A 56,864-nucleotide genomic window follows, 5' to 3' on the forward strand; every position below is an offset into this window, starting at 1 on the left:
AGCCTGTTAAAACTTTTCGGACAGGCTCTTTTTTATATTTAGTAATTAAATATTATTTTCTATGTTCTTCTTCTTTAGTATGGCCAGCTTCATCTTTTACAGTGTCGTAAATGAGAGGAGCTGCCACGAAGATAGAAGAGTAAGTACCGATGAGTACCCCGATAATCATTGCGAACATAAAGCCACGCAATGTTTCACCACCAAAGATAAAAATAGTAACGAGTACTGCCATAGTAGTGAATGAGGTGTTTAAGGTACGGCTAAGGGTAGCGTTGAGCGCGTGATTGATTTTCTCTCTTGACCAATGAGGCTCACGCATTACTTCCCTGATACGGTCGTAGATAATCACCGTGTCGTTTAATGAGTAACCTACTACTGTAAGGATAGCCGCGATAAAGGCTTGGTCGATTTCCATATTGAAAGGCATAATGCTATAAGTGAGCGAATAAATACCAAGTACCATTAGCACGTCGTGTGCTGAAGATACAATCGCACCCATAGAGAACTGCCATTTGCGGAAACGGAATAAGATATATAGACCGATTACAATAAGCGAACCGATAACAGACCAAAAGGCACTGCTCTTAATGTCCTCGGCAATAGTAGGTCCTACTTTCATAGATTGCATAATACCAATCTTATCAGTAGAACTAGCTTTAGCAAAACTATCGAATGAAGTTCCTTCGGGTAAGAATTTCTGTAAGCCTTTGTACAAGAGCTCTTGTATTTCATTATCTACCTCAGTGCTTTCTTCTTGTACTTTGTATTTGGTAGAAATTTTCACTTGGTTAGGAGCACCAAAAGTCTTTACTTCCACATTTCCTAAAGTAGTTTTGAGTGCATCGGCTACTTGGGTAGGATTAACTTCTTTTTCAAAACGAATTTGGTAAGTTCTACCACCTACGAAATCGATACCTTGGTCGAGACCACGAGTAGAGAGAGAAATGATACCTATTATTGATAGGATAATAGAAAAAGCATATCCTATTTTGCGCTTGCCGATGAAGTTAAGATCTACATTTTTGAACCAGTTCTTAGTAATAGGAGTGGTGAAAGTAAGCGTATGTTTTTTCTCAACACTATAGTCGATAAACAAGCGAGTGATAAAGATAGCGGTGAACAAAGTAGTTGCAATACCAATAAGCAAGGTAGTTGCAAAACCTTGGATAGGACCACTACCAAAGAACAACAAGATAAGAGCAGTAAGCGCTGTAGTAATGTTAGAGTCTAAGATAGACGATAGGGCGTGTTTGAAACCATCAACCACTGCTTGATTGATGTTTTTACCTTTGCGTAGCTCTTCTTTCGACCGCTCGAATATCAGCACGTTCGAGTCGACTGCCATACCAATGGTAAGCACGATACCCGCAATACCAGGGAGCGTAAGAACAGCTTCTATACTTGCTAACACTCCAAATATGAGGAGTATATTGAATACCAAAGCGAGGTCGGCATAAATACCGGCACGACCGTAGTAGAATATCATCCACGCAAAGATGAAGATAGTAGCGATAAGGAAAGAGTTCATACCACTATCAATAGCTTCTTGTCCTAAAGAAGGTCCTACGATTTCAGATTGTACGATATCAGCACTTGCAGGTAATTTACCAGCACGGAGCACGTTAGCAAGATCGACAGCTTCATTTAAAGTAAAATGCCCTGTAATTTCAGAGCGACCTCCTGAAATAGCACCTGTAGTTACTCCTGGTGCTGAATATACGATGTTATCGAGTACGATAGCAATATTGGTGTTTTGAGTAAAAGCTTTGCCAGTAAGCGCCTCCCAAATACGGGCTCCTTTACCGTCCATTTGCATAGATACGGCAGGCTGGTTGCGAACATCATAGGTTTGTTCGGCTTGGGTTACTACGTTACCTGTAAGAGGAGGAGTGTTATCGCGGTTACCTTTTAGGGCATAAAGTTCGATAAGGGAGGTCTTTTTATCAGGTTTACCCCAAGCAAATTTTACATACTGCAATGAAGCAGGAATCAAATGTTTTGCTTCAGGAGAATTGATATAGCTATTTACTTGAGCAGTATCTTTTAAACTTACTGTAAAAAGTACAGGAGAACCTTCATAAGAATTAGCTTTGATAAGGTCAAACAAAGGATTGCCTTTTCCTTGTTGAGTAGGAACAGAATCCTTCTTTACATCAGTAAGTAGAGAATCGATAGCACTACTACCAGATTGAGTAGCTGCAGCGAGAGTATCTTTTACTTTATCTGTGGTTTTAGCAGTAGATTTAAGTTGCTCGTTGAGGGCTTGTAAATAAGGGAAAACATCAGTGTTTTTATAAGTTTCCCAGAACTCAAGCTGAGCGGTACTTTGCAAGAGAGATTGCACACGAGTGATATCTTTAGCACCTGGAAGTTCTACAAGAATACGACCTGAGTTACCAAGACGCTGGATATTAGGTTGAGAAACGCCAAATTTATCGATACGTTTGCGCAATACCTCGAAAGCAGATACGATAGACTCGTCTACGCGCTTTCTGATGATAGGGCGCACCTCACTATCACTCATTTGGAAGTTGATTTGGTCGCTGAGGGTTTTATTAGCGAACACATCGGGGGAGGCTAATTTACCTCCGTTCTTAGCGTAAGCCTCGAAGAACAAATCCAAGTAGGTTTTGTCGGTTTTGCGGAGCTGTTCATCGGCTTCGGCTAATGATTTGTTAAAGATAGGGTCTTTGGAGTTGTCAGCAAGACCTTTTAAGATGTCTTTTACAGAGATTTGCAGAATTACGTTGATACCGCCTTTAAGGTCGAGACCGCGGTTTAATTCTTTTTCTTTCACTTCAGAGAGAGTGAATTTTGCAATTCCGAGGTTGTAGACCTCTTGCCCCATTTTATCGTCCAAATACTTAGCTTCTATAGCCTCGCGTTTAGCGATATAGTCAGCTTGAGTATTAGGCACTTTAGCCTCGGCAAAAGCTTTGGCTTCATCTTCTACTCTACCTGCCACATAGGTGAATGAAAGTTGATAAATACATATCAGTCCAAACAATATGGCAAATAGTTTTACAAGTCCTTTGTTTTGCATTTTTTAATTGATAATTTACTTGTTTTACTTCTTCAAACGGCAAAAATACATATTTTGTGGGGATTACAAAAATATTCTTAAAAAAAAGATAATATTTTTTGTTAGTATAAAAAAGGAGGAGAGTTTTAATTGTTAAAAATCAATCGTTTAAAGTATTTTATTAAGAAAGAAGAATGCTTTAAACAGAAAGTATTTTTGCTAATTAAAAAAAAGAAAGTATTTTTGCTCCTATAAAGAAATAGGTATGAAAGAACGCAATCCTCTTATTGATGTGCTCAAAGGTTTTACTATCATATTGGTAGTGATGGGACACGCTTCACAATGGTTTTCAGGAGATGACCGTACAAACCCTTTTTATGTAACTATTTACGCTTTTCATATGCCTTTATTTATGTTCCTTTCAGGCTATGTGAACTTTAATGCACGTGGTGAGTTGAACCTCAGTAAACGCTTTCAAGTATTAGTAATTCCTTTCTTCGTTTGGTTTTTAATTTCTGCCACCTATCACGGTTATATCCTCGATATAGAAAAAGTATGGGAACATCTTTGCGTGCTTATTTATAAACCCACACAAGGAATGTGGTTCTTGTGGTTGCTTTTCTGGGAGTGCGTTCTGCTCTATCTTGCTTTGAAAATCAACAAATACCGCGAAATATGGGTAATGATAGGTTTATGGAGTATTCTTGTATTTTTGCATCGAGTTACAGGAGCACAACCTATCTTTTATGGATTACCCGAATTGTGTTGGTATTTCATCTATTTTTCATTAGGTTATGCTACCCATAAATATAAATCTCAAGCCTTAAAAATTTTGCGCCCTATAGGCTGGGTAGGGTTTGTGGTCTTTCCACTTTTATTGTTTTTTTCAGTTGATAAATCTCATTATATACTCGATTCTCTTCGCTTGTATGCTTTGGCACTTACGGGTATTGCGGCTTCTTATGTTCTATGGGAAGGGATCTGTCATTCAGAAAATAAAGCAACACAATGTTTGAAGTATTTAGGAAGTATTTCATTAGAAATATATGTTACTCATTACTATATGCGTTTTTTGGTAGATTATATTAAAAAATATATAGGCAATAACTTCTATTTGAACGTAGTGATTTTTACGGTTTTAGCTGTTATCGCCTGTGATATTATACAACGTCTCATACAGCGGGTGAAATGGTTGAGGAGAATACTTTATGGTAGATTTTAATTTTTAATACTCTCATTTTCAGCTTTTCGAGCTATTTCTATATAAGTTTTGAACTCTTTGCCATATTTAGAATTAGCAACATCTTTGTTCAGTTTCCCGTAGATAGAATCTAAATATTTTACACGGGTATTAGGAGCATCGGCTAATACTACATAAGGAGTAATGTAAGAATTGGGGTGAGAGAGGGCGTAATTTAACACAAAAAGGTGGCGACGGAAGTTATTCTTCTCGGAAGCAGTGTTTAGTGAATCGACTAAGGAAGTTTTACCAGCTTTGAAAGCATTTACTTGTTGTTCAAGTAGTTGAGCGTTACGCATTCCAAATTGTCGCATAGTGTGTAGGTATTCATTGTATTCCTTTTGTGATTGAGAGCCACTGATATTGGCTCTTACCTCAAACATATCATAAGCGCTATTGATGTTGATAGTGGTAGGTTCACCAAAAAACATTAAGCGGTCGCCAAGGTCAGTGCCAGCTTGTTTCTTCAAATCAAGGTAGATGTAAAAAACTTCAGGACTTTCTAAATGTCGTTTGAAAGTAAATTTACCATCACCATTGGCTACTACTGAGTCGATATTGGTAAGTTTATCATTTACATATTGTTGTAAATAGATAGTTCCCATTTTTAACCCTTCGATATTGCCTTCTACAATCATCGTGTTTTTGTCGTCCTTCTCGCAAGCTACTATCATCAATAGTGCCGACATTGCCATTACTAATCTTTTCATTATAATTTAGTTTTTAGTTATTAAAAAGTGTGATGTTACAGAATTGTTATCATTGTTTGAGCTTTGTTTTGTGTTTCCTCGTACTCTTTTTCGGGTGTAGAATCTTTGGTAATGCCCCCTCCTACATATAAAAAGGTTTCGTTGGCAGTGATTTGCATACAGCGTAGATTTACATAGAGCGCTTGGTTATTGTTAGACACCCATCCACAATAACCTGTGTAATATTGTCTATTATAAAGTTCATTTTCTATAATAAATTTGTGTGCTTTTTCAGTAGGGTAACCACAGACAGCAGGGGTAGGGTGGAGGCGTTGGATTATTTCAAAAGCTTTATTTTCTTTTATTTTTCCTTTGATTATAGTACATAAGTGCATTACTTTTCCAGCTTGCACGGTTTGAGGGGCTGAAACTTCAATTTTTTCAGCATATCCTTGCAACTGTTGTACAATGGTATTGGTAACTATTTGTTGTTCTTCTTTTTCTTTAGAAAACCAATGAATCTCACCTTCTTTGAAAGGTTGTGTTCCTGCTAAAGCCATTGTTTGAAAATTGTTACCATTACTTTGAAAAAGTGTTTCGGGCGTAGCAGCGAGCCAAGTTCCTACTTTAGGGTGATAAAACAAATAGCAAAATGCCGAAGGATATCGTGTTACGATATTGGCAAAGCTCTTAAACGGATTTACCACTTCTTTGATAGTTATCTTGCGCGAAAGAACCACTTTCTCAAAATGACCTCTGTGTATTTCATCAATAGCTTTGGTTACTAAATCTATGTGCTTTTGTTTTTCGGTTTTGGTATCTTCTAAAATATCAATATTAGTGTCTTCTACAATTGATTGTATAGGTAAATGGCTTATGGTTAATTTGTTAAGAGTGATGATAACAGTAGGTTCGTTAGCATCGAAAGGAGCGAAAACAAATCCCTCTTGTTCTTCTTTACCAGTGTTGAAAAAATGAAGTGTATCATCTTCTTGTTCCAACAATATTACTGAAGTGTGATAAGGGGGCTTGTAGCATACAAAAGGTAGGTGTTCAGCATATTTGTGCTGTACTTGTTTTAAAAGTTCTTCAAATGAAATATAATCTTCAGTTTCTATTTTCATAAGTTAAATCACATAACAGCTTATATGGTTTGTGTATCGTAAAAGGCTTTAAAAACACCATTTTGTGCCAATAGTTCATCTTTGGTTCCTTGTTCTACTAATTTTCCTTTGTCGAGCATCAGTATTTTATCGGCGTATTTAGTGATAGACACACGATGACTCACTATAATTACGGTTTTGCCTTTTAAGGTATCGCGCAAATTAGTTAAAATCTTCTCTTCGGTATCGGTATCTACGGCTGATAAACAATCGTCTAACAAATAAATTTCGGCTTCTTTAAGCAAGGCTCTTGCGATAGCTACTCGTTGGCGTTGCCCACCACTGAGTGATACCCCGCGCTCTCCAAGCACCGAGTCGTATTGATGGGTGAACTCTGTAATATTGTTGTGTACCACTGCTTTTTGGCAGGCTTGTATTATCTGTTCTTCGGTAGCATTTTTATTACCAAAGCGCAGATTGTTGCGAATAGTGTCTGAAAACAAAAAGTTCTCTTGTGGCACTACCGAAATGGCTCTGCGCAAGCTGTGTAGATTCAATTCTCTTATGGGTTTGCCTCCTATCAGTACTTCACCCTGATTTGCATCGTACATACGTGCAATGAGGTCTAACAGTGTAGTCTTACCACTACCGGTTTTGCCTATAACGGCTACTGTTTGTCCTGCTTCTATATGGAAAGATACGTCTTTAAGAGCTTTTATCCCCGTATCTTCATAACGGAAAGATACTTTATCAAATGTAATATCTCCTTTAATAGGCGTAAGCTCTCCTACCTGATTGCGTATCTGAGGTACTTCGGAAAGGAACTCATTGATGCGCTTTTGCGAGGCTTCCGCTTGTTGTACAATAGAACTTACCCAGCCCACTGTAGCCACAGGCCAAGTGAGCATCATCACGTAAATACTGAACTCTACAATTACTCCAATAGATTGTATTTCACCGGTGTAATAGAGCTTTCCCCCAATAAAGATTACAAAGATAAGGCTCAATCCTATCATCAGTATCATTGTAGGGATAAAGAAAGCCTGTATCTTAGCGAGCTTGATGTTTTTCTGACGACCGTCTTCGGCGAGTACTGCTAATTGCGCATCGGTAGCCGCCTCGTTATTATACGATTTTATCACTCCAATACCCGAAAAAGTTTCTTGCGAGAAAGTAGAAAGGTCGGATAGATAGGCTTGTACCTTCATCGTTTCGATATTAATCTTTTTGCTCATTTTGTAGATAAGCAAAGAGAGAATAGGCAATGGGATAAGGGTGTAGATAGTAAGCTTGGGAGAGATGATAAACATTAGCGGAATTACGCAAGCAAAAAGTGTAATAGTTTGCACACTATACATAATAGCAGGACCTGCGTACATACGCACTTTCGATACGTCCTCGCTGATACGGTTCATCAGGTCACCTACTCGGTTGCGTTTGTAGAAGCTAAGCGATAGCTGTTCGTATTTCTTAAATATCTCGTTTTTCATATCGTATTCGATGTAACGAGACACATTGATGATAAGCTGACGCATAAAAAACATTAGCACCGCCGATATGATAGTTGTACCGATGATAATAAGCGCATATTCTATAAGTAAGGAAGTCATTTGTGAGGCATCTTTGTTAGCTGATTTAGCAAAGTCCTCAATGGCTGCGATAGAGTTTTTTACATATCGCGGCATAAAGAGTGAAAACACTCGCGACACTATGGTAATAAGTATCCCAAGTAGTAAGTGGTATTTATATTTATAAAAATATTTACGTATATGTCTCAGATGTGCCATTGGCTTAAATTCTCAATCAGAGTGCAAAAGTAAGAATAATTTGTCAATTAGCCAATTTGTTGATGAGTGAATTGGCAAACTAAAAATTAATCAATCAAATAACTAACTCTTATGGTACGAAAATTACTAATAGACTGAAAACTGGTTTCTATACGTTTGATTTGTTCTTTAGTATGATGTATAGAAAGTTCAGAAGGTTTTACCTTCACTAAAACATCTTTCAAATATTCGTTTCTGATGCGTGAAATTAAGGGAAACTCAGGACCTAAAATTTCTATTCCCTTTTTGGAAGCAAAAGCTTCTTTAAGAGCATTAGCGAACCACTCAGCACCTTCATTTGTACGATTGAAGTTCGTGTGTTTCAGTGTTATTTTAATCATTTGTACAAATGGAGGATACGAGAAAGATTGGCGTTCCTCTATTTGATTTTGATACATCCCCTTGAAATCATTTTGTAATACTTGTTGAATTACAGGGTGTTGAGGATTGTAGGTTTGTATTAAAACTTTTCCTCGTTGAGCACTTCTACCTGCACGCCCTGAGACTTGTAATAACAACTGAAAACTACGTTCATAAGCTCGATAGTCGGGAGAATGAATGAGAGCATCGGCATTCATTACTCCTACTAATCCTATATTTTCAAAATCTAATCCTTTAGAAATCATTTTGGTACCTACCAATATTTGGGTTTCTTGCTGTTCAAATTTGGCTAATATTTTTTCATATCCGTATTTGCCATTGGTAGTATCTTGATCCATTCGGTCGATGGCTACTTGGGGGAAAAGTACTTCTAATTCTTTACTAATCTGTTCAGTACCAAAACCTTTTGTTTTTAAATCTACACTTCCACAAGCAATGCAAGTTTTGGGCATAGGTATCGCATAGCCACAATAATGACATCGCAACTGATTGCTACTATGGTGGAAAGTGAGACTCACATCGCAATGTGGGCATTGAGGGACTGTGCCGCAATGCATACACTGTACAATAGGTGCATAACCTCTTCGGTTTTGGAACAAAAGCACTTGTTTTCCTTGTGATAAAGTATTGGTCATTTCTTCAATAAGAATATCGGAAAAATGTCCATTCATACGTTTGCGATGTTGCTTGTCCTTGATGTCGATAAGTTCGATGATAGGGGGGAGGAAATTAGTATAACGTTTTGATAGATAGACAAAGCCATATTTACCTACTTTTACGTTGTGCATACTTTCTATTGAGGGAGTAGCTGTACCTAATAAAGTTTTAGCTTTGAAGATGTTAGCTAGCATAATGGCACTATCACGCGCTTGCAAGCGAGGAGCAGGGTCGAACTGACGATATGAACTATCGTGTTCCTCATCAATTACCACTAATCCTAAATCTTTGAAAGGCAGATATACTGAAGAACGCACCCCTACTACTAATTGTGCTTTCGAACAATTGTTCAGCACATTGTTCCAAACCTCTACGCGCTCGTTAGTATTGTATTTAGAATGATATACTGATAGATTTTTACCAAAGGGTTTTTTCAATCGATTGATAAGATGAATTGTCAAGCGATTTCTGGGAGCAAGTAAAGCACTTGTTTACCTTTCTTTAGGTATTGGTCGATAAGTTCAATGTAGATTTCGGTTTTACCAGAAGCCGTAACACCTTGTAAAAGTACTGTATTTTTAGTTTGAAACTGTTGTTGTACTTGATAAAGCGCTTCGTTTTGTATATTGTTGAGTGTTTTTTTTGCTAAAACCTCACTATCAGCGAAACTTACACGATCTTTTTGCAGGTAATATATTTCTAAAATACCTTTTTCTACCACCGATTTGAGTACCGCATTTGAAACCTTAGCTTCTTCTAATAGATTTTCAACTTTTAAAGGTAAAACCTCTCTGTTGATATGATTGAAGTAAGCCATTATCAGTTTTTTTTGCTTTTCACCTTTCAGCAATTCTAAAGCTTTTTGTAGTCCTTCTTGAGATTGGTAGGCTTCCGCTAAACGTATGTATTTTACGAGCTTTGGTACATATTTTTCAAAAATTCTTTCTGAAATACGAGCAGCACCTTTTTCTACCAAACTCTTTATGACCTTCAAGGTCTTCTTTTTAGGAATGATTTTGCTCACTTCACTTCCTTTTAATGCTGTTTTGTAGTGTAGAGCTTCGTACACCTGAAATTCGTCATCGCTAAATAGATAGGGATTGAGGTCTTTTTCAGCAATTTCAATAATAGTTTCACTTTCTAACAAAAAAGCTGATGGTAAAGCCGATTTTATCACCTCACCTAAAGTACACATATAATAATCGGCAATCCATTGCCAATGAGTAATTTGATTAGGAGTAACGATGGGAGTTTCGTCTAGAATGTATTCGATATCTTTAGTTTCATAAGTAGGTTCATTAGTATGCACTTTATGAACTAAAGCTGTATATACTTTTGATTTGCCAAATGAAACAGCTACACGCATTCCCGTTTGCAAGAAATGCGCTTCATCCTCGTTGATACGATAAGTGTACAATTTAGGAAGCGGAAGTGGTAATATGACTTCTACAAAGTACATTAGTCGTGTTTTTTAAGTTTTAAAAGAGACGCATTTAGTTCAAATCCTAACAAGAGAATATTGGCATTAATCCAAATATATAGCAAGAAAATAAGCAGCGCTCCAATAGAGCCATATAGCTGGTTATATTGCGAAAAATTTTCGATGTAAATACCAAATAAATAGGTGGTTAAACCAAAAAGTAACACCGTAAGGAGAGAGCCTGCTGAAAAGAATTTACTTTCTTTACCCTCTACTGTGCCAAAATAAAATAACACACCTGTACCAAAGTAGGTAATCAGGGCAACAAATCCGATTTTTGATATTTTGAGAAGCGTTTCGTAATCGGTGATAAAATTGATTTTATCAAGGTAAGGCACTAAATATATTTCGTAGTAAATAAAAGTAACTACCGCAAACAACACTAATAATGACAAGATGATAGCAACCATTAGAGCATAAAGATATTGCTTGATATAAGTGCGTGTGATTTGACGGTGGTACGAAAATTCAAACCCTCCAAAAATAGCCATAATACCATTGGTCATCAAGAAAATAGATAAGAAAAATACAGACGACAATAAACCTCCACGTTTTTTTTCGGCAATATCAAAAAAGATATCAGAAAAGAAATCGTGAGTACCAGGAGGTAGCATATCATCAATAAATCCCCAAAAATCTACTTGAAAATCATCAATGGGAATATATGGGATAAGGTTTAAGATAAACAATAAAAAGGGAAATATAGCTAAAAAGAAGCTGTATGAAATAGCACTCGCACGATATGTGAGAGTACCTTTCATAATCCCTACAATATATAACTCAAGCAAGTCGTACAAAGAAAAAGCATTCTTAGCTAAACGTATTTTTTTTAGAAATCCGACGAATTGCTTGATGATTGGGAGGTTTTGTATTCTTTCTTTCAATGTCATCAGTAGTTAGTTTTGAGAGGAGGAATCTATATTTTTAGTAGATTTTCGTTCTTTGAATCGCTCTTTTATTACTCCTATTAACCAATAAAGGAGTACCGAACACAAAAAGCACAGTAGCCAAAAACCTATCAGGAAAATGACTACAAAAAGGAGAAAACCTATATATTGATTAAAGTTGAAACTCATATTTTTATTTTCGTCGTCTGCTGAAAAAAGCACCTATATTCTCTGCTAAGCGTTTGAACACAGATTTTGGTTTTCTTATCTCATCCATTTCACGTGCAGAAGCTTCTCTTTCAGAGAGGAATTCATCAGTGAGGAGTACTCTTTCGGCACGTTTGAATATAGCAGTTGCTAATTTGTAGAATTTGCTATGTTGAGCATCTACTTTATAAGTACTAAATTCATAACCATTGCCGTCTTGTGTAAATAGGTTGATAGCAGTACCTTCTTTGTTTGGCTCGTAATGATAGAAAACAAACTGGTAATCGCATAATTTATCGTCCCAATATTCTTTAGTAATCGTCATTCGTGAAGAAGTATTACCTTCAGCTTTTCGGAACTGAAAACCATATCGCCCTACATAGAGCACGGCATCAACATCAGTATAATCACTGTAATATTTTTGTACTTCGGGGAGAGAAAGCAACTGGTTATAACGTTCTACTGTTACATTATCTCTAAAGAGTCTTACATAATGCACTACTTCACAATACCTACGCTGGAAGTATTGCCAGCACTCTTGTACAAAATAATATTCACGAGGGTTTTTATGAGCTTCTAAGTATACAAAAGGTGAAGCTTCATTAGGTTGCCAAGAGATATGCAACTTTTCACCATCTGTAAATAAATAGAAAACTTGTTCGTTGCAATAGAAATACACGCCTCCTATAGCAGGATTTATTTTAGAAAGTGTAATACGATAGAAGATTTCTCCTTCCCAATATTCATAATATCTCCCCGTTTCATCATCATTGTTTTCAAGTAGGGCAAAATCTTCAGGGTTAATGAAACGTTGTAAGTTTTCTAAATTGATATCGGTACTCTTAAATAAGAAAGTAAAACCATCATTGTTTAAAATCTTTTCTTCGATTTGCTCTTCTTCATAAAGAATTGCACTTCCTTTTTCTAAGGCTTCAAAAAGTTTACCGCGTTTTAACCAAGCTGACCAATCCCATAATTCTATTTTCTCTTCCTCAACCTCTTTTTTAGTGTAGAGGAAAGTTTTAGGGAGTAATGATTTTAATAAATGATTTTTCTTAAATCTATCAGGGTCATCTTTTTTGAGCCAATAACTTACTGTTACCTCATCGGCAGTATCAAAACGCTCAAGGGGATAAATATATTCAGTTTCTATAAATACTCGAATATCTAATGCTTTTTTTGCGGTGAGTTTCCCGATAGCTGTGTCCCCCCAAAAGAAACCTTCTACAAAAAGATTACCTTGTATATATAGTTCTTGTCCACTAACTGCTATATTTTCAGCTGATAGGTTACCCAAAACGATAAGCCCACAAGCCCCTTCACTACGCTGATTAAAGAGGTTGCTCACTACAGCATTGCCTTGTACGAAGATAAAGGTAGGGACATCTAGTTCTTGATAATGATAATCAGGGAAGTGTGTGCTGATATTGTCTAAATTTACAGTACTTTTAGGATGCCAATCACCTTGCACTACTACTACATACCTATTTTCATAAAAAATATGGGCATAAGAATAGAACTGGCTATAGCCAGCATATTCGCTATCGTTTGGAATGAGATGTTTGATTTCCTTGACGGTTTTTATTTGGTACTGCATAGTAATTATATCTATTTGAATAATCCTTTGAAGAATGAAACTATTTGTTCAAAAAAGTTTTTATTATCATATACTTGCAAAAAATTATTAGAGGTAGAAGATAGAGATTTTTTTTCAGCATTTCCTATAGTAACTTCATATACACTTATATCCGTTGCTTTAAATATTTTTTGTCCTTCAGCATCACTTTCTAATGTAGTCTCTATTGATAAATATAAAAAATTAGGATTATTAAAATCATCTTCAGCTGACATTTGAACTCCTAAAAAATACTCTCCTAAAACCATAAGATAGTAAAATTGTATTTCTCCATCACAAATATTGATCTTAAGTATGGGGGTTAGATTTTTAAAATCTTCTTCAGTAATTTTTTTTCCTCCTTGCTCTTCTAATTGTTCATTGATTTGTCCTACTTCTATCATTGCAAGAAATGACTTAGCCTTATTGTTTAGTTTCTCTAAATTTGCAAATACAGATTCAGACAGTTTAAAAACTCTATTAAAATCCCATTTTTCGTGTGTAAGAACTATTTCAGCTGTAATTTCTTCATACTCAAATTCAGCTTGATATATGTGATTGTCATTAGGGTCTACTGTAAAATCACTTAGTTGTAATGGTTTCATATTTGATGCAATTAGATTTAGTTACTTTTTTTATCATATTTTTTTGAATCATCTCCCAGTATTATACTAAAAAAATGTTCTAAAAATTCTTGAAAGTTATTGGCATATAGATGCTCTTCATTCATCATATAATCTCGAATGTAAACACGATATTCATTAGCTTGACCAGCTTCTTCTATTTTAAAGAAATAGGTTTCTTCGTCCATCTCTAAGAAAGCTAATTCGTCTTTTTGAAATAGATTGTTTTGCAAATTTACTAGATAAGTATAATAAATATCAATATCAGCATCCTCTTGATATTCAGGTGGCACAATAGTTTTAAAATCGACTCCACAAACAGTGATAAATTCATAGTTTAATAACATCTCTTTATAACTATCAGGCAAGGGAAAACCTAATTTCTTTTCTGTTTGCTCAATCCAAGTTATATTTATGAAGTCTTTGGTTCCTACAGCTATTCTGTCTTTATATTTTTCGATGATGGATTGTATCATTTTCTACAATATTATTACCTTATTATATCTTATCTTTTAATACTATCTAATTACCAGTTTATGGTTTCTTTACCTACAGATGTAAGATAGGCATTAGCTTTGCTGAAATGTTTGTTACCAAACCAATGCCCTCTATTAGCACTCAAAGGTGAAGGATGACCAGAAGTGAGTATGCAGTGTTTGGAACTATCAATAAGGTTAGCTTTCTTTTTAGCATAGCTTCCCCATAACATAAATACTACATTATTACAGTGTGCTGAAACAGCTTTAATAACAGCATCGGTGAATGTTTCCCAACCTTGATTTTGGTGACTACCTGCTTCGTTGGCTCTTACGGTGAGAGTGGCGTTCAGCAGCAAAACTCCTTGCGATGCCCAGCGCTCCAAATTGCCACTGATAGGGTAGGAGGTACCTAAATCTTGCCCTATTTCCCTAAAAATATTGATAAGTGAAGGTGGGTGGGCAATGCCATCATGTACTGAAAAACACAAACCGTTTGCCTGCCCTTCGCCGTGATAGGGGTCTTGCCCGATGATAACTACTTTTACCTTGTCCAGCGGACAATGGTCGAAAGCCGAAAATATTTGCTTTCCTTTGGGATAACAGATATTTTCGGCATATTCTTTCTTTACAAAATCGGTGAGCTGACTGAAATACGGCTTATTAAATTCTTCTTGTAATACCGACTTCCAACTTGAATCTATTTGAACGTTCATTATTTTACTTCTTTGATTTCCATATTGTCGTACTGAACAATGTAAACGCCTTGATTTTCATATCCTCCTCCTTTATAAGAGTTTTTGAGGTAGGCAAACTTGTTCTCTAAGAATGAGGTTTCACCTATACGGGTATTGGTACTATTTAAGTTACCAGATACTCCTAAACGCAATACAGCGTCCATAGTGAGATCGAAGCCACGGATAGCATATTTATTAGGTAAAATACCATAAGTTTTTTGATAGCGGACTGAAAAACTATCACTACCATTAGAGTATTTGTTTACAGTAGGGTAGGTGAAGTGCAAATCGGAAAGTTGATTATTAGACAAACTGTTTGAATCGAATACATTACCTCTTTCTACTGTTGCTAATATAATTTTAGGGTGGGCATTGTTTTTTTTCACTTTCAAAGCGTTGTGTAATAAGCGTACTGCTAATGACACATAACCTATATCGTTAGATTGTAACAATACTACATTTTCTTTGCTGTAGTTCAATGCATTAGCGAATCCATTTGCTGACATTTCTGTTACTACTTTGGCGTTTGGAAATGCACGTTCTAATTTGTCGCGCAAACCTGTGTTTTTGCTATCGGCTAAGATAATCATATTCTCATCAGAATAATTCTTGTTGAGGTAGTTAATCATTTGATTTTGTTGTACTTCGTCAGAAGGTAAGGTTTGATATACATTAGGATTTAACACAATGTTCTTGTTAGCTAAAGGAGCTAATACCGCAGTTTTGTTGTTGGTAATTAGTTCGGCTACAGCATTAAAGGATTTGGTAGTAAAAGGACCTATTACCACTTGTGAGTTTTGTATGTTTGCATTAGAAGTAATCTTTTTGATGTCACCTTCACTATCATAAACATTTACTTTGAACTTGTATCCCATTTTTTGGAGAGAATCCAAAGCGATGAGCGCACCAGAATAAAAATCAGTAGCGACGGGTGTGATTTTATTATCAGTAAGGCGTGCTTTTAGGGCAGCGGCTTTGTTTGTAGATCCTATATCAGCTACTTTGAAAGGTAAGATATAGCTGATTTCTTTTACATTATTAGGAGATGAAGTTGAGCGTAAAGTGTTGTTAGAGTTTTCAAAATCGTAATTAGGGGTACTAGTAAAAGGTGTATTTTTATAGCGATCGTAATTCTCTTTAGGGATCCATATTTGAGCATCGCTTTTTAGACCATCTTTCATCGTAGGGTTTAGTTTTACAATATCAGATTGTGATAAGCCGAATTTGCGTTCTAAGCTGTAAAAACCTTCACCTTTTTCTATGAGGTAAAGCACTAATTCTTTATTGGTTGCAGGACGTGTAGGTACTTCGGGTTCAGAGCTATCTACAGCTGATGCGGGCACCCATATTTCTTGACCTTCTTTTATGTTATTAGGGTTAAATCCTTTTTCTTTTTTGTTGATACGTTCCAATTCTTCAACGCTTACATTGTGGTTTTTAGCAATTTTCCACAAGGTTTCCTGAGGTTTTACCACATAGCGTTTTTGTCCTTGTATACCTTTTTGTACCATATCATTTGTTTTGTTGAAAAGAGGAATAGTGATACGTTCATTTTCTTGAAGTTCGCGTGTGTAAAGGTCTAAATTATAACGTTTCAAATCGTCTATAGAAATGTTGTACTTTTGCGAAAGACCAAAGAAAGTTTCTCCTGATTTCACCAAATGAGAGGTAAAGCCTACTGGGCGCTGGGTGCTGTAGTGCTTTACCTTACTTGTAGGAATGTTGATAGTTACACCTTTCTGGATACCCTCTTTTATTCCAGGATTGAGTTTGAGAATATCGGCAGGTGAAAGGCGATAAATTTTAGCGATGCTTTCAATACTTTCGTAATTACTTGCGGTATGTTTTTGCTGTGCAAAGCTTAAGGTAATGCATAGTAAGGTGGTTAGTGTTAAAAAACGTTTCATAATGGCTTATGATTTAATTATTAATTTGTTTAACTATTAATTGTTTTATTCCCATTCAATAGTGGCGGGCGGTTTGCTGCTGATGTCGTACACTACGCGGTTTACGCCTTTCACTTTGTTGATGATATCATTAGATACTTTTTGGAGGAATTTATAAGGCAAATCTACCCAATCAGCAGTCATACCATCTACACTTTCTACAGCGCGCAAGGCTACCACACGTTCGTAAGTACGTTCATCGCCCATTACCCCTACACTATTGATAGGTAAGAGGATTGCTCCTGCTTGCCACACTTTGTTGTAAAGGTTGTACTCTTTTAGTGCATTGATGAATATGGCATCTACTTCTTGCAAAACAGCTACTTTTTCTGCAGTAATGTCGCCTAAAATGCGGATGGCCAAACCAGGACCTGGGAAAGGGTGTCGCCCTAAGAGCTCGTCACTAATACCTAAACTGCGACCTACGCGACGCACCTCGTCTTTGAAGAGCATACGCAAAGGCTCTACTACTTTCAGTTTCATATAATTGGGCAAACCTCCTACATTGTGATGAGATTTGATAGTGGCAGAAGGTCCTTTTACAGATAGAGATTCAATCACATCGGGATAAATAGTGCCTTGTGCTAACCATTGGGCGTCGGTTATTTTGTGTGCTTCATCGTCAAATACTTCAATAAAAACACGTCCGATAGTTTTGCGTTTCTCTTCAGGGTCGGTTTTACCTGCTAAGGCAGAGAGAAAACGAGTTGAAGCATCTACACCTTTTACGTTCAATCCCATACCCTCATATTGTTTCAAAACACTCTCAAACTCATTCTTACGTAAAAGTCCATTATTTACAAATATACAATGCAATTGTTTCCCAATGGCTTTGTTAAGCAATACAGCGGCTACCGTTGAGTCTACCCCTCCCGATAATCCTAAGATAACTTTTTCATTACCTATTTGAGTTTTCAGATGGGCAACTGTCATTTCTACAAAATTGTCGGATGTCCAATTAGGGATGAGTTTTGCTATTTTGAAAAGAAAGTTAGCTAATAGCTTCATACCATCGGCGGAGTGGGTTACTTCGGGGTGAAACTGGATGGCGTAAGTTTCTTCACCCTCTATGCGATAAGCAGCATTTGTTACATCAGGAGTACTTGCTAAACAGATTGCACCAATAGGCAATTGTTTGATAGTGTCACTATGACTCATCCATACAACACTTCCTTCAGCAATTCCTTCAAAAAGAGGTTCTTCAGGTTTTATATAAGAGAGGTGAGCACGACCATATTCTCGTATGTTAGAAGGAGCTACTTCACCACCGCCAAAGTGTGCTAAATACTGAGCTCCATAGCATACAGCTAAAAGTGGCATTTTACCTTTCAATGCTGATAAATCGGGGTGTAAGGCTTCTGCACTTCGCACTGAATAGGGAGAACCAGAGAGTATTACAGCTGAGAAATCACTTAGATTCTCGGGTAAGTGGTTATAAGGGTGCATTTCGCAATACACATTTAATTCACGCACTCGGCGAGCGATAAGCTGAGTGTATTGTGACCCAAAATCTAATAATAAAAGGCGTGAGCCTTGAAAAGTGTTGTTATTCATCGTTAAGGGTTGCGGCAGCAGTGAGAACTGCTTGTTTCAAACTTTCTTTATAATCAATCATTTTTTGTAAAAGTACAGCATTGGCACTTGCTAATATTTGTACGGCTAATAAGCCTGCATTTTTAGCAGCATTCAAAGCTACAGTAGCAACGGGGACTCCATTTGGCATTTGCAAAATAGAAAGGATAGAGTCCCAACCATCAATAGAGTTGCTGCTCTTTACAGGTACCCCTATTACAGGTAGTGGTGACATAGCGGCGACCATACCAGGCAGATGAGCTGCGCCTCCTGCTCCTGCAATAATTACCTGAATACCATTTTTATGAGCATTTGTGCTGAAATCCATCAGTTTCTGGGGGGTGCGATGTGCTGATACTATATCTACAACTGTTGTAATACCAAAGTTTTTAAGAACATCAATAGCGTCTTGCATTATGGGTAAATCACTTTTGCTTCCCATTACCACAGCTACTTTCATATATTTATATTTTTTCGGGCAAAGATACGAATAATTTGTCAATTAGCAAATTTGTCGATTAGCAAGTTGCATATTAAACTATATGATGAGTTAGATAGTTCATTTAATCTTAATTGTTAAAATTGTTAATTGTTGATTGTTAATTGTTAATTAATTTGTACCTTTGCCATAAAATTTATGAAAGCCTAAAAAGCCACTATGGATATTCTATTAAAATCAGCACGGATTATTGATCCAGAAAGTGCCTATCACAATAAAGTTAGAGATATTCTTATCTCGGGAGGTGTTATTCAGCAAGTTAGTGCATCTATTCCCCTTACTAATGAAATGCAAGTATTAGAGAATATTTATGTTTCACAAGGATGGACAGATAGTAGTGTCTGTTTTGGAGAGCCAGGGTTTGAAGAACGAGAAACTTTAGTTAATGGAATGCGTACTGCTGAAAAAAGTGGTTTTACTCATCTATTAATCAATCCGCTTACGCATCCTGTGGTGGATAGTCAGTCGGGGGTAGTATATATAAAGAATAAAACGGCTCATTGTGCTGCAATAGCTCATCCTATTGGGGCACTTACCATAGAGAGTAAAGGCGAGTATCTTGCTGAGCTTTTTGATATGAAAAAAGGCGGAGCAGTGGCTTTTGGCGATTATAAAAAAGTTATTAACAATAGTAATTTGTTAAAAATAGCCTTACAATACACCCAACCCTTTGGAGGTATTGTAATTTCCTTCCCTAATGATACTAAAATTATGGGCAAAGGAGTGGTGAATGAACATATTGAAGCTACTCGTTTGGGACTGAAAGGAATTCCTGCTTTGGCTGAAGAACTTATGGTTGCACGCGATTTAGCTGTATTAGAATATGCAGGGGGTAAATTGCATATTCCAACAATTTCTACTGCAAAGTCGGTTGCCTTAATTAGAGAAGCCAAAGCTAAAGGATTAGATGTAAGTTGCAGTGTAGCAATACATAACTTGCATTTTACAGATGAAGTGTTAGAGAATTTTAATACTAACTACAAAGTATTACCTCCTTTACGTGATACTGCTAATGTACAAGCACTTAGAGAGGCTTTGAACGAGGGAGTGATAGACTTTGTTACTTCCGACCATAATCCATTAGATATAGAATTGAAATTTAAAGAGTTTGACTGGGCGGCTTTTGGTACAATAGGATTAGAGAATGCTTTTGGAATTCTTACCCAATATACTTCTATAGAACGATCTATACAATTACTTACTTCAGCTCGCAAACGTTTTGGTATTCCTTCTACACCTATTATTGAAGGGACTTCTGCTGATATGACTTTATTTACTCCCGAAGGCTCTTCAGTTTTTACAAAAAATGATATTTTGTCGGCTTCTAAAAACAGTGCTTTTATAGGCGAGACAATGAAAGGAAAAGTTATAGGTGTAATAGCTCGTAATCAGTTGGTGTTGAATTAGAAACTACAAAAAGAAAACTTATAATTAAAATGAGCAACAACAAAAAAATCCCATTAGAATATATTGTTAGAGAACCTCAAGTGAGGACTAAACGTCCGCCTGTAATCTTTATGTTACACGGCTATGGAAGCAATGAAGAAGATCTTTTTTCTTTTGCCGATGCTCTACCAGCTGAATATATGATTATCTCTTTTAGAGCACCTTATCATTTGGTAACTTTTGGCTATGCTTGGTATATGATTAATTTTGATACTGAACAAGAAAATTTTAGTGATAATGAACAAGCAATAGCTTCACGCGACCTTATTATGCAATGTATAGAAGAGCTTTGCAAGCTATATGATTTAGATAACAAGAATATTACATTATTAGGTTTTAGTCAAGGAAGTATACTTAGTATGGCAATAGCACTTTCCTATCCTAAGAAAATACGCAATGTAATTGCGCTTAGTGGATATGTGAATAAAGAGATTTTAAAGGAAGGTTATGCACGTGAGAATCACTCAGCTACTCGTTTTTATGTATCACACGGTGCGAGCGATCAAGTGATTCCAGTGGAATGGGCACGACAAACTCCCGAATTTTTAAAGAATCTTGGTATTAAATACAAGTACGAAGAATTTCCTATAGGACACGGTGTATCACCACAAAACTTTTATTCTTTCCGTGATTGGCTTACCGAGCAATAGTATGGATAAAAAGATTTTCAACGCTAAATACGAACTTTTCAAACGGAAAGCTTATATCATTATTTATGGCACTAACACACCTTTAGGCAAGTTGTTTGACTTAGTGTTATTGGCTCTGATTGTTATCAGTGTGATAATGGTAATGCTTGAAACGGTGCAAGGAGTAAATGAACACTTGCACGGGGTACTCGTGTTTATGGAGTGGGTGATTACTGTTTTCTTCTCAATGGAATATGTTTTAAGAATTATTACTAACAAAAAACCTTATCGTTATATTTTTAGCCTTTATGGTATTATTGATTTGATTTCTATATTACCTATGTACTTGTCGTTCATTACTCCAGGAGCTAAGGCTATATCGGTAACACGTGCATTGCGTTTGCTTAGAATTTTTCGTATTTTAGATTTGGTGAGCTTTATGAACCAAGGCGAAGAATTGAAAATGGCATTGCGTACTAGTAGAAATAAGATTATTATTTTTATCTATTTTGTATCGGTGATATGTGTGCTTTTGGGGTCACTGATGTATGTGATAGAAGGGCGCGAAAATGGTTTTACAAGTATTCCTCGTAGTATTTATTGGTGTATTGTTACAATGACTACCGTAGGCTATGGCGATATAGCTCCTGCAACTACCTTAGGACAAATGTTAGCTTCGCTTATAATGATTCTGGGGTATGGTATCATTGCAGTGCCCACAGGTATTGTTACTGCTGAATATACCAAAATGAAAACCCAGCGTCGACGCTGCAAACACTGTAACTTTCAAAATCCTCCTGAAGCAAAATATTGTAACCAATGTGGCTCACCACTGAATGAACCTATAACAGATGCCGATAAAAAATAAGAAAACACTTCTCACTATAATAGGGCCTACAGCCATAGGCAAAACGAGTTTGGCGATAAACTTAGCTTTATACTTTGGTACAGAAATTATTTCTTGTGATTCTCGTCAGTTTTTCAAAGAGATGAGCATAGGTACTGCTGTTCCTTCAGCTGAAGAATTAGCCCAAGTGAAACATCATTTTATACAACACAAATCGATATTTGACCCCTACTCAGTGGGCGATTTTGAACGTGATACTATTACTTTGCTCACTGAGCTTTTCCGACAACACGATGTAGTGATAATGGTGGGAGGAAGTGGACTTTATGCTGATGCGGTGCTTTATGGATTAGATGATTTTCCTGAAGTTTCTACTGAAATTAGAAAAGAATTGGATGCACACTATCAAACACAAGGAATTGCCTATTTGCAAACAAAACTCAAGGATTTAGATCCAATTCAATACGGACGAATGGATATTCAAAATCCACAACGAATGATGCGAGCTTTGGAAGTGTGTATAGCATCAGGTAAACCTTATTCATCTTTTTTAAATAGAAAGGAAACTCTTAGAGATTTTACAAATATCACTATTGGACTTACTGCCGAACGAGAAGTCGTGTATAATCGCATCAACGATCGAGTAGAACTAATGCTTGAAAATGGATTATTGATAGAGGCTCAAAGGCTTTTCCCTTATAAGGAACTCAATGCCTTACAAACAGTGGGATATAGAGAATTATTTGATTTTTTTGAAGGAAAAATATCTTTAGATTTTGCTATCGAAGAAATTAAGAAAAATACACGGCGTTTTGCAAAGCGACAATACACTTGGTTTCGTAAGAATAAAGATATTCATTGGTTTGAAATTAGCCAATTAGATAATTTGTCAATTAGTCAATTAGTTGATTTGTAAGAAAAATAGCCAAAGTAAAAAAAACTTTGGCTAATTCTATAACGTTTAATTATGTGACAATTTTATCTTAAAAATTGTTTTACTTCTTCTTTTAAGTGGCTTAATGCATTAGCTGATGGAGTTGCTTTTTCGGCAAACTCTTTAAATATACCCTCTACCATTGCTTGTGAATCTTTTAGTTCATCATTATGAGCAGCTTTCCGAATTATGTGAATAGTAGCTATTTTAGCTGTTCTGATGATTTGCCACAATTGTCCGCTTAAATATATTTGCTGTGCCAAATTGTGTTCAAACTCTTCATCTATAGAATTCACGAGAAGTATTTCGTACTCTTGTTTAGAAAAGTTGTGGGGAGGGATGCGCAAAAAGAGTTGTTGAGGAGCAATGCGTTCCAAGAAGAGTGTCATACGCTCATAAGCTTGCAAACGGATAGGTAAAGCGTATTTTTGGTTTTCTTGTTGTAGTAAGAAAAAACGTTTTCTATCCTCGTTTTGAATGTGCATTCTAAAGAAATAGAAAGCAATAGCCCCTACAATAAGCGCAGGGATACAATACATAATGAAATTGACAATTTGGTCAGACATAAATTTAAGATGCTTTATACAATAAAATTTTTTCTAAGTTAGGGCTGAATATATCTTCAAAAGCTGATATGATACGCCCGTTTTTATCTATAATTACTGATTTATTGATATTGTTGATAAGGAATTTCTGAGACAAATCCATAAAGTTGATGGAGTGATATTGGTCTGTCCATTGATTTTCAGAAATTCTCTTGCGCCATTGGTTTTTATCTTGCCCTATATCAATACCAACGAATTTTACATTAGGGAATAGACTTTTCAGTTGAGCGATTCTATTAAAAATCAAGTTAGAGAGTTCTCTTTGGTTTACTGACCAAAAGTAGTATATGGTTACTTCGGGTTTTTGTATTGCTGAAAACTTAGTGAGAGAGCCTTTGGTGTCTATCAAATCGAAATCGGGGGGGATTTGTCCAGCTTGCAAAGCGATTACATTTTTAAACACTTTATCTAATTCAGCTTTGTGTTCATTATCCTTATTATACTTTGCAAATTTATCAAAATAATCTTGATATTGAGCATGTTCTTGAATGTTAAAGATATAAGCATAAGCGGCATTTCGATATAGATTATCTCTCAAACTTCCTTTGTCAAACAAGCTATCAATAATTTTAATTTTCTCTAAGTGGAAACCTAACTCTCGGTTTAGATCTACTAAGGTACTATTGTTGTGAGTGTACTTTGTAAAGGCTAAGTTATTCACATACATTACCATATAGCTATAATAAGGTCAGTAGTATTCTAAAAAGGAGTTATTATAGTCAATTTGTTTCCTATAGTTGTAGAAATCAGAGGGTAAAAGGTGGTTTGTAAGATTTTTATTCTTATCTTGATATATAAATGGATATATTTCAATCTCTTTATAGAGAGGGAATATACTGCTCACTAAGGCTATATTTTTAGCTTTTTCAGAGAGATAAGGATGATTTTTTATAAAATTATCACACTCTTTTTTCTTTATTATCAAAATGGAATCAATTTTTTCTTTATATGTTATAGGGGGGAGGGAATGATATTTTTTCAATTCATCACTTTGGATATCGATGTTACTTAGCTGTGAAAGCAAAAAGTTATTGATAGCCGATCCTTTTCCTGAAAAAGAAATACTCTCCTCAAAGCGCAAAGTATTAGCATAAACCACTAAACTATCCAAAGGTTCTAAAAATACATATTGATATTTTCCTCCTATTTCAAAATTATACAATTTACTTTCTTTGATATTTAAAGAGAAAGTAAAGTTCTTATCTTTGTTCAGGAAGGTGGTGTCAATAGGAGTATCATTAGCATATAAAACCACTAATGAATCTTTAGAGTTTGGAAAGAAACCTGTAAAAAAGGTACTGTTTGTAGGTTGTTTTTTACAGCCTACTAAGGTAAAGATAAGGGTTAATAATAAAAGTTTTCTCATCGTCATAAATCAAAAAAATCATTCAACTACTGGTGGCAAAAGTACAAAAACTATCTAATCTAAAAAGTTAAAAGCATGTTAAATAAATAGTCAATGTAAAATATTAACATTAATTAACTTTTATAGATATTTTTTAACATACGATTACTCATTTTCTTTAGTAGCTTGAAAAAGATATTTTTTTTCTTCATCGGTAAGGCTATCATAGCCACTGGTATTAATTTTGTTGAATAATTTTTGAATTTGGTGTTGTTTAATTCTTTGGTTTTCGGATATATGAGACGTTTGAGGTTCTATAATAGAAGGTGGAGAAAGAGTATTGGGGCTTTTCTTGGGAGAAAAGAGGTGTTTATAGCTAAAACCGACTAATATTCCGCTTAAAATTCCTCCAAAATGGGCTATTTTTCCTCCAAAATTATTAGAAATATCTATACAATCAAATAATATAAGGGCGAGAAGGAAAAACAATAATCGGATTCTAAAACTAAAGACATATATTTTATATGAGGGAAAAATAGTAACCACGAAGAACAAAAGACCTATAACAGCTGCCGAAGCACCTAATAAGGCATTGTTGTTCGCTATTTCGGGAGTGATATAACCCCATAATAAAAATGCAATACCTCCTCCTATCAAACTGAAAAAATAAACGCTTATGAAAGTTTTTGTTTTGAAAAGACGGAAAAATACGTGTCCAGAGAAGAACAAAAAAAACATATTCCAAAATAAATGTTCTATACTCACGTGATAAAAAGCATAGCTAAGCAGCGTCCAAGGTCGTTCTAAAAATAAGGGTAGTTGTTGAGGTACACATAACCATTGGTTCAGTTGTGATTGAGAGAATATTCCTCCATATACTAAACCTTGGGTGATACCAAAAGCTATTAGTGTGAATATAATCACTTTATTAGCGGCATTGAATTTTTGTGATAAGGAATTCATTGTTGTTGTTTTAGTATGAGTGATGCTGTTTTTTCACTAGCACCTTCACCTCCTAATTTCTCTCTAAGTTGAACATAGTCTTTAAATACTTCATACCGGTGGCGATAGGTAGAGAGTTTATCTAATTCTATCTTCAGGTTCTTTTTAGTAAGATCTCCTTGAATGAGTTCGGTTACAACTGGTTTATCCATAATGAGATTTACTAATGAGATATATTTTAGTTTGATAATACGTTTAGCGATGTGATAAGAAATCCAATTTCCTTTGTAACATACTACTTCGGGGATATTTAATAAGGCTGTTTCTAGGGTAGCTGTACCACTAGTTACCAAAGCAGCATACGAAATTGACAATAAATCGTAGGTTTTTCCGCTTACAAAATGTACGTTTTCCTCTTTGATGAAGCGTTGGTAAAAGTGATAGTCAATAGAAGGAGCGCCTGCAATTACGAATTGATATTGGTGATAGTCGTCTACTATAGAGAGCATTATCTTTAGCATTTTAGCAATTTCTTGTTTCCTACTGCCAGGTAGTAAGGCTATAATAGGACGATGGTCTAAGCCGTTTTCAGCTTTAAAAGTAACCTCATCTACTTCTTGTCGTTGAGCAATGGCATCAAGGAGGGGATGTCCTACAAAATGTACACGGTATTGATGTTCCTTTTCATAGAAGTCTTTTTCAAAAGGCAAAATCACGTACATAGCATCTACATCGCGTTTGATGGCTTTGATGCGATTTTCTTTCCACGCCCATATTTGAGGAGATATATAGTAATGAGTAGGGATGCCTTGCTGTTTAGCCCATTTGGCAATACGCATATTGAACCCAGGATAATCTATAAAAATGAGTATATCGGGTTTAAATTCAGAGATGTCTTTCTTACAAAAACTAATGTTTTTGAGGATAGTGCGCAAGTTAAGCAATACCTCTAAAAAACCCATAAAGGCAAGATCTTTGTAGTGCTTTACGAGGGTACCTCCCACGTTTTGCATACGATCGCCCCCCCAAAATCGAAAGTTTGCATGAGGGTCTTTAGCTAAAAGGGCTTTCATTAAGTTAGCAGCGTGCAAGTCGCCCGATGCTTCTCCAGCGATAATATAGTATTTCATTTGTTTATTTATTAAGGATTATTACTTTCATTTTGATATCTTTAGTAGGCCAATCATCTTTACCTTCGGTAGGTACTTGATTGATTTTATCTACCACATTCATACCTGCTATTACTTTGCCAAAAGCTGTATAATTACCGTCTAAATGATAAGCACCGGGTTTTTGTACGACGATAAAAAACTCGTAGGGTGAAGCGAATTGGTGAGGATTGTCGATGTCGCTACTGGGCATAGAAACAATGCCACGATGGTGTTTGAAACCTTTTTTGGTGTCGGGAGGTAATAAATAAGACCCTATGGTAGCTCTTCGGCGACTTATTTCCCACGTTTCGGAATTGCCTCCTTGTATAATAAAATTTTTTACCACTCGGTGAAAAACAGTGCCGTCAAAATATTTTTGTTTGGTGAGAAAGATAAAGTTAGCACGATGGTAGGGAGTTTCATTAAACAATTCAATATCGATATTCCCATAATCGGTAATGATGCGTACAAAACGCTCTTTGTTTTCTTTCTCATATTGATTGAGAAATGGGATTACATTATCAGTAGTGAGTGTTTCTACAGGAGCTAACTTTTCTTCTGCAACAGTTGTTGTAGTGTCTTTTGAAGTTGTTGTACTACTTTGTGTAGTAGTTGTTTTAGGTGAAGGATCGTTACAAGCTACAGTCAATAATCCTATCAATAATAAGTATTTTCTCATATTTGTTTCATAAAGTTACGCAATACCTCTATGGTAGCTGCTTCGTTTTCAATATATACCAGATGTCCGCCCTCTAATACAGCACTTTGCATTCCTATAGATTCGCCTAAAACTGTCATTTCTTGGTAAGGAATTAAAGTGTCTTCTTTTCCTAAGATGAAGAGTTTTTTAGCTGAAAGATGTTGAAGTACTGAGGTACGATCGGGGCGCTCTTTCATTCCTAAAGAAGCGGCTACAATCCCCTCATTAGGTGTTGTGATACCAATGTTGATGAGTTGTTGTAGAGCAACTGTCATTGTAGTGCGGTTTTTTTCGCTAAACAAATTAGTAACAGCTGTACGTACAAATAGTTCTTTTTCTTTTTCAATAACTTTCAATACACGGTCGCGATTGGCTTTTTTTTCTTCAGAGTCGGGTAGGGGAGTAGAGTTGAGTAATACTAAACCTTCAATATTTTGTTGGAAACGCTCAGCAAAAGCAAGTGCAACATAGCCTCCCATAGAGTGTCCTACTAAGATACATTTAGAAATGTTCTCATAGTCTAAAACAGCTTTTACTTCATCAGCCATCATTTCCATAGTGTGTACGGGGGCAATAGTAGGGGTTTTTCCGTGTCCTAAAAGGTCTATACATAATATTTTATAAGTATCAGAAAGCGATTTAGAAAGTGCATTCCACACAGTACTATCTTCTAAGAAACCGTGAAGAAATACAAGTGTTTTGTTAGAGAGATTACCTTGTAAAGTATAGTAAGAAATAGGTGTTTTCATTTTAAAAAATTATAGAGAGGACAAAAGTAGTAATATTTTTTTAATTTACTAATAAACAAATTGATAAATTGACAAATTATTTATACTTTTGCGCTATGAATATTATCAAATTAAAAACTATAGATTCTACAAATCGCTATCTTAAAGAGCTCGTACATTCTGAAACCTCTTTACCTAACTTTCTCACCGTGTGGACGCCCCAACAAACGGCAGGGGTAGGACAGTATGGGGCAAAATGGCAAACAGAGCCTTATCAAAATCTTACTTTTAGTACGCTTTTTATCCCTAAAAAGCTATTGTTACAGCACGCTTTTTTGCTAAATATGTCGGTTGTTATAGCTGTGGTGAGGGTAGTAGAAGATGTTTTAAGAGAACATTTATTCACTGAAAAGCCTTGCATCAAATGGCCTAATGATATTTTAATTAATAATAAAAAAATAGGAGGAATACTGATAGAAAATGTATTACAAGGGCAACAAATAGCTAAGAGTGTCATAGGTATAGGGTTGAATGTGAATCAAATAGAGTTTGAAGGCTTGCCTAAAGCTTCTTCATTGAAAAATATTGTCAAGAAGGATTTAGATATAGAACAGCTAATGAAGCGCATTGTTAGTAATTTAGAGAAAGAATTAAGAGTAATAGAGAAAATTTCCTTTGAGGAGATATATAATGTATACAGAAAGTATTTATTTCGTTTAGAAAAAATATCAACTTTTAGGTTGCCTGAAGGAATACATTTTATGGGAATTATAAAAGGTGTTACTTCTATGGGAGAGTTGATAGTAGCAACTGAAGAGGTAATTAAAAAATTTTCTCTCAAACAGATAGAATTATTGTACTAATTTCTAACACCTAATTAATGGTGTCATATTCAATGATGAAAACTTCTTCATCGTCATGTTTTAAATAATACACTTCACGTCCTAATTTTTCTTTACCTTCATCAGTATAGAGGGCTTCTAATTCTTTTTTATCTCTTTCAATTTCTTTTTGCAAGAATTGTTTTTGTCGTGTGAGTTTGTCTAATTCACTGTTCATATTCCGATGTACCAAAAAGGAAGCATTGTCAAAAAAAAGCATATAGATAGTAAATACCCCCCCTACGACGAGGTATTTTTTGTATCCTTTGAAAATAGACGAAAAATTAGCTGTTTTTTTCATTATTGTTGAAAAATACGATTGTGAACAAGAGTTTTAAGGATTTCTATAGCTACAGTATTGCGACGATTGTTAGGGATAATTATATCGGCAAATTCTTTAGCAGGTTCTATAAATTCGAGGTGCATAGGTTTAAGGGTCGTTTGGTAGCGGTTAAGTACTTCGCTCACATCTCTACCACGTTCAGTAATGTCGCGTTTGATACGGCGGATAAGTCGCTCATCGGAGTCGGCATGAACAAAAATTTTAATATCGAATAATTGGCGAATATCAGGGTGGGAGAAAATGAGAATGCCTTCTACAATTACCACTTTTGTAGGGTTTACCAAAACAGTTTCGGGAGTGCGGTTGTGTTCTACAAACGAATAGGTAGGACTTTTAATAGATTTACCTTCTTTGAGAGCCAAAAGGTGTTCTTTTAGCAATTCAAAATCTATAGAATTGGGGTGATCAAAATTTATTTTAGTGCGATCGGCAAACGATAAATGACTCAAGTCTTTATAGTAAGAATCTTGTGAGATAACGGTCACTTCTTCGCCAGAAAGTTCTTTAATTATTTGATTAACAACGGTAGTTTTACCACAACCAGTACCGCCTGTAATTCCTATGATAAGCATTTTTTCAAATTTTGCGGCAAAATTAGTAAAAAAGAGGGGATTAAAAAAATAAAAAAATGAGAAACATTTTGTAGTGTATTAAAAAAGTATTACATTTGTCGCATTAATTAAAAAGAATTTTTCGATGAAAAAAATTATCTTAACTGCGTTATGCGTAGGAGTATTTGGTTTTTGCCAAGCTCAGAAAATTAATTTAGGAAAGGCTGCAAGCGCTGTTTCTAAAGGCGCTCAAGCACTTGCTTTTAGCAACGAAGATGCTAAAAAACTTTCGAAAGAATCGGTAGAATGGATGGATAAGCACAATCCAGTAACCGATAGTAAAAGTCCTTATACCAAGCGTTTAAATCGCCTTTTTGGCAAGCACAAGAGCGAAGATGGACTCAACCTTAACTACAAAGTGTATCACGTGATTGATATCAACGCTTTTGCTTGTGCTGATGGTAGTGTGCGTGTATTCTCTTCATTGATGGATTTGATGACTGATGATGAACTTTTGGCAATCATTGGTCACGAAATAGGTCACGTGAAAAATGAAGATACTAAAGATGCTATTAAATCGGCTTATATGCGTGCAGCAGCCCAAGATGCTGCAGGAGCAGCTTCAGGAGCAGTGAGAGCTTTGAGCGACACCGAACTTGGAGAGATGGCTAATGCTATGCTTGATGCCAAACATAGTAAAAAGCAAGAATCACAAGCTGATGAATACGCTTATAACTTTATGAAAAAACACGGTTATAACGTAGTAGCAGTTTACACTGCATTCAAAAAAATGGCTTTACTTTCAGGGGGTGACACTCGAAGCAAATTTCAGAAAATGATGAGTTCACACCCCGATAGCGAAAAACGTGCTGAAGCTGCTAAAAAACGCGCTATTAAAGATGGTCTTTGGAAAGACCCTGGAGAGGTAACCTTACCTAAAACTCCTATAAAATAATAACCTCTCTATCATATAAATGAGAAAAAAACAAAGAAAGGCACCTCGTGCCCTCAGAAGAAAAAAGTCTAACGCTTTCAAATACTTAAGTGTATTTTTAGCGTGTCTTTTGTTGTTGGGGGTAGGAGGTGCTTTTTATATTAGAAACTATTATCCAGCCCTTTACCAAAAAATCCTCAATAAACTCACTTCTCGTAAAATGAATTCTACTTACGAGAGTGCGCGTATTGAACGCATAGTGAGCTTGTATTACGATAAAGTATTCGGTATTGACCTTTCTCATTATCAGGAGCGCGATGAAATACAATGGGATAGTCTTTACATCAAAAACAAAACAGTTCGTTACCCCTTGCAATTTACTATTTTTAGGGCGACAATGGGCAACGAAGCTACCGATAAAAACTTCATTCACTTTTGGAAGGAAGCTAAAAAACATCAACTGATACGAGGAGCTTATCACTACTATCGTCCCGATGAAGATCCTGTGTTACAAGCTCAATCTTACCTCAAAAACACTACGCTTGAAAAGGGTGATTTCCTGCCTATATTAGATGTAGAACAGTTGCCTAAGAAAAAAACAAAAGAACAGTTCCTTAAAGATATACAAACGTGGTTAGACCTCGTTGAAAAACGCTACAAACGCAAACCTATACTTTATACTTATATCAGTTTTTATGAAGATTATTTGTACCCTACTTTTAAGAGTTATCATCTTTGGGTAGCTAACTACAACAATGTATCGGTGCCTACCTCGGTATTTACTTGGAAGATGTGGCAATTTACTGAAAATGGCATTACTGCAGGGGCTAAAGTGAAGATAGACTTCAATGTTTTCAATGGAGACATTACCGAAATACAATCCCTTTTAATCAAATGACCAAGAAAGAATTACGGCAACTCTACAAACAAAAACGCACAGCCTTATCGGTAGCTGAGCGAGAAATGATGAGCCTACAAATTGCTCAGCAACTTTCAATATGCGATATATGGGGGTATAATTGTTATCACCTATTCCTATCTATTAAAAAACTCAATGAGGTTGATACAACCCCTATTCTACAACTTCTTTATGAGAAAAACAAACAAGTAGTGGTGCCAAAAATGAACTCTGAAAAGCGAACTCTTACTTCTATACCATTTGCCAAAGATACTCTTTTACAAACAAATAGTTGGGGAGTGCCAGAACCTAAAGATGGAATTGCTATTTCTGCACATAAAATAGAAGTAGTGTTTGTCCCCCTTCTCACTTGTGACCTCTATGGTAATCGTATAGGTTACGGAGGAGGCTACTATGACCGATTTTTAGCAGAATGCCTCCCAGAAACTCTTAAAATAGGGCTTTCATTTTTTTTACCTGAAGAAAATTTTTCGTCTATTTCCCTTCCTACTGATGTTCGTCTTACACATATAGCAACCCCAGATAAAATTATAACAATTGAATGATTATCAGTTGTTTTCGACTTATAGATGCTTTATTAAAGATCTAAGTCTTTGACAAAGTGTTCTATAAATCCTTAAAATAATTTGTGTAATACTTCTATTTTCTTTATTTTTGCCCTCAAAATTAGTGAATTAAGTCAATTATCAATTGAAATGAAATATAAAAGAATTTTACTTAAACTCAGCGGGGAAGCCCTTATGGGGAGTCGCCAGTACGGTATTGACCCTGCTCGATTAAAAGAATACGCTACCGAGATAAAAGAGGTAGTAAAACAAGGAGTAGAAGTAGCTATCGTGATTGGTGGCGGGAATATCTTTCGTGGGGTAGCAGGAGCCAGCAATGGTATGGACAGGGTGCAAGGCGACTATATGGGAATGCTTGCTACTGTTATCAACTCGCTCGCTCTACAAAGTGCGTTGGAAGATGAAGGTATTTTCACTCGTTTGCAAACAGCTATTAAGATGGAAGCCATCGCAGAGCCTTTTATCAAGCGTCGTGCTGTACGCCACTTAGAGAAAGGACGTGTAGTTATCTTCGGGGCAGGAACTGGTAATCCTTACTTTACAACTGACTCGGCAGCCGTACTTCGCGCTATTGAAATCAATGCTGATGTAATACTCAAAGGTACTCGCGTAGATGGTATCTATACTGCTGACCCTGAAAAAGACCCTAAGGCAGTAAAGTTTGATCATATCTCTTTTAATGAGTGTATTGATAAAAACCTTAAAGTAATGGATATGACGGCTTTTACACTTAGCCAAGAGAACCATTTGCCTATTATTGTATTTGATATGAACAAAAAAGGCAATCTCGCTAAAGTAGTAGCAGGGGAAAATGTAGGAACCGTAGTTAATGATTAATGATTACTGATTAATGGAAGTATTGTTCAATTGGTGTTGTGAAGTAATGCAATCATTGGCAAATTTTACAGGGTTTACCTATAAAGAAGTGAATGCTATTGTCTTTATTTTTCTAATGCCTATGGTAGATATTGCTCTTTTGCTACTTTTTGTAGTTAAATATGTACAATACAGAGAGAAAAAGCGCTTTATTAAACAATTAGAAACACAATGCTAATGGAACAAAATCTATTACATAGATGTTTTGACCTTGCAGTAGAAGGCTTGTATTTATTAGCAGATTCTTTTGGAACTACTTATGAAGCAGTGAACATCTATTTGTTTGTGATTATACAACCATTATTGACAATTTTATTGATTGTAGGTATTTTCTTCTTTTATAAGAAGAACAATAATCTACAAATGAAAATTAAAAAGTTATTATCTAATAAAACTAATACTAATAAATAAAACAATATACAATGAACGAAGAAATTAATATTATCTTAGACACTACAAACGAGGCGATGCAAGAGGCGTTGCAACACTTGGACAAGGCTTTGGGCAATATTCGCGCAGGTAAGGCAAGTCCGCAAATGGTAAGTAGCGTAATGGTAGATTATTACGGAGCGCAAACCCCTCTTAGTCAGGTAGCTAACGTGTCAGCTCCCGACTCGCGTACCATTTCTATTCAGCCTTGGGAAAAGAAAATGATTCAACCTATTGAGAAAGCTATCCAGATAGCTAACTTAGGCTTTAACCCAATGAACAATGGCGAAATGGTGACTATCACTGTTCCACCACTTACCGAAGAACGTCGTCGTGAACTTGTAAAACAAGCTAAAGGTGAAGGCGAAGATGCTAAAATCAGTGTACGCAATGCTCGACAAGATGCTAATAAGGAAATCAAAAAAGTAGAAACTTCTGACGATATCAAGAAAGATGCTGAAGAGCGCGTACAAAAACTCACCGATAAATACATCAAAAAGGTAGAGGAAGTATTAGCTGCAAAAGAAGCTGAGATACTAAAAGTTTAGGTTTAGGTAAGAGATAAGAGTTAAGAATTAAAAAATGACAAATAACGAACAAGTTAAGGATTTAGTGAATCGCCTGGGTGCGTTAAGGAGGTATCTTTGACATAGATGTCAAACGTATTGAAATAAGTAACGAAGAAGAGAAGACTTTTGCACCTGACTTTTGGGATAATGCCAAAGAGGCTGAAAAGGTGATGCGTGAACTTCGCACTCAAAAGAAATGGGTAGAAGATTATGAGGAAGCTGAAAGTCTTACCTCGGATGTGGAGGTGTTGCTCGACTTCTTTAAAGAAGGTGAAGCTACAGCTGATGAGGTAGACCAGCAATACGCACAAGCCCTACACGCTATTGAGGCATTGGAATTTCGCAATATGCTCTCGGATGAAGGTGATGCAATGAGTGCTGTACTGCAAATTACCGCAGGAGCAGGTGGTACTGAAAGTTGCGACTGGGCTTCAATGCTTTTGCGTATGTACACAATGTGGTGCAACAACCAAAAGTATAAGGTAAAGACGCTCAACTTCCAAGAAGGTGATGTAGCAGGTATTAAAACAGTTACTATTGAAATTGAAGGTGAATATGCTTTTGGTTACCTCAAAGGAGAGAATGGTGTACATCGCTTGGTGCGCATCTCACCTTTTGATAGCAATGCTAAACGCCATACCTCATTTGCCTCGGTATATGTATACCCGCTGGCAGATGATACTATTGAAATAGAAATCAATCCTGCGGATATTACCTTTGAGACAATGCGCTCGAGTGGGGCAGGCGGGCAGAATGTAAACAAAGTAGAGACTGCAGTGCGCTTACGTCACCACCCTACGGGAATTATTATTGAGAACTCCGAAACCCGTAGTCAGCTTGATAATAAAAACAAGGCGTTGCAATTGCTCAAATCGCAGTTGTATGAGATAGAACTCAAAAAGCGTCAGGCTAAACGCGATGAGATAGAAGCAGGCAAGATGAAGATAGAGTGGGGTTCGCAAATACGCAACTATGTGATGCACCCCTATAAACTCGTGAAGGATGTACGCACTAATTACGAATCTACTGATGTAGATAGCGTAATGAACGGCGAACTCGACGAATTTCTTAAAGCCTACTTAATGCTTATGGGCACAAGTCGCACGGGCGATACTGATTAATAGAATATAACTTTGCCAAAGGTTGTAGCACAACAGGCTATTAAACCTTTGGCAAAGTATTTGTTTTTATGAAGAAAGAAATACTAATATGTAGCGATTGTAATTATGACAATTTAGTAGCTGAGATTTATATAGATGATAAATATATAGCATTAGTTAGTTATGATGATAATGGTAATTTCTTTGTAGAAACACCTACTATCAAGCTAATTAATGAGGATATGATAACTCATAAGGTTGATTACGATGTATTTATTGAGTTATTAGAAGAAGCTAAAAGCAGTTTAAAATGAACAACAAAATAGTAGTTTACCAAGTGTTGACAAGGCTTTTTGGGAATACTAATACTACCAATAAAGCGTGGGGCACTAAGGAAGAAAATGGAGTGGGTAAGTTCTCGGATTTTACTGAGAAAGCTCTATTAGAAATAAAAAAGTTAGGAGCTACACATATATGGTTTACAGGAGTATTACATCACGCACTCACTACTGATTATACAGCTTATGGTATCAGTAATGACTTTCCGGCGGTAGTAAAAGGACGTGCGGGCTCTCCTTATGCCATAAAGGATTATTACACTGTAAACCCAGACCTTGCTGACAATCCCGCACAACGTTTGGAGGAGTGGGAAGCCCTTATTGCACGTACGCACCAGTGCGGACTGAAAGTGATTATGGATATAGTGCCTAATCACGTGGCACGCCGTTATGAGAGTATTGCTAAACCTGAGGGAGTAAGAGGTTTTGGGGAAGATGATGATGTTTCGGTAACTTATGCCGTGAACAATAATTTTTATTACAACCCCAATGAGGCTTTTAAACTGCCCGAGGGTATTTATGGCGAATATCACGAGTTTCCTGCTAAATGGACAGGTAATGGGGCGCGTGCTTCTCAGCCCGATTGCAATGATTGGTACGAAACCGTAAAGCTCAACTATGGGGTACGCCCTGACGGTATTAAGGATTTTCCAGAACTACCTATAGGCTTTGAGAATGAAGATACAGAAGTGCATTACCGTTTTTGGCAAGACAAAACTGTGCCTAATACTTGGCAAAAGTTCAAAGATATTGCTTTGTATTGGCTTGAGAAAGGTGTAGATGGATTCCGTTATGATATGGCTGAAATGGTGCCTGTAGAGTTTTGGAGTTATCTCAATTCGGCTATTAAACATCATAACCCAGAGGCTTTTCTGCTGGCTGAGGTATACAATCCCAATGAATATCGTCCTTACTTGCACATAGGCAAGATGGATTACCTCTACGACAAAGTACAGCTATATGATACACTACGAGCTATCGTTAGCTACGGACATACCACTGATGCCATAGCCCCTATACAAAACAACCTCTCTGATATTTCAGACCGTATGTTGCATTTTTTAGAAAACCACGATGAGCAACGTATAGCCTCACCAGAATTTGCAGGCTATGCCGAAAAGGCTAAACCTGCAATGGTAGTTTCTACCCTCATTAGCGAGTCACCGGTGATGGTGTACTTTGGTCAGGATGTGGGAGAGAGAGCGGCAGAATGGGCAGGTTTTGGCAGTCCGTCGCGTACTTCTATCTTTGATTATATAGGAGTTCCTGCTCATCAACGATGGGTGAACCACAAGCAGTATGACGGAGGACAACTTAGTAATTCGGAACGAGCATTACGCGATTTCTATCAGCGATTACTCAATTTAAAGGTTAATGGTGCTTATATTGATTTGCATCAATACAATCGAGAGCACACCGTTTATTACAACGACAAAGCGTATAGTTTTGCGAGAGGGAATGAAGAAGAACAATGGGTAATGGTATGCAATTTTAGTGAACACGAAAATTATGGTTTTGACTTGCAATTGCCAGCCTATTTGTTAGGCAGTTGGTTCTTGAATGACGGTACATATACCCTTAGCGATGCTCTTTACTACGAAAAGCAAACTACTCTATATATAGAAAATGGCAAAGGAAGATTGCGAGTGGATATAGCCCCTTTGGAGTCTTTAGTGTTTAGAATTTCTTGATAAAGTATTTATATTGGTAATAAAAAAGTGAGAAATAAAACTTATGATAGTTTTGTTTCTCACTTTTTATTTTTTTTAGATATTTTCCCATTGAAGTAAGGGGAAATTATTTCTTCAGCCAGTTATTTTCAAACTTACAATTTTTATATTCTCCATTTACTGAAATGTAAGTCTTTTCAATGTGTTCTTTCATCCACTTGTTGATAGCTTTTAGCTGTTTTTCTTTGAGGGCTAAATCTTGTATTTTTACGTAATCCTTTACAAAATCGGCTTGGTGTTCATCAATACGATTTGTAATTTGGTAAATCTTATAAGTCTTTTTACCTGTTCTGTCTTCATCGAGGAAAGGTACTGACACCTCATTATCTTTTAGGTCTGAAATACGTGCGTAAAGGGTAGGTTCTATACGGGTAAGTTCAAAACGAGTAGAAAGATCTTCAGGGTTGATAAGCTGACCGCCATCGTTACGAGTTTCTTTTTCATCAGAGAAATTACGTGCAGCCTCATCAAAAGTAAGTTCTTTGTTAATGATGCGTTCGCGTATTTTAGCTATTTTTTCTTTAGCTTCGTTGAGAGCTTCCTCAGGGATATCAGGCATTAATAAAATGTGGCGTACACTCACTTCTTTACCACGAATCTTGTCCATTTGGATAATATGCCAACCGAAACTTGACTCAAAAGGTTTAGATATTTCGCCTTCTTGCAAGGAGAAAGCTACATCTTTGAAAGCTTTATCGAAAGCAGAATTACGGTTGAAAGTAAGGACTTGTCCGCCAGTAGCACGATCTTGAGAGTAGAGAATGGCTTTGGTAGAAAAACTCATACCATTTTCCTCTACATCCTTTTTAATATCATTGAGTTGATCTATTACTTTTTGTACTGAACTCTTGGGGGCAACTGGGTTTACCACAATTTGAGCTATTTCTAATTCAGTACCAAAATGCGGACGCTCATCGGCTGGTATAGCATTGAAGAAGGTGCGTATTTCTTCAGGAGTTACTTCTACATCTTTTATAATTTGTTGTTTCATACGCTGAGCGAGCATACTCACCTTTAAAAGGTTGAAAAGTTCGTCGCGCATAGATTGTTCGTCATCTTTTTTGTAGAACTGTAATAGTTTTTTGATGTCACCACCTAATTGAGCAGTTAAAAACTCAATACGTTGGTTCACTTGGTCGCGTACTTCGCTATCGGTGAGCTTTACACTATCTTGCACAGCTTGGTGAGCATAGAGTTTATCCTCCATTAGTTTGCCTAACATCTGGCAACGGTTGATTTCACGGGTATCTACGTCTTGTTGTTGCAAATCAATATACGCTTTGTCGATATCCGATTCTAAAATTAGATAATCACCTACTACAGCTGCCACGCCATCTACCTTTTTACGCTCGTTGTTTTGGGCAAAAAATGGAGTGGAAAACAACAACATTACAAGAACCGACCAAATTTTTGTTTTATTCATAAACTTTGTTATTAACTTTAAATGTTCTATTACCATATCAAAAGATGTGCCTAATTGCACTAACTAATTTGCAAAAGTAGTATTTATATTGGAAAAATGAAACATTCTACGTTATTTTATTTTAAAACTACCGATGAGCCACCCTATTGCAGGGAAGTAAAAAGGAGCAGTGAATAACCACAAATACTCATAAAAATTGCTAAAAATAGGGTAGTTTCCAATAACTGAAAATCCCTTATAGGTGATTAATCCTTCGGTGGTGATAAAACAAAAGAGAAATAGATAAATAAGCCAACGGTTTACTTTATAAACATCTTCTAAAAACAGCAGGAGACCTATGGTTACAATCCCCAGAAAATTGAAGTGCAAATAACTAATTAACAGGTCGATGTTTTTAAATAAATAGGGGGTAAGCACAGGGAAAGCACCAGTGAACATCATTGCTACTTTGGCAATAAAAAAACTGATAAAAACCGTTGCTAAAAAGCTCTTTGGTTGAGTTTTTAGGTATAGGCGCAATATCATTATTACAGAGGTAAGCCAAATAAGCACAGAAACTCCCCCAACGATATAGTAGATAGAATAACTAAAATAGCCTACCCACGAGATAAAAAGTGACCCTATAATTCCCGCTTGAAATAGAATAAATATGCGCTTGATAAGTTGAGGGTATTGTATATCCCAACCATATTTTTTCACAAAGAGTCCCATTAGGCTACTGAGCATCCATCCATTGTATTGAAAGTGCAAAAAGAAGGCAATGGAACACATATACATTTCAGAAAATTTACCAAACTTTACAATAGTTACAGGCATAAACCATATTCCTAAACTTGATAGAATAAGATAAAAGATGCCCATCTTTACAAAAGGGGAAGTAGCATATTTTATAAAGAATCTCGCAAAGAAGTAGGTACAAATGATAAATACTGATGAAAAACTGATAGAAATAGCTCCATATCCTTGAAAAGGGAAGCTACAGAGCATACCTAATACTGAAAATTGGGTGATGTAGAACAGCCAACGGTAGCGTTTGTGCAGTTGATTGTTGAAAGGGATAAAAGTTCGCGCTAAGATAGCCGAAAGTAGTACGTATACAAAGCCTAAAAGAGCTAAGTGTGAATGGGTGTGCACAATATTCCGATAATTGAATACAAAAGGATAGTCGGCTACTTGTACTGAGCGCATAAAGATACCCAAGCACACAACTATGGCAAAATAAGCAAATGCCCATCGTATATCGGTTCGTATGTTTAATTTAGTATTCAAAAGTACCGTATTCGCTTTTTATAGTGAGACATTTTTTATCAGAAGCCTCTACGTATCCTATTACTTGAGCAGGTACGCCAAAAGATTCTGAGATAGTTATCAAACCCTCGGCAATAGCTTCAGGTACATAGAGTTCCATACGATGGCCGCAGTTAAATACTTGGTACATTTCCTTCCAATCGGTTTTAGATTCTTCTTGAATAAGTTGAAAGAGAGGAGGAACGGGGAAGAGATTGTTTTTAACAATATGCAAGTTATCTATAAAATGCAATATTTTAGTTTGCGCTCCACCACTACAATGTACCATTCCACATATTTGGGTATTGTCATATTTTTCTAATATCTTTTTAATAATAGGAGCATAGGTGCGGGTAGGGGAGAGGACAAGTTTTCCAGCGTCTATAGGAGAATCTACTACACTATCAGTGAGGTGTTTAGTTCCTACATATACGAGCTCATTAGGAACTGAGGGATCAAAACTTTCAGGGAATTGATTAGCTAACGATTTGTTGAAAACATCGTGTCGAGCTGAGGTAAGTCCGTTGCTACCCATACCACCATTATAAGAAGTCTCATAAGTAGCTTGCCCATAAGAAGCTAATCCTACAATTACATTGCCTGCTTTGATGTTTGCATTATCAATCACTTCACTACGTTTCATACGTGCTGTTACAGTGGAATCGACAATGATAGTGCGGACTAAATCACCTACATCGGCAGTTTCACCTCCTGTAGAGTGAATATGTACCCCAAAGTTAGCCAATTCATTGATAAGTTCTTCAGTACCATTGATAATTGCTGAAATAACTTCTGCAGGAATGAGGTTTTTGTTGCGCCCTATAGTAGAAGAAAGCATAATGTTATCTACTGCTCCTACACACAATAAATCATCTATGTTCATTATGAGGGCATCTTGAGCAATTCCTTTCCACACACTTAGATCGCCAGTGGTTTTCCAATACATATAAGCTAAAGCGGACTTAGTACCTGCACCATCAGCGTGCATTACAAGGCAATATTGGTCATCACCAGTAAGATAATCGGGGACTATTTTGCAGAAAGCTTTGGGGAACAATCCTTTATTGATATTTTTGATAGCTTTATGCACTTCGTCTTTCGCAGCCGAAACTCCGCGTTGTGCATAGCGTTTACTTACTTCCATTATAGTTTAATTTTGAGAGGCAAAGGTAAGAATAATTTGTCAATTAGCAAATTGGCAAATTAATTAATTATCCTTATCTTTGCCAAAAAAAGAAATGAATGACATATATGCATTAGTAGGTAAGAATATAGATTATTCTTTTTCAAGAAATTATTTTACCGAAAAATTTAAACGTGAAGATGTGAAAAACAGTCAGTATGTGAATTTTGATATCCAAAATATTGATGAACTGACAGATTTATTGCGTGCTACACCTAATTTAAGAGGAATGAATGTAACCATTCCTTATAAGCGTGATATTATGAAGTTCCTAATAGCGGTAGATCCTACTGCTTATGATATAGGAGCTGTAAATACCATACAAGTAACGCCTAAAGGACTTATAGGCTACAATACTGATTGTTATGGCTTTCGAGAATCATTACGTCTGCTCTTGCAACCCCATCACACTTTTGCTCTTATATTGGGTACAGGAGGGGCTTCAAGTGCTGTAGCATACGCTCTTAAGCAATTAGGAATTAATGTTCAATTTGTATCTCGTACTCCTAAAGAAGGTCAGTTAGCTTATGATGAACTCACCCCTGAAGTTTTTCAAAAGTATACTTTGATTGTAAATTGTACTCCCTTAGGAACTTTTCCAAATATTACAGATTGTCCTCCAATTCCTTATGAATATCTCACTCCACAACACTTGCTCTACGATCTCATCTATAATCCTGCAGAAACTACTTTTTTACAAAAAGGGAAACAGCAAGGGGCTACCATTTGTAATGGTTTGCAGATGTTAGTGTTACAAGCTGAAAAATCGTGGGAGATTTGGCAAAAAATAGTGAGCTAACAAATTAATGTTGCTCACTTATTACTTTAGTAATACGCACAAAATCTTGCCAAGGCAATTGTTCAGGGCGTTTATCAAATATAGAGTCTTGTTTTAAATTCTCATCTATAAGCAGCGATTTTAGACTATTTCGAAGAGTTTTTCGCCTTTGATTGAAAGCCGTTTTCACTACGGTAAAGAATAATCCTTCATCACAATCTAAATGAAAGTCAGTTTTGCGTACTAATCGTATCACTCCACTTTTTACTTTTGGAGGAGGATTGAAAACTCCTTCAGAAACAGTGAATAAGTAGTAAGCATCGTAGAAGGCTTGTACTAAAACTGATAAGATACCATACGTTTTGCTACCTTCGTGTTCACATATACGTTCAGCTACTTCTTTTTGAAACATTCCACTAAACTCAGGAACATACTCTCGCAATTCAAGCAATTTAAAAACAATTTGAGTAGAAATATTGTATGGAAAATTACCAATAATAGCAAAGGGTTCCCCTATATAATCGGCTATATTGTATTTCAAGAAATCATCGGCAATAATTTTTCCTTTGAGTTCGGGATAATGAGTTTCTAAATAAGCTACTGATTCCTTATCAATTTCAACGATGTGTACATCAACATCTTTTTTGAGTAAAAACTGAGTGAGTACCCCCATTCCTGCCCCTATTTCTATCACTTTATTATAACCTTTTAGTGATAGTATATCAGCTATTTTTTGAGCGATGTTTAAATCCTTTAAGAAATGTTGCCCTAAATGTTTTTTTGCTTTTACTAATTCCATAAATCTAACTTCTTACTTTTCGGAGTAACAAAATAGCTAAGGTAAGGAAAATAAGGTTAGGCAAGATGACAGCCATTAGAGGAGAAAGTCCTCCTGAGGTTTGGGCAAGGGTTCCAAATACACGGTCGAAGAATACAAAACTAAATCCTACAACTACTCCTACCATTAGATTGATTCCCATTCCTCCACGCTTTTTCACCGATGAAACAGCTACACCAATAAGTGTAAGAATAAAGGCTGTACTTATAGCACCCCAACGGCGATATTTTACTAATAGATACATATTTAAATTGGGAGAACCTTTCATCTTTTCGCGTTCAATGAACTTGTTTAGCTCAAACAAGTTCTTATTTTCTGCCGTATATTCCATCGGCATTAGGTCATCAGGTTTGAAGTTGAATATAGTATCTAACTGGTCGCGTTTCACTAATATATCATCACCTTCACCTATTTTTCTTTTGGAATAATTGGTAAGTCGATAGGTTTTTGTGCTGTCTATCCACTGAATTGTTTCAGCATTTATTTTTTCCTTCATCTTAATACCATCAAAATGTTCTACTGAAAAGTTATATCCTTTTTGTTCTTGGTAATTAAATGAACTTACATATAAATAATCGTTATCAGAAAACTGATTGTAGAGGTCTGAAACACTTTCCACCTTTGAAGAACGTATGTACTTATTCCAAAAGTCGTTATATACAGTACTAGCAGCTGGTACAATAAACATTCCCATAAAGAACACTATCACAGAAATGATGCTCGCACCCACGATATATGGACGCAAAAAGCGCATATACGATACACCTGAGCTCTGGATAGCGATTATCTCGGTATTATTGGCTAACTTTGATGTAAACCAAATGATAGAGAGAAATAACAAGATAGGGAATAAAATATTGGCAAAATAAACAATAAAACTGAGGTAATACCACAATATTTCGTTCATTGGTGCTTTTCTTTGTATCATCTTATCTACTTTTTCAGATAAATCTACAATAATTCCGATAGGAATAAAGAGAATTATCATCATAAAGAAGGTAAGAAGATAGCGTTTTAAGATGTACCAGTCGAGTATTTTCATTTTTTTGTTTTTTTTATAAACGATTTGACATATCAGTAACCATTTTTGTCTTCCACGTAAGGAAAGTACCCGCTACAATTTGTCGGCGAGCTTCTCTCACGAGCCATAAATAGAAACCAAGATTGTGAATTGAAGCGATTTGTTTGCCCAAAAACTCGTTAGCAGCAAATAAATGACGTAAATAGGCTTTCGTGTAATAGGTATCTACGTAAGTATGTCCATCAGGGTCTATGGGCGAGAAATCATCTTCCCATTTTTTGTTTTTAATATTGATAATTCCTTTTGCAGTAAAGAGCATTCCGTTGCGAGCATTGCGCGTAGGCATTACACAATCCATCATATCCACTCCCAAAGCAATATTTTCCAATATATTAACGGGTGTACCCACTCCCATAAGGTATCGGGGCTTGTCTTTGGGGAGAATATCGCATACAAGTTCGGTTATTTCATACATTTGTTCTACGGGTTCGCCTACTGATAGCCCCCCGATAGCGTTTCCGTCGGCATTTTTGCTTGCAATATATTCGGCAGACTGTGTACGAAGGTCTTTATAGACTGACCCTTGTACTATCGGGAATAAACTTTGATGATAACCGTATTTAGGAGGTACTTTTTCGAGGTGAGCAATGCATCTATCGAGCCACCTATGCGTGAGATGCATTGAACGTTTTGCATAACCGTATTCACAAGGGTAAGGCGTGCATTCATCAAAAGCCATCATAATATCAGCGCCTATACTGCGCTCTATTTCCATTACTTTTTCGGGTGAAAAGACGTGAAAAGAGCCATCGATATGACTTTTGAACTTTACACCTTCTTCTTTTATCTTTCGGTTGGCAGCCAATGAATATACTTGATAACCTCCACTATCAGTAAGTATGTTTCTATCCCAATTAATAAACTTATGTAAGCCTCCTGCTTTTTCCAAAATGGGTGTTTGAGGTCGTAAATAGAGGTGATAGGTGTTCCCCAAGATGATATCGGCATTAATATCGTTTTTCAGTTCGCGTTGGTGCACTCCTTTCACGCTTCCCACCGTTCCCACAGGCATAAAAATGGGGGTTTCAATCACGCCGTGGCTGGTAGTAATCTTCCCAGCACGTGCTTTAGTATGTTCGTCTGTTTTTAGTATTTCAAAATCCATAGTTGAAACATTTTCGGGCGCAAAGGTAGGGAAGAATTAGCAAATTAGCAAATTAGAAAAGTCAGCAAATAGGCTAATATCTCTTTCAGAATAACTGAGTAAAGGCGTAAATAGCCAAACCGACTAATCCGCCTACCAAAGTGCCATTGATACGGATAAATTGGAGGTCTTTACCTACTTCTAATTCAAGTTTTTCGCTCAATTCGCGTCCCTCCCAGTTCTCCACCGTATGACTGATGAGTTTCCCCACTTCCTCTTTGTTTTTTAGCACAAACTGATAGGCAGTTTTCTGTACCCAAGCGTCTATTTGGTGTTGCAGCTGGGCATTTTGGCGGAGTTCATCGGTGAGGCGCTCCGTAGCGGTGCGCAATAGCTTTGCAAGGTGTTGTTCCCACTCAGGAGTATTGAGTTTTTCGGCAAATTCATACAATTGCACTGTAATTTCAGCCCTGATAGGGTGTATTTCATCTTCTGATGCTTTTAAAGCTAATAAGTAAAGCCCATTGGCAACTTTTTTAGCAACTTTGTTTTTTACAAATGAAGGAGTAAGAGAAGAAAACTGTTCTTTGATTTCTTGATGTATGAGTTCTTCATTTTCAAAGAGATATGTGGCTATTTTCTCAAAAAAATGTTGGAGAAATTCTTGGTGTTTATTCCCATCTAAAAAGGAAATCAGTGCTTCACTTACTTTTTTATTGAGAGGAATGTCCTTTACAAAAGATTTAATCTTAGTTAGTGTACTTTCTTTTGAAAGTTGCTCTATTATAAAGGTAGAGACTTTAATATTGCTAATGTAAGGACGTATTTGTTTAGGTTTCAAAAAGTTCTCTACTACAAAATCACCTAAGTTTTCACCTATATCATTTTTTCGTTCCTCAATGAGGTTAGTATGTGGAATGTTTAATCCTAATGGTTTGTGAAAGAGTGCTGTAACTGCAAACCAATCAGCAAGCGCTCCTACCATAGCGGCTTCGGAAAAAGCCTTTATATAACCTATAAAAGTGAGTTCAGGAGCTTTTTTGTGCCATACCACCATTGCCATATAAATGATAAGCGTCAAAACAAAGAGCCCTGTAGCTATATTCTTGTGGTGTTGTAGTTTTCTTTTTTTATCCTCCATTTATTCTATTACTTGTTATCTGATAAAAAAGGCTGCTCAATGGATGAACAGCCTTTTTTGATTTTTATTTGTTGTAAACGCTTTCTTTTTTGAAGTGTTTAGCCAACAGATAATACACAACTGCACGGTACTTGCTTTTGTTAGATTTGCCGTATTTTTCGAGTACAGCATCAATAGCCTTGTCTAACTCAGGACCATCTTTTAAGCCTAATTTTTTGATTAGGAAGTTTTGTTTTACACGGTCTAACTCAGTTTGGTCAGAGCCAGATACTTTAGAAGCATCATTGTTGTAAATACAAGGTCCTAAACCTACCGTTACTTTTGTTAAGAACTCTACATCTGGGTTCTTTTCACCACATTTTTCTTTTAAATCTTGGGTGTACACAGCGATTAAATCATCACGTTTACTCATAATTTTTTATATTTAAAATTATTAATGCGGTAAAAGTAGTTATTTTTTTATAAACTCAAAATATTTTAACAAAACTTTATCATTTATTTTTCGTGGTGTATGTACTTCTAATAGCTTTGGTACGTCGGATTTTTCGTAAAAATCACCTATTTTTCTCTGTAAATCAGTAAGATTAGTAGCTGACTGATAATTGATGTTGTACATTTCACAAAAATGCTCGGCTGTGAGTTTGTGAGGTGTCTCAAAGAAATATTCAAAGTTAGGATCAGTTTTATCACCAGGGAGTATCCTAAAGATACCTCCCCCTTGATTGTTGAGAAGAATTATTCTGAAGTCTTGTGGAATATACTTGTTCCAAAGTGCATTGCTATCGTAGAAAAAACTTAAATCACCCGTGATAAAAACGGTAGGTGATGCACTCCCAACAGTAGCCCCAATAGCTGTGCTCATACTACCATCAATACCGCTGGTGCCACGGTTGCAAAACACTTTCCAGGAAGGGTGTGCTTTCATCAATTGAGCATATCTGATAGCTGAACTATTACTTATCTGCACAATATAATCATTAGGAATACTCTTAAAAACTTCACTATACACTTTTAAATCGGAGAAAGGAATTTGATTGATATACTCTAAATGAGTTTGTTGTATCTCGTTTTTGACTTTTAACCACTGTTGTTGATAGGTAGAAGGCACGCTCATTAATTTAGGGGTAACCTCTTTCAGAAAAGTATTGATATCTGCTTTAAAATGATCTGTTAAACAGAAATATGAATTATAATCTTTGTGTAAATCTACATTATAGTGATAGGCAGGTTGATAAGAACGCAAGAACTGTTTTATCTTTTTGGAAACTACCAGACCACCAAAAGTAAGTAACAGATCTGGGCGTAAGGCTTCTTTTAGAGTAGGGTCTTTTTCGGTATAAGTGAGCAATTTATCGATATAAGGAATAAAATGCGAATGGTGCAAGTTCGATGTAGTTTCAGTGAGTACTACTACAGAGGGGTCTTTGGCAAGCCATTCAATATATTGAGATTCTACACTATTGGGTGTTAATACCCCTACTAATACCATTTTTTTAGCCGAAGAGTTCCAATGTTTTACAAAATTAATAGCTTTATCCTCATTAATAATAGGATTTTTGATTTCTGCAACGATGTTCTCAAAAGGATACTGTTCTTCGGTAGTGAGGTATAAGGGTTCTTCAAAAGGTACGTTGATATGCACTGGTAATTGCTCCTCTATAGCTGTATTCAACGCTCTGTTTAGTTCATAAAAGTTGCTTTTATCGCTATGCGTTTCATCTGATAGATTGGCATTGTAGGCACTGTGGTTCGCTAGTACATTTACCTGACGTATGGTTTGTCCGTCACCTATATCTATTTTGCTTGATGGGCGGTCGGCAGAGATAACTACCAAAGGGATATTACTGTAAAAAGCCTCTGAAAAAGCAGGGTAGTAATTGAGTAAAGCAGAGCCTGAAGTACATACAACAGCCACAGGCTCACGCCGTTGTTGGGCAATGCCTAAGGCAAAGAAAGCGGCGCAACGCTCATCTACAATACTATAACAGTTAAAATAAGGATCATTGGCAAAACCAATGGTTAAAGGGGCATTACGCGACCCTGGAGAGATGACAATATATTTTATTTGTTTGGCTTTACAGGCTTCTATTACGTGTTGAGCTAGTTTAATTTTTGGTCTTTTCATCTATTCGGTGAGCTTGTTTTTATGCTGATAATACTCATATAGGGCTACTTGAGAGCGCAAGGCAGGGGTGGTGTGAGGGCGATAAGTATTGTCTTGCGCTTTGTTGATGATACGCGCTTTTACATTATCAGCCCAACTTATTTCGAAGGTATCTATCAGCTCTTGCTGTATGGTTTTATCGTAAATAGGGCAACCTACTTCTACTCTGAAAGAAATGTTGCGCGTCATCCAGTCGGCTGAGGAGATGTATACTTTAGGGGTACCTCCATTGCCAAATATAAACAAACGTGGGTGTTCTAAGAACTTATCGACGATACTAATTACCTCAATATTCTCGCTCATTCCTTCAATACCAGGTACTAAGCAACAAATGCCGCGTACAATCATTTGTATTTTTACTCCTGCACGGCTGGCTTCGTATAGTTTATCAATCATCTTGTAGCTGGTGATGTTGTTCATCTTTAGCTTGATATATGCCTCTTTGCCCGCTTTAGCATTCTTGATTTCCTCATCTATCAGGTGTTTAAGTTGTTTTTTGGTATAGTGAGGAGAGACTATTAAATGCTTGAATTTTTGCACATTATAGTTGGTATCAAAGAAGTTGAACACTTTGTTTACCTCTTTGAGAATCACTTGATTGGCAGTAAACAGTGTATAATCAGTATAGATTTTAGCTGTACTTTCGTTGAAGTTACCTGTGCTGATAAAACCATAGCGTTTCAGTTCTTTACCTTCTTTGCGTTCAATTACGCATATTTTACTATGCACTTTGAGTCCGCGTACGCCAAAAATGAGTTTTACACCCTCTGCTTTTAGTTGTTCAGCATATCGTATATTTGATTCCTCATCAAAGCGTGCTTGCAGTTCTATCTGAACGGTTACTTGTTTACCGTTTTTCACTGCATTGATGAGTGAATTGACTACTTGTGAGTTCTTTGCCAAACGATAAATGGTTATTTTTACCGACTTCACTTTGGGGTCAAGGGCAGCTTCTCTCAAAAACCATATAATGTTAGAAAAAGTATGGTAAGGTGTGTATTGCAAATAGTCCTTTTCAGCAATTTTCTTTAGTAAACTCTCTTCAGAGGTAAGTCCTTGTACGGGTAGAGGTTGTATAGGAGCATAGGTCAAATCCTTACGGCCTAAGCTGGGAAAGCTCATAAAGTCGCGACGGTTGTGGTAACGCCCTCCAGGTATTACACTATCAGTTTTTGCAATCCCCATCTTCTCGAATAAGAATTGTAAGGTGTCCTTATCAATCATTTTGTCGTATACAAAACGCACTGGTTTCCCTTTGCGCCGGTCTTCCACACTGGTAGAGATTTTTTCGATGAAACTTTTGCTCAAATCATCGTCGATGTCTAATTCGGCATCACGGGTGATTTTAATCATATTTGCTGTAAGCGATTCGTAATTGAAGATGTTGAATATTTTGTGCAAACAGAAACGAATTACATCATCCAGCATAATGATATAGTGTTTGTCACCTATCTGAGGTAGTTCTATAAAGCGGTCGAGAGTAGTAGGTAACTCAATCAGTGCATATTGTATTTTTTCTTTGTAGACACGTGATGAAAAGAACTTTTCTACACCTGAAGCTTTCTCGTCCTCTTCCTTTAGTGTCATTTTTACTGCCAAATACGCCACATCATCTTTCAGTTGAGGAAACATCTCCAAATCGTTGAGGATAATAGTAAAGAGGGCAGGGCGCACTTTGTCGTAGAAATACGTATTTACAAAGGCTTCGTGCTCAGGTAATAAGGTCTTTTCATCTACTATAAAAATTTGCTCTTTCTCTAATTCTTTGGTGATAGAGTCAATGATTTTCAAACTTTCATCTTGCAAAAGAATTACCTCTTTAGTAATTTCTTCTAAAAGCTCTTTAGCGTGTACTCCTAATTCTTTGTCGGAAGTTTCGTTCATAGCAACACGTTTCACTGTAGCGTAACGCACTTTGAAGAACTCATCTAAGTTGTTAGAAAAAATACCCGCAAAGCGCAAGCGCTCTAATAGAGGCACGCGTTCATCGGCAGCCTCTTGGAGTACGCGAGCATTGAATCTGAGCCAACTCAATTCGCGGTTGATATATTGATTTTCTGTTTTCATTTTATTTCATTTTAAGCCATTTCCACAGTTCTTTATAAGTAGGTTTTTTGCCGTACATCAAGATACCAATGCGGTATATTTTGGCTGCCAATTTGATAATTCCGAAGAAAGAAAGATACAGAATAACAAGGGAAATTGCTACTTCCCACCACGCTACCCCAAATGGTATGCGCATTAGCATTACTATAGGTGAAGTGAGAGGAATGTACGAAAATACTACCGAAATGGTGCCGTGGGGCTCTTCGATTACAGAGAACATTCCTACATAGAAGCCTAACATTAAAGGGACTAATATAGGCATCATAAACTGCTGAGTGTCGGTTTCATTATCAACCATTGCGCCAATCATTGCATAAAGCGAACTATATAGTAAGTAGCCTCCTATGAAGAACAAGAGGAAGACTACGAAGGTTTCGGCAAAAGGGAAATGATATAAAGAACTTACTATATTGTTGATATCCGATAAATTACCTGCTCCTTGTACTGCTTGTGTAGAAGTGTTTACATCAAAAAAAGAAGGAGCTAATGCTAACAATATCCCCCCTATAGCAACCCATATTACAAATTGAGTGATGCCCGCTAACGAAGTACCTAAAATCTTTCCTAACATCAATTCAAAAGGTTTGACAGATGAAATGATAATTTCTATAATTCGATTGGTTTTTTCCTCTATTACGCTGCGCATAATCATATTGCCATAGATGATGATAAACATAAAAATTAGATAACCAGCAATTCCTCCAATGCTTATTTTCATCACGCTATCAAATTCGGAGCTCTTTTCCCCTGTGAAATTCTGTAACTCGATATCAATATGAGCTTTAGCTGCGTCTATTTCCTTTTTATCAATTCCTTTTTGAGTGAGATTATGTTGGAAAAGAGTGCGCTCCATTGCAGCTGTCATCTCATTAGTAAGTGATAAGGAGGGTGATTCTTCACTATAAAAAGCAATATTTTGGTCACCTTTAGCGGGAATGTATAACAATCCATATTGACCTTTTTCTAATACATTGGCTTTGGCATCTTTGAGTGAAATATTATTGAGGTATTGAAACTGAGTTGTCTCGGTATTCTCAAAAGTATTAGCATAGAGTCCGCTTTCATCTACAATCACAATATCCTTAGCCTTGCTCTTTCGGTTCATATCACTTAAAAAGCCAATGATAAAAGCAAACAAAACGAATATAAGTGGACTTACGAACGTCATTATCACAAATGACCTATTACGTATTTTATTTAAGTATTCTCTTTGAATAATAATTCCTAAATGTTTCATAATATGAGCCTCACGGGCAGTTTTTAGTTTGACAATTTATTAATGGTTGAGATAAAAATCTCATCAACGGTAGGGATAGCCTCTACAAAATGAGTTACCTCGGCACGAGTTATAAGGTATTGCAACAAATCGTTAGCGGTTTGTCCTTCTTTTTGCTTGATATGCAGTTTTAATTCGTTGTACAATGTTTTGAAATGCGCTTCACTTAGTTCAAAATGCATTTTCAGTTCGTTCAAGAGAGCAGGTTTCTGGTCTTCAGGCAATTTTAAACCTACTTCGTAAGAATTGTTTTTATAAGCACGTTTGATATCAATAAGTTTACCATCTAATATTTTACGTGATTTATTGATGAGTGCAATATGGTCACACAGTTCCTCTACCGATTCCATTCGGTGAGTAGAGAAGATAATGGTAGCGCCTTGGTCACGCAAGTAGAGAATTTCGTCCTTGATAACATTGGCATTGATGGGGTCGAACCCACTAAAAGGCTCATCAAATATCAATAGTTTGGGGTTGTGTAGTACGGTTACTAAAAACTGTATTTTTTGAGCCATCCCTTTGGAGAGTTCTTGTACTTTTTTGTTCCACCAATCGCCAATATCGAGGCGGTCGAACCAAAATTTAAGTCGTTCCTTAGCTTCAGCTTTGCTCAATCCTTTGAGTTGCGCTAAATACAAGGCTTGTTCGCCCACTTTCATCGATTTATACAAACCGCGTTCTTCGGGCAAATAGCCTATTTGAGCTGTATGCTTGGGTTGCAAAGGTTCGCTGTCAAAAAAAACTTGTCCTGCATCGGGCAGTACAATTTGGTTAATAATACGTATAAGAGAAGTTTTTCCTGCCCCATTTGGCCCGAGCAATCCAAAGATGCTGCCTTTAGGCATGTTTAGCGATACATCGTTGAGTGCGGTGTAGTTGCCGTATTGTTTACTGATATTTTCTATTCTAAGCATTTTGAAAAACGGTTAGTGATAAAATGATTAATGATTAGTTTTCAGAGGGCAAAGATATAGTAAATCAAAAAGAAAAGCAAATAAAAAAAACAGGTTGTTAGGATAACCTGTTTTTTATGATATTTTTTGATGAAAAGTTATAGCTACAAATTGTTTTCGTGGGCTACTCTGATAAAAATCTGAATATAAGTATCCATTTCACGGGCTATGTTTTCTATGAGTAATTTTCGTCGTTGAGGGTGTTTTAACGATTCAAAACTTGGACTATTTAAATTCCAGAAGTCTAAATTGTATCGTGTTGAATATGTCCAACCGTACCAACTATTACTTTCTTTGAAACCTGCATAAGTTTCTCTAACACATTTTACAAATAACTCACTACTAGGGTTCCCATTTTTATGAAAACCAAAATAATAATCATTTTCTAATTCGATATCAAAGTTAACTTCTTCATTAGTTTGAGTGGTATAAATAGGAATAGTAAATCCAAACCATTTATGTCTGTTCCTAGTCCCCCTGTAATACTTATTTACGTCTTGTTCAAAATTGAATTTTTCAAACTTATAACCTTTTGCTATAAGTTCATTTTGTAGTTCATTCCAAAAGTAGTTTTGCATTTCGTATTTATCTATTTCGCCACCTTCAACGAATAAATTACATTTTTCTAAAATGCTTTTAATATTTTCAGAGGGGATAGGTTTAGAGTCTACTTTGTACAAGTCACTTTTTAGTACAGTGATGATACCAAATAACTCTTGTGAAAAATTAGTATAAAACTCAGCCATTAAGGCTTGTTTGTCATTGCCAGCTGTTTCAAATTCATTCATTCGCTGTATGATATTTGCAATGTGTTTGAAGATTTTATCGGTATTGTCTTCGTGTGTGTGCATTTGAATGTATGAGAGCTGAAAGAGTAGTTCTTTGAGTTCATCTACATTTTCACCTCCTTGTGCATCATCACGCATTGCAATAGTAATTTTACCATCTTGTACTATTTCTTTGAGTTTTTCTAAGAAGTTATGAAATACTTCTTGTTTTTTCTCGAATACAGAAAGATTTCTCTCACGTTCTTCTTCAGTGGCAGTTTGTCCTTGTAAAAGGAAAACAGTAACAATAGCTGTGAGTATAGCTCCAATAGCTGAGTTATTAATTTCTTCGACAATTTTAGGGAGCTGATTTTGGTAAATAGTATTAAAGATAAAAATACTAAGAGAGATTACAAACAAAGCTCCTAAGGCAATATATATTTTTCTTGACATTTATTTTTTTATTTAGAGAATGAGGGTGTCCAAAAAGTTCTATTGATGTGGGCGTTTGCAGCATATACCCAGCTATCGCTGGCTTTCCTACATAATATACTACAAAAGTTATTGATTATCAGTATAATCAACTTTGCTAAAGTCTGAAACTTTGGCAAAGTGTAGCAACGCAAAAGTGATTTTGAGACTTTTCGGACAGCCTCATTCTGTAGGTTAATTCCTTTTTGACCAACTACGACCTTCGTTTTTAGAAACATAGGTACCTTTAGAGGTGTGGGCAATGAGTTCTGTTCCAATTACTTGGATAGATTCAAATTCACCATAGGATGAACCTGTATAACGAGTAGACCAGCTACTTCCTCCATTTTTAGAGGCATAAATTCCTTTAGAGGTAATAGCAAAAATTTCACCTCCAAAAACAGCTAAGTCATAAAAGCAACCATATGAAGAGCCTTTATAGCTTGTAGACCAGCTTTTTCCATTACTGGAATGTTCAATTTTGTTGTTGTCGGTAGGGCAAATTCTAATGAATTTGGTACCAAAGTTAATTTCTTGTGCCATTGTTTAAATAATTTAAGTTTTTCCTACTCTGTTATAGGCTTTTCGGATCTGCCTTTAGTTTTTAAAGTAAGTACAATATTTGTTAATTGTTAGTTCTTATAATAATTTCTTTTTCAGCTAGCTTTGTATAAAAAAAGTGTATCCTGATGAAAAAGAAGTACTATTAGATTATCAATTGTATATAGATTTTAGGATATAGAGTAAAAATATTTTGCAATAGACATTTATCTGTTTTATTAGATAGTCTTATTTTAGAATACTAAAAAATTACTTTCATTTTAATTATTTGTTATTTTAAAAGTATAGTTTTCTGGGAAATATTTTGAAAGTCCTAACTCATTGGTGTTAAAATTAAGTTCACTTACAGTTGGATACTTTAAATTAGCTTTTTTTTGCATTTTAGCAATGATTTGTACTTCTTCTTTGTTTAAAGTCCAATCACTAATATATGTATCAAACAATCCTGTTTCGTATAATTGTCCTTCTATTTCTATTTTATTAGGTAGAAAATATCCTTCATACACTATACAATTATCAAAGGTGGTAACATATGCTTCTCCATTCCAAAATTCATCTGAATAAATTTCTTCTTCAGTTTTATAATGTTTAGCAATGTCTCTTCCTATTTTCTTTATATAAGTAGGGAATTTTATAACATATTCTCCTAAAAAGTCCTTTTGTAAAGAATAGTTCCGAGTTTTTTTTTCGTACGATTCTTGGATTTCTGAGTCTGCTTGGTCATTTGGATAGAGATCCTTAAATATTGTATTATGATAAGTATAAACTTCGTTTAATCAAGCATTTCTTGTATTGAACAAGTAGAAGGGGTACCTTTTCATTAAGGAAATATTATATATTTCTTTATCAATATTATATTTTCCTGTTTTGAGTATTACTTCTTTATTTACAAAACTTAAGATGATGTTCTGACTAATTTTTTCTAACATTTTGTACTTATTAGCCATTCGAGCCTCGTATTCTTCTTTTTTCTCATATTCACCTTTTTCAGCCCATTTTTTAAAAGAAACTTCTATGCACAATTTAGCTCTTTCTAACTCAGTTAAGTCTTTACATATTTTCTTGATGATGACATCTTTGTACTTATTTATAGCGTCGTTTTTTGCGCTAAATTCATCTATCAATACATCAAAGGAAAGTTTAATCTCTCCTTTCTTTTTTATGTAGGATTTTTTAGCATTTTCTTTAGCTTTATAAAGAGATTCTCCAGACTTATCTTTTCTCAGCTTATTGATTTCAGCAAGAGAAATACCTAATTTTTGTAAAGCTTTATTTTCAATAGCTTGTTTTTTTATTTCAAAAGCTTTATAGGTATGGGGTGCTTTAGTTTGCCCTAAAATATTAGTAACAAAACACATCATTAATAATGTAATTAGGATTTTAATACTTTTCATTATTATTGAGCTTATTAACAGATATTATCCCTACTCTGTTATAGGCTTTTCGGGTTCCGCCTTTAGTTTAATTTTAAGGTATAGCTTGAATTTTATTAGCATATTGTTTCCAATCTTCAGTCTTTTTGTATGTTTCAATACTGTTTAATGGAACTAAAATATTTGTAGTTTTATTATCTGTAAATAAATTACTTTCAAAAACATAGTAACTTGAACCATTATCACCAATGAAACGTCTATAAGTAGGAGGGGTTTGTTTCTCAATGATAAGAGTTTTTAGTTTAGGACAATTCTCAAAGGTACCTGTAGCAAATGAAATAATACTACTTGGTACAGTTAAGGATTCTAAACTTATACAACCTGCAAAAGAATATTCACCTATACGTTCTATACCATTAGGAAGGGTAGTAAATTTTAGGCGTTTGCAATTTTCAAATGCTTTATTGCTAATTCTTTTAACTTTATTTCCTATAACAATAGAAGTTAAGATTTTATTTCCGCTAAAAGCCTCTGGTCCAATAATGGTAACATCTTTGAGTTCTTTAAAGTCATTCATATTGATAGATGTATAACTCATATCATTCCACTGCAATAGAGTTTTTTTATCTTCACTTAATGTGTAAGATGAAAATAAAGATATATATTCATTGCTCCAGCCACTTGTTTCTTTAGGTCCATAGAGCCGTTTGTTTTGGCTATCGATATACCAATCTCCTACTGCACCTATATTAATAGTAGGGGCTCCTATTCCTGCATAGATTTTAGAGCCATTTTGACCAGGAGTGCCAGGCTCTCCTTTTTCACCTTTTTGTCCAGTGGCACCAGTATCACCTT

At 36.0% G+C, this 56,864-nt stretch carries 54 protein-coding genes and 2 pseudogenes; 17 read left to right on the forward strand and 39 right to left on the reverse strand.

Annotation, left to right across the window (positions count from 1 at the left end; all coding sequences use genetic code 11):
- Window positions 1–52 precede the first annotated feature (52 nt).
- A complete protein-coding gene (gene secDF / locus HMPREF9073_RS09755) occupies window positions 53–3,043 on the reverse strand; it encodes a protein translocase subunit SecDF (RefSeq protein ID WP_009413571.1) in 2,991 nt (996 codons plus the stop codon).
- A 244-nt stretch (window positions 3,044–3,287) separates the two neighbouring features.
- Between secDF and HMPREF9073_RS09760 the strand changes: the two genes are divergently transcribed.
- Complete coding sequence (locus HMPREF9073_RS09760) at window positions 3,288–4,244, forward strand: acyltransferase family protein (protein ID WP_009413572.1); 957 nt, start codon at window positions 3,288–3,290, stop codon at window positions 4,242–4,244.
- Here the strand turns inward: HMPREF9073_RS09760 and HMPREF9073_RS09765 are convergent.
- From HMPREF9073_RS09765 to purE, 13 genes and pseudogenes are all read right to left on the reverse strand, one after another.
- On the reverse strand, window positions 4,241–4,972 hold the full coding sequence (locus HMPREF9073_RS09765; RefSeq protein ID WP_009413573.1) for a DUF4369 domain-containing protein: 732 nt from the start codon (window positions 4,970–4,972) through the stop codon (window positions 4,241–4,243). The two genes, HMPREF9073_RS09760 and HMPREF9073_RS09765, sit on opposite strands and share 4 nt — an antisense overlap.
- 35 nt (window positions 4,973–5,007) lie before the next feature.
- The gene (locus HMPREF9073_RS09770; RefSeq protein WP_009413574.1) at window positions 5,008–6,075 is read right to left on the reverse strand and encodes an isochorismate synthase; all 1,068 of its coding nucleotides are present in this window, start codon (window positions 6,073–6,075) and stop codon (window positions 5,008–5,010) included.
- Window positions 6,076–6,095: 20 nt separating this feature from the next.
- Window positions 6,096–7,841, reverse strand: a complete 1,746-nt coding sequence (locus HMPREF9073_RS09775) for an ABC transporter ATP-binding protein (protein WP_083866086.1) — start codon at window positions 7,839–7,841, stop codon at window positions 6,096–6,098.
- An 86-nt stretch (window positions 7,842–7,927) separates the two neighbouring features.
- Window positions 7,928–10,377 (reverse strand): annotated as a pseudogene (gene priA, locus HMPREF9073_RS09780) (primosomal protein N').
- Window positions 10,377–11,288, reverse strand: a complete 912-nt coding sequence (locus HMPREF9073_RS09785) for a YihY/virulence factor BrkB family protein (RefSeq protein WP_009413578.1) — start codon at window positions 11,286–11,288, stop codon at window positions 10,377–10,379. The pseudogene priA and the gene HMPREF9073_RS09785 overlap by 1 nt, the downstream one beginning before the upstream one ends.
- 6 nt (window positions 11,289–11,294) lie before the next feature.
- Complete coding sequence (locus HMPREF9073_RS16340; RefSeq protein ID WP_009413579.1) at window positions 11,295–11,474, reverse strand: hypothetical protein; 180 nt, start codon at window positions 11,472–11,474, stop codon at window positions 11,295–11,297.
- 4 nt (window positions 11,475–11,478) lie between these two features.
- Window positions 11,479–13,089: a hypothetical protein gene (locus HMPREF9073_RS09795; protein ID WP_009413580.1), complete on the reverse strand. Its 1,611-nt coding sequence runs from the start codon at window positions 13,087–13,089 to the stop codon at window positions 11,479–11,481.
- An 11-nt stretch (window positions 13,090–13,100) separates the two neighbouring features.
- The gene (locus HMPREF9073_RS09800) at window positions 13,101–13,712 is read right to left on the reverse strand and encodes a hypothetical protein (RefSeq protein ID WP_009413581.1); all 612 of its coding nucleotides are present in this window, start codon (window positions 13,710–13,712) and stop codon (window positions 13,101–13,103) included.
- A gap of 17 nt (window positions 13,713–13,729) precedes the next feature.
- Window positions 13,730–14,206 carry an SMI1/KNR4 family protein gene (locus HMPREF9073_RS09805; RefSeq protein WP_009413582.1) on the reverse strand — a complete coding sequence of 159 codons (477 nt, stop codon included), beginning with the start codon at window positions 14,204–14,206 and terminating at the stop codon, window positions 13,730–13,732.
- 50 nt (window positions 14,207–14,256) lie between these two features.
- Complete coding sequence (ung, locus tag HMPREF9073_RS09810) at window positions 14,257–14,922, reverse strand: uracil-DNA glycosylase (RefSeq protein ID WP_009413583.1); 666 nt, start codon at window positions 14,920–14,922, stop codon at window positions 14,257–14,259.
- Entirely contained in the window at window positions 14,922–16,850 is a 1,929-nt protein-coding gene (locus HMPREF9073_RS09815) for a LysM peptidoglycan-binding domain-containing protein (RefSeq protein ID WP_009413584.1), read from the reverse strand. The genes ung and HMPREF9073_RS09815 overlap by 1 nt, the downstream gene beginning before the upstream one ends.
- Window positions 16,851–16,895: 45 nt before the next feature.
- A complete protein-coding gene (gene guaA / locus HMPREF9073_RS09820; RefSeq protein ID WP_009413585.1) occupies window positions 16,896–18,443 on the reverse strand; it encodes a glutamine-hydrolyzing GMP synthase in 1,548 nt (515 codons plus the stop codon).
- The gene (gene purE / locus HMPREF9073_RS09825; RefSeq protein WP_009413586.1) at window positions 18,436–18,921 is read right to left on the reverse strand and encodes a 5-(carboxyamino)imidazole ribonucleotide mutase; all 486 of its coding nucleotides are present in this window, start codon (window positions 18,919–18,921) and stop codon (window positions 18,436–18,438) included. The genes guaA and purE overlap by 8 nt, the downstream gene beginning before the upstream one ends.
- Before the next feature lie 198 nt (window positions 18,922–19,119).
- Here purE and HMPREF9073_RS09830 point away from each other — a divergent pair, with 198 nt between their 5' ends.
- The 4 genes from HMPREF9073_RS09830 to miaA are packed head-to-tail and all read left to right on the forward strand — an operon-like array spanning window position 19,120 to window position 22,798.
- Window positions 19,120–20,367 (forward strand): dihydroorotase family protein, encoded by a 1,248-nt coding sequence (locus HMPREF9073_RS09830; protein WP_009413587.1) that lies wholly within the window; start codon window positions 19,120–19,122, stop codon window positions 20,365–20,367.
- A 29-nt stretch (window positions 20,368–20,396) separates the two neighbouring features.
- Window positions 20,397–21,056: an alpha/beta hydrolase gene (locus HMPREF9073_RS09835; RefSeq protein WP_009413588.1), complete on the forward strand. Its 660-nt coding sequence runs from the start codon at window positions 20,397–20,399 to the stop codon at window positions 21,054–21,056.
- Window position 21,057: 1 nt separating this feature from the next.
- Entirely contained in the window at window positions 21,058–21,903 is an 846-nt protein-coding gene (locus HMPREF9073_RS09840) for an ion transporter (protein ID WP_009413589.1), read from the forward strand.
- The gene (gene miaA / locus HMPREF9073_RS09845; protein ID WP_009413590.1) at window positions 21,887–22,798 is read left to right on the forward strand and encodes a tRNA (adenosine(37)-N6)-dimethylallyltransferase MiaA; all 912 of its coding nucleotides are present in this window, start codon (window positions 21,887–21,889) and stop codon (window positions 22,796–22,798) included. The genes HMPREF9073_RS09840 and miaA overlap by 17 nt, the downstream gene beginning before the upstream one ends.
- A 62-nt stretch (window positions 22,799–22,860) precedes the next feature.
- Here the strand turns inward: miaA and HMPREF9073_RS09850 are convergent, their stop codons facing one another.
- The 6 genes and pseudogenes from HMPREF9073_RS09850 to HMPREF9073_RS09875 form a co-directional block, all read right to left on the reverse strand.
- Window positions 22,861–23,382 (reverse strand): hypothetical protein, encoded by a 522-nt coding sequence (locus tag HMPREF9073_RS09850; RefSeq protein ID WP_009413591.1) that lies wholly within the window; start codon window positions 23,380–23,382, stop codon window positions 22,861–22,863.
- A 4-nt stretch (window positions 23,383–23,386) separates the two neighbouring features.
- Window positions 23,387–24,793, reverse strand: a pseudogene (locus tag HMPREF9073_RS16585) (thioredoxin-like domain-containing protein).
- Between the two features lie 138 nt (window positions 24,794–24,931).
- Window positions 24,932–25,729, reverse strand: a complete 798-nt coding sequence (locus HMPREF9073_RS09860; RefSeq protein ID WP_009413594.1) for a rhomboid family intramembrane serine protease — start codon at window positions 25,727–25,729, stop codon at window positions 24,932–24,934.
- On the reverse strand, window positions 25,726–26,838 hold the full coding sequence (gene lpxB / locus HMPREF9073_RS09865) for a lipid-A-disaccharide synthase (protein WP_009413595.1): 1,113 nt from the start codon (window positions 26,836–26,838) through the stop codon (window positions 25,726–25,728). The genes HMPREF9073_RS09860 and lpxB overlap by 4 nt, the downstream gene beginning before the upstream one ends.
- Window positions 26,839–26,842: 4 nt before the next feature.
- Window positions 26,843–27,538, reverse strand: coding sequence for a peptidylprolyl isomerase (locus HMPREF9073_RS09870; RefSeq protein WP_009413596.1), 696 nt, complete (start codon window positions 27,536–27,538; stop codon window positions 26,843–26,845).
- Window positions 27,535–28,308, reverse strand: coding sequence for an alpha/beta fold hydrolase (locus HMPREF9073_RS09875; RefSeq protein ID WP_009413597.1), 774 nt, complete (start codon window positions 28,306–28,308; stop codon window positions 27,535–27,537). The genes HMPREF9073_RS09870 and HMPREF9073_RS09875 overlap by 4 nt, the downstream gene beginning before the upstream one ends.
- 95 nt (window positions 28,309–28,403) lie before the next feature.
- Here HMPREF9073_RS09875 and HMPREF9073_RS09880 point away from each other — a divergent pair, with 95 nt between their 5' ends.
- Window positions 28,404–29,150 (forward strand): biotin--[acetyl-CoA-carboxylase] ligase, encoded by a 747-nt coding sequence (locus tag HMPREF9073_RS09880; RefSeq protein WP_009413598.1) that lies wholly within the window; start codon window positions 28,404–28,406, stop codon window positions 29,148–29,150.
- A gap of 10 nt (window positions 29,151–29,160) precedes the next feature.
- On the opposite strand, the gene HMPREF9073_RS09885 is transcribed toward HMPREF9073_RS09880, so the two are convergent.
- On the reverse strand, window positions 29,161–29,469 hold the full coding sequence (locus HMPREF9073_RS09885; protein ID WP_009413599.1) for a hypothetical protein: 309 nt from the start codon (window positions 29,467–29,469) through the stop codon (window positions 29,161–29,163).
- Complete coding sequence (gene udk / locus HMPREF9073_RS09890) at window positions 29,469–30,083, reverse strand: uridine kinase (RefSeq protein ID WP_009413600.1); 615 nt, start codon at window positions 30,081–30,083, stop codon at window positions 29,469–29,471. The genes HMPREF9073_RS09885 and udk overlap by 1 nt, the downstream gene beginning before the upstream one ends.
- A 124-nt stretch (window positions 30,084–30,207) precedes the next feature.
- Here udk and HMPREF9073_RS09895 point away from each other — a divergent pair, with 124 nt between their 5' ends.
- From HMPREF9073_RS09895 to HMPREF9073_RS09940, 10 genes are all read left to right on the forward strand, one after another.
- Window positions 30,208–31,017 (forward strand): M48 family metallopeptidase, encoded by an 810-nt coding sequence (locus HMPREF9073_RS09895; protein ID WP_009413601.1) that lies wholly within the window; start codon window positions 30,208–30,210, stop codon window positions 31,015–31,017.
- Between the two features lie 19 nt (window positions 31,018–31,036).
- The gene (locus HMPREF9073_RS09900; RefSeq protein WP_009413602.1) at window positions 31,037–31,894 is read left to right on the forward strand and encodes a GH25 family lysozyme; all 858 of its coding nucleotides are present in this window, start codon (window positions 31,037–31,039) and stop codon (window positions 31,892–31,894) included.
- Complete coding sequence (locus tag HMPREF9073_RS09905; protein WP_009413603.1) at window positions 31,891–32,460, forward strand: 5-formyltetrahydrofolate cyclo-ligase; 570 nt, start codon at window positions 31,891–31,893, stop codon at window positions 32,458–32,460. The genes HMPREF9073_RS09900 and HMPREF9073_RS09905 overlap by 4 nt, the downstream gene beginning before the upstream one ends.
- Before the next feature lie 150 nt (window positions 32,461–32,610).
- Window positions 32,611–33,318 (forward strand): UMP kinase, encoded by a 708-nt coding sequence (pyrH, locus tag HMPREF9073_RS09910; RefSeq protein ID WP_009413604.1) that lies wholly within the window; start codon window positions 32,611–32,613, stop codon window positions 33,316–33,318.
- Window positions 33,319–33,331: 13 nt separating this feature from the next.
- A complete protein-coding gene (locus HMPREF9073_RS09915; RefSeq protein ID WP_009413605.1) occupies window positions 33,332–33,535 on the forward strand; it encodes a hypothetical protein in 204 nt (67 codons plus the stop codon).
- Window positions 33,535–33,768, forward strand: coding sequence for a hypothetical protein (locus HMPREF9073_RS09920; protein ID WP_002678670.1), 234 nt, complete (start codon window positions 33,535–33,537; stop codon window positions 33,766–33,768). The genes HMPREF9073_RS09915 and HMPREF9073_RS09920 overlap by 1 nt, the downstream gene beginning before the upstream one ends.
- An 11-nt stretch (window positions 33,769–33,779) precedes the next feature.
- Entirely contained in the window at window positions 33,780–34,334 is a 555-nt protein-coding gene (gene frr / locus HMPREF9073_RS09925; RefSeq protein ID WP_009413607.1) for a ribosome recycling factor, read from the forward strand.
- Between the two features lie 34 nt (window positions 34,335–34,368).
- Window positions 34,369–35,476 (forward strand): peptide chain release factor 2 gene (gene prfB / locus HMPREF9073_RS09930; RefSeq protein WP_157453516.1). Its coding sequence is split into 2 segments (ribosomal slippage): window positions 34,369–34,428 and window positions 34,430–35,476, totalling 1,107 coding nucleotides; the frame shifts between segments, so codons are not numbered across the junction.
- A 68-nt stretch (window positions 35,477–35,544) separates the two neighbouring features.
- Window positions 35,545–35,769 (forward strand): hypothetical protein, encoded by a 225-nt coding sequence (locus HMPREF9073_RS09935; protein WP_009413609.1) that lies wholly within the window; start codon window positions 35,545–35,547, stop codon window positions 35,767–35,769.
- On the forward strand, window positions 35,766–37,484 hold the full coding sequence (locus HMPREF9073_RS09940) for an alpha-amylase family glycosyl hydrolase (protein ID WP_009413610.1): 1,719 nt from the start codon (window positions 35,766–35,768) through the stop codon (window positions 37,482–37,484). The genes HMPREF9073_RS09935 and HMPREF9073_RS09940 overlap by 4 nt, the downstream gene beginning before the upstream one ends.
- 106 nt (window positions 37,485–37,590) lie before the next feature.
- On the opposite strand, the gene HMPREF9073_RS09945 is transcribed toward HMPREF9073_RS09940, so the two are convergent.
- The 3 genes from HMPREF9073_RS09945 to HMPREF9073_RS09955 all read right to left on the reverse strand — a co-directional run bounded on the left by HMPREF9073_RS09945 (window position 37,591) and on the right by HMPREF9073_RS09955 (window position 41,377).
- Window positions 37,591–38,946 (reverse strand): peptidylprolyl isomerase, encoded by a 1,356-nt coding sequence (locus HMPREF9073_RS09945; RefSeq protein ID WP_034555793.1) that lies wholly within the window; start codon window positions 38,944–38,946, stop codon window positions 37,591–37,593.
- Window positions 38,947–39,057: 111 nt separating this feature from the next.
- Window positions 39,058–40,146, reverse strand: a complete 1,089-nt coding sequence (locus HMPREF9073_RS09950) for a hypothetical protein (RefSeq protein ID WP_051046594.1) — start codon at window positions 40,144–40,146, stop codon at window positions 39,058–39,060.
- A 58-nt stretch (window positions 40,147–40,204) separates the two neighbouring features.
- On the reverse strand, window positions 40,205–41,377 hold the full coding sequence (locus HMPREF9073_RS09955) for an AIR synthase related protein (protein WP_009413613.1): 1,173 nt from the start codon (window positions 41,375–41,377) through the stop codon (window positions 40,205–40,207).
- Between the two features lie 94 nt (window positions 41,378–41,471).
- Here HMPREF9073_RS09955 and HMPREF9073_RS09960 point away from each other — a divergent pair, with 94 nt between their 5' ends.
- Window positions 41,472–42,215, forward strand: coding sequence for a shikimate dehydrogenase (locus tag HMPREF9073_RS09960; protein ID WP_009413614.1), 744 nt, complete (start codon window positions 41,472–41,474; stop codon window positions 42,213–42,215).
- A 4-nt stretch (window positions 42,216–42,219) separates the two neighbouring features.
- Here HMPREF9073_RS09960 and rsmA read toward each other — a convergent pair whose 3' ends face one another.
- From rsmA to HMPREF9073_RS10030, 14 genes are all read right to left on the reverse strand, one after another.
- The gene (gene rsmA / locus HMPREF9073_RS09965) at window positions 42,220–42,993 is read right to left on the reverse strand and encodes a 16S rRNA (adenine(1518)-N(6)/adenine(1519)-N(6))-dimethyltransferase RsmA (RefSeq protein WP_009413615.1); all 774 of its coding nucleotides are present in this window, start codon (window positions 42,991–42,993) and stop codon (window positions 42,220–42,222) included.
- A 4-nt stretch (window positions 42,994–42,997) separates the two neighbouring features.
- Entirely contained in the window at window positions 42,998–44,074 is a 1,077-nt protein-coding gene (locus HMPREF9073_RS09970) for an LptF/LptG family permease (RefSeq protein WP_009413616.1), read from the reverse strand.
- A 13-nt stretch (window positions 44,075–44,087) separates the two neighbouring features.
- On the reverse strand, window positions 44,088–45,218 hold the full coding sequence (gene tgt / locus HMPREF9073_RS09975; protein ID WP_009413617.1) for a tRNA guanosine(34) transglycosylase Tgt: 1,131 nt from the start codon (window positions 45,216–45,218) through the stop codon (window positions 44,088–44,090).
- 85 nt (window positions 45,219–45,303) lie between these two features.
- Window positions 45,304–46,338: a DUF445 domain-containing protein gene (locus HMPREF9073_RS09980; protein ID WP_009413618.1), complete on the reverse strand. Its 1,035-nt coding sequence runs from the start codon at window positions 46,336–46,338 to the stop codon at window positions 45,304–45,306.
- A gap of 64 nt (window positions 46,339–46,402) precedes the next feature.
- Window positions 46,403–46,750 carry a DUF2853 family protein gene (locus HMPREF9073_RS09985; protein ID WP_002678808.1) on the reverse strand — a complete coding sequence of 116 codons (348 nt, stop codon included), beginning with the start codon at window positions 46,748–46,750 and terminating at the stop codon, window positions 46,403–46,405.
- Window positions 46,751–46,789: 39 nt separating this feature from the next.
- Window positions 46,790–48,463 (reverse strand): 2-succinyl-5-enolpyruvyl-6-hydroxy-3-cyclohexene-1-carboxylic-acid synthase, encoded by a 1,674-nt coding sequence (gene menD / locus HMPREF9073_RS09990; protein ID WP_009413619.1) that lies wholly within the window; start codon window positions 48,461–48,463, stop codon window positions 46,790–46,792.
- A complete protein-coding gene (gene ppk1, locus HMPREF9073_RS09995) occupies window positions 48,464–50,569 on the reverse strand; it encodes a polyphosphate kinase 1 (RefSeq protein WP_009413620.1) in 2,106 nt (701 codons plus the stop codon).
- A gap of 1 nt (window position 50,570) precedes the next feature.
- A complete protein-coding gene (locus HMPREF9073_RS10000) occupies window positions 50,571–51,845 on the reverse strand; it encodes an ABC transporter permease (RefSeq protein WP_009413621.1) in 1,275 nt (424 codons plus the stop codon).
- 23 nt (window positions 51,846–51,868) lie between these two features.
- Window positions 51,869–52,798: an ABC transporter ATP-binding protein gene (locus HMPREF9073_RS10005; RefSeq protein ID WP_009413622.1), complete on the reverse strand. Its 930-nt coding sequence runs from the start codon at window positions 52,796–52,798 to the stop codon at window positions 51,869–51,871.
- A 143-nt stretch (window positions 52,799–52,941) separates the two neighbouring features.
- Window positions 52,942–54,057 carry a hypothetical protein gene (locus HMPREF9073_RS10010; protein ID WP_009413623.1) on the reverse strand — a complete coding sequence of 372 codons (1,116 nt, stop codon included), beginning with the start codon at window positions 54,055–54,057 and terminating at the stop codon, window positions 52,942–52,944.
- 213 nt (window positions 54,058–54,270) lie between these two features.
- The gene (locus tag HMPREF9073_RS10015) at window positions 54,271–54,618 is read right to left on the reverse strand and encodes a hypothetical protein (protein ID WP_009413624.1); all 348 of its coding nucleotides are present in this window, start codon (window positions 54,616–54,618) and stop codon (window positions 54,271–54,273) included.
- A gap of 278 nt (window positions 54,619–54,896) precedes the next feature.
- Entirely contained in the window at window positions 54,897–55,142 is a 246-nt protein-coding gene (locus tag HMPREF9073_RS15290; RefSeq protein WP_009413625.1) for a hypothetical protein, read from the reverse strand.
- A gap of 270 nt (window positions 55,143–55,412) precedes the next feature.
- The gene (locus HMPREF9073_RS10025) at window positions 55,413–56,030 is read right to left on the reverse strand and encodes a hypothetical protein (protein WP_009413626.1); all 618 of its coding nucleotides are present in this window, start codon (window positions 56,028–56,030) and stop codon (window positions 55,413–55,415) included.
- A gap of 73 nt (window positions 56,031–56,103) precedes the next feature.
- On the reverse strand, window positions 56,104–56,864 hold a 761-nt coding region (locus HMPREF9073_RS10030), incomplete at its 5' end, for a collagen-like protein (RefSeq protein WP_009413627.1).

Source organism: Capnocytophaga sp. oral taxon 326 str. F0382 (genome assembly GCF_000318295.1).
GTDB classification, from domain to species: domain Bacteria; phylum Bacteroidota; class Bacteroidia; order Flavobacteriales; family Flavobacteriaceae; genus Capnocytophaga; species Capnocytophaga periodontitidis.

What these genes read in the sequence shown, in the direction of transcription:
- HMPREF9073_RS09770 (WP_009413574.1), bottom strand. Translation starts at nt 6,075, where the DNA reads ATGAAAATAGAAACTGAAGATTATATTTCATTTGAAGAACTTTTAAAA.
- HMPREF9073_RS09985 (WP_002678808.1), bottom strand. Translation starts at nt 46,750, where the DNA reads ATGAGTAAACGTGATGATTTAATCGCTGTGTACACCCAAGATTTAAAA.
- miaA (WP_009413590.1), top strand. Translation starts at nt 21,887, where the DNA reads ATGCCGATAAAAAATAAGAAAACACTTCTCACTATAATAGGGCCTACA.
- HMPREF9073_RS09785 (WP_009413578.1), bottom strand. Translation starts at nt 11,288, where the DNA reads ATGACATTGAAAGAAAGAATACAAAACCTCCCAATCATCAAGCAATTC.
- HMPREF9073_RS09835 (WP_009413588.1), top strand. Translation starts at nt 20,397, where the DNA reads ATGAGCAACAACAAAAAAATCCCATTAGAATATATTGTTAGAGAACCT.
- HMPREF9073_RS09775 (WP_083866086.1), bottom strand. Translation starts at nt 7,841, where the DNA reads ATGGCACATCTGAGACATATACGTAAATATTTTTATAAATATAAATAC.
- HMPREF9073_RS09850 (WP_009413591.1), bottom strand. Translation starts at nt 23,382, where the DNA reads ATGTCTGACCAAATTGTCAATTTCATTATGTATTGTATCCCTGCGCTT.
- ppk1 (WP_009413620.1), bottom strand. Translation starts at nt 50,569, where the DNA reads ATGAAAACAGAAAATCAATATATCAACCGCGAATTGAGTTGGCTCAGA.
- HMPREF9073_RS09945 (WP_034555793.1), bottom strand. Translation starts at nt 38,946, where the DNA reads ATGAATAAAACAAAAATTTGGTCGGTTCTTGTAATGTTGTTGTTTTCC.
- HMPREF9073_RS09805 (WP_009413582.1), bottom strand. Translation starts at nt 14,206, where the DNA reads ATGATACAATCCATCATCGAAAAATATAAAGACAGAATAGCTGTAGGA.
- HMPREF9073_RS10000 (WP_009413621.1), bottom strand. Translation starts at nt 51,845, where the DNA reads ATGAAACATTTAGGAATTATTATTCAAAGAGAATACTTAAATAAAATA.
- HMPREF9073_RS09915 (WP_009413605.1), top strand. Translation starts at nt 33,332, where the DNA reads ATGGAAGTATTGTTCAATTGGTGTTGTGAAGTAATGCAATCATTGGCA.
- HMPREF9073_RS09840 (WP_009413589.1), top strand. Translation starts at nt 21,058, where the DNA reads ATGGATAAAAAGATTTTCAACGCTAAATACGAACTTTTCAAACGGAAA.
- secDF (WP_009413571.1), bottom strand. Translation starts at nt 3,043, where the DNA reads ATGCAAAACAAAGGACTTGTAAAACTATTTGCCATATTGTTTGGACTG.
- tgt (WP_009413617.1), bottom strand. Translation starts at nt 45,218, where the DNA reads ATGGATTTTGAAATACTAAAAACAGACGAACATACTAAAGCACGTGCT.
- HMPREF9073_RS09900 (WP_009413602.1), top strand. Translation starts at nt 31,037, where the DNA reads ATGAGAAAAAAACAAAGAAAGGCACCTCGTGCCCTCAGAAGAAAAAAG.
- HMPREF9073_RS09885 (WP_009413599.1), bottom strand. Translation starts at nt 29,469, where the DNA reads ATGAAAAAAACAGCTAATTTTTCGTCTATTTTCAAAGGATACAAAAAA.
- guaA (WP_009413585.1), bottom strand. Translation starts at nt 18,443, where the DNA reads ATGAATAACAACACTTTTCAAGGCTCACGCCTTTTATTATTAGATTTT.
- HMPREF9073_RS09795 (WP_009413580.1), bottom strand. Translation starts at nt 13,089, where the DNA reads ATGCAGTACCAAATAAAAACCGTCAAGGAAATCAAACATCTCATTCCA.
- lpxB (WP_009413595.1), bottom strand. Translation starts at nt 26,838, where the DNA reads ATGAAATACTATATTATCGCTGGAGAAGCATCGGGCGACTTGCACGCT.
- menD (WP_009413619.1), bottom strand. Translation starts at nt 48,463, where the DNA reads ATGAAAAGACCAAAAATTAAACTAGCTCAACACGTAATAGAAGCCTGT.
- HMPREF9073_RS09875 (WP_009413597.1), bottom strand. Translation starts at nt 28,308, where the DNA reads ATGAAAACACCTATTTCTTACTATACTTTACAAGGTAATCTCTCTAAC.
- HMPREF9073_RS09815 (WP_009413584.1), bottom strand. Translation starts at nt 16,850, where the DNA reads ATGAAACGTTTTTTAACACTAACCACCTTACTATGCATTACCTTAAGC.
- HMPREF9073_RS09830 (WP_009413587.1), top strand. Translation starts at nt 19,120, where the DNA reads ATGGATATTCTATTAAAATCAGCACGGATTATTGATCCAGAAAGTGCC.
- HMPREF9073_RS09920 (WP_002678670.1), top strand. Translation starts at nt 33,535, where the DNA reads ATGGAACAAAATCTATTACATAGATGTTTTGACCTTGCAGTAGAAGGC.
- udk (WP_009413600.1), bottom strand. Translation starts at nt 30,083, where the DNA reads ATGCTTATCATAGGAATTACAGGCGGTACTGGTTGTGGTAAAACTACC.
- ung (WP_009413583.1), bottom strand. Translation starts at nt 14,922, where the DNA reads ATGAACGTTCAAATAGATTCAAGTTGGAAGTCGGTATTACAAGAAGAA.
- HMPREF9073_RS09800 (WP_009413581.1), bottom strand. Translation starts at nt 13,712, where the DNA reads ATGAAACCATTACAACTAAGTGATTTTACAGTAGACCCTAATGACAAT.
- HMPREF9073_RS09980 (WP_009413618.1), bottom strand. Translation starts at nt 46,338, where the DNA reads ATGGAGGATAAAAAAAGAAAACTACAACACCACAAGAATATAGCTACA.
- HMPREF9073_RS16340 (WP_009413579.1), bottom strand. Translation starts at nt 11,474, where the DNA reads ATGAGTTTCAACTTTAATCAATATATAGGTTTTCTCCTTTTTGTAGTC.
- HMPREF9073_RS09955 (WP_009413613.1), bottom strand. Translation starts at nt 41,377, where the DNA reads ATGGAAGTAAGTAAACGCTATGCACAACGCGGAGTTTCGGCTGCGAAA.
- rsmA (WP_009413615.1), bottom strand. Translation starts at nt 42,993, where the DNA reads ATGGAATTAGTAAAAGCAAAAAAACATTTAGGGCAACATTTCTTAAAG.
- HMPREF9073_RS10015 (WP_009413624.1), bottom strand. Translation starts at nt 54,618, where the DNA reads ATGGCACAAGAAATTAACTTTGGTACCAAATTCATTAGAATTTGCCCT.
- HMPREF9073_RS09940 (WP_009413610.1), top strand. Translation starts at nt 35,766, where the DNA reads ATGAACAACAAAATAGTAGTTTACCAAGTGTTGACAAGGCTTTTTGGG.
- HMPREF9073_RS09870 (WP_009413596.1), bottom strand. Translation starts at nt 27,538, where the DNA reads ATGAGAAAATACTTATTATTGATAGGATTATTGACTGTAGCTTGTAAC.
- purE (WP_009413586.1), bottom strand. Translation starts at nt 18,921, where the DNA reads ATGAAAGTAGCTGTGGTAATGGGAAGCAAAAGTGATTTACCCATAATG.
- HMPREF9073_RS10005 (WP_009413622.1), bottom strand. Translation starts at nt 52,798, where the DNA reads ATGCTTAGAATAGAAAATATCAGTAAACAATACGGCAACTACACCGCA.
- HMPREF9073_RS09880 (WP_009413598.1), top strand. Translation starts at nt 28,404, where the DNA reads ATGAATATTATCAAATTAAAAACTATAGATTCTACAAATCGCTATCTT.
- HMPREF9073_RS09860 (WP_009413594.1), bottom strand. Translation starts at nt 25,729, where the DNA reads ATGAATTCCTTATCACAAAAATTCAATGCCGCTAATAAAGTGATTATA.
- HMPREF9073_RS09960 (WP_009413614.1), top strand. Translation starts at nt 41,472, where the DNA reads ATGAATGACATATATGCATTAGTAGGTAAGAATATAGATTATTCTTTT.
- frr (WP_009413607.1), top strand. Translation starts at nt 33,780, where the DNA reads ATGAACGAAGAAATTAATATTATCTTAGACACTACAAACGAGGCGATG.
- HMPREF9073_RS10025 (WP_009413626.1), bottom strand. Translation starts at nt 56,030, where the DNA reads ATGAAAAGTATTAAAATCCTAATTACATTATTAATGATGTGTTTTGTT.
- HMPREF9073_RS09905 (WP_009413603.1), top strand. Translation starts at nt 31,891, where the DNA reads ATGACCAAGAAAGAATTACGGCAACTCTACAAACAAAAACGCACAGCC.
- HMPREF9073_RS09895 (WP_009413601.1), top strand. Translation starts at nt 30,208, where the DNA reads ATGAAAAAAATTATCTTAACTGCGTTATGCGTAGGAGTATTTGGTTTT.
- HMPREF9073_RS09765 (WP_009413573.1), bottom strand. Translation starts at nt 4,972, where the DNA reads ATGAAAAGATTAGTAATGGCAATGTCGGCACTATTGATGATAGTAGCT.
- HMPREF9073_RS09970 (WP_009413616.1), bottom strand. Translation starts at nt 44,074, where the DNA reads ATGAAAATACTCGACTGGTACATCTTAAAACGCTATCTTCTTACCTTC.
- HMPREF9073_RS09935 (WP_009413609.1), top strand. Translation starts at nt 35,545, where the DNA reads ATGAAGAAAGAAATACTAATATGTAGCGATTGTAATTATGACAATTTA.
- HMPREF9073_RS10010 (WP_009413623.1), bottom strand. Translation starts at nt 54,057, where the DNA reads ATGTCAAGAAAAATATATATTGCCTTAGGAGCTTTGTTTGTAATCTCT.
- pyrH (WP_009413604.1), top strand. Translation starts at nt 32,611, where the DNA reads ATGAAATATAAAAGAATTTTACTTAAACTCAGCGGGGAAGCCCTTATG.
- HMPREF9073_RS09760 (WP_009413572.1), top strand. Translation starts at nt 3,288, where the DNA reads ATGAAAGAACGCAATCCTCTTATTGATGTGCTCAAAGGTTTTACTATC.